The sequence below is a fragment of the Kitasatospora sp. NPDC101235 genome (assembly GCF_044767505.1).
Classification (GTDB): Bacteria; Actinomycetota; Actinomycetes; order Streptomycetales; family Streptomycetaceae; genus Kitasatospora.
On record NZ_JBIWNZ010000007.1, the window covers coordinates 42111 to 96751 of the forward strand.

The following is a 54641-nucleotide window of genomic DNA, read 5'->3' on the forward strand; positions in this document are numbered from 1 at the left end:
GTTGGGTTACATTTTGTGCTCGTTTCCCCGGGGGGGGGGGGCGGGGGGGGGGCCGCGGGGGGGGGGGGGGGCCCCGCGCGGGGGGGGGGGGGGGGGGGGGGGGGGGCCCCCCCGCCGCTTGGTCGTGAATGCAAGCGAATGTGAGAAGAGGGACTGTGAGCGTCAACCTCAACGAGAAGCCCGAGATCGACTTCCCGATCGGCGACGCCCCGTCGGAGCTGCAGATCCGCGACATCGTCGTGGGTGACGGCGAGGAGGCCAAGCCGGGCCAGACGGTCAGCGTCCGCTACGTCGGCGTGACCTTCGAGACCGGCGAGGAGTTCGACGCGAGCTGGAACCGGGGCACCGCTCCGTTCCAGTTCCCGCTGGGCAAGGGCCGCGTCATCAAGGGCTGGGACCAGGGCATCGCGGGCATGAAGGTCGGTGGCCGCCGCGAGCTGACCATCCCGTCGCACCTGGCGTACGGTGCCCAGTCGCCGACCACGGCGATCCCGCCGCACTCGACCCTGATCTTCGTGGTCGACCTGCTGGGCGTCTGAGCCCTTCGCACCGTGGGCCGGACCCCTCCGGGGGCCCGGCCCACGGGCATGTCCGGGCCCGAACGGCACGGCGCGGGGGCGGGGTGCGGGACGCGGCTTTTGCAGTGCGTACCGCTACCGGTACGGTCGGTCCCGCCGGGTGGTGATCGCCCGGTTGGCACACCCCGCGCGCGGCGCGGCACACCGGAAGGGTCAGCGATGGCGATCGCCAAGGCAGAGCGGCTGATGAATCTCGCCCTGTGCCTGATGAACACCAGACGTCCGCTCTCCAAGAAGGAGCTGCGGGAATCCATCGAGGCGTACCGCGAGGCCTGGCAGAACAGCAGCGAGGACGCCTTCAACCGGATGTTCGAGCGGGACAAGGACGACCTGCGCGAGCTCGGCCTGGTGATCGACGTCGACGAGAGCGCCCTGGACGGCGAGCTCGGGTACCTGGCCCGCGCCGACCGCAACCGGCTGCCCGAGATCGCCCTGGACGCCGAGGAGGCGGCCGCGCTGACCCTGGCCGCCCGGGTATGGCAGCAGGCCAAGATGTCCGGCGCGGCCAGCGGCGCCCTGCAGAAGCTGCGCGCGGCCGGGGTGCCGTTCGCCGAGGCCGAGGGCCGTACCGCACTGGAGCCGCGCATCCCCGCCCGGGAGGCCGCGTTCGAGCCACTGCTCACCGCCGCCCGGGACCGCCGTCCGGTCACCTTCGAGTACCGCAAGGCCGGTGCCGCCGCCGTCGAGCAGCGTAGTGTCGAGCCGTGGGCGCTGGAGTGCTGGCGCGGGCACTGGTACCTGGCCGGGTACGACCGCGACCGGGGCGACGCCCGGGTGTTCCGGCTCAGCCGGATCACCGGCAAGGTGAAGGCGAGGTCCGGGGCCTTCCTCGGCACCGTGCCCGAGCACGTGGACGTCCGGGCCACCGTGGCGAAGTTCGCCGGGGAGGGGGCCACCGCCACCGCGACCGTCCGGGTCCGCCGGGGCGCCGGCTTCCCGCTGCGCACCAAGGCGCTGAGCAGCACCCGGGTGGACGAGGCCTGGGACGAACTGGAGATCCCGTACGGCAACGGGCTGGGCGCGGACCTGGCCGAGTTCGGGCCGGACGTGCTGGTGCTCGGGCCGGAGGAGCTGCGGGCGGATGTGGTCGACCGGCTGCGGGCGGTCGCGGGGCTGGACTCGGAGGACGAGCAGGCATGAGTAACGCGATTGACCAGACGCGACGGATGCTGTCGCTGGTCACCTACCTGCGCGAGCGGCCCGGGGCCGAGGTCGCCGAGGTGGCCCGGGCGTTCGGGATCAGCGAGCGCGAGCTGATCGCGGACCTCAACGTGCTGCCGATGTGCGGCACCAGCTTCCGCGGCGGCGACCTGCTCGACATCGACACCGACGGCGAGCGGATCTGGTGGCACAACGTCGACGACGTGGCCCAGCCGCTGCGGCTGGCCGCCGACGAGGCGACCGCGCTGCTGGTGGCCGCCCGCGCGGTGGCCGGGCTGCCGGGCCTGCGGGCCGGGGACCGGGAGGCGCTCACCCGGGCCGTCGCCAAGATCGAGAACGCGGCGGGGGAGAGCGCCGAGGGCAGCGCCCGGGTCGGCGTGACCTTCGAGGCGGAGAGCCACGTGTTCGCCGACATCGACCGCGCGCTCAGCGAGGGCCGCCGGCTCTGGCTGCGCTACTACTCGCACGGGCGCGGCGGGATGACCGAGCGCGAGGTCGACCCGATCCGGCTGCTCACCGAGGGCCACACCTACCTCGAGGCCTGGTGCCGCACCTCCGAGGACCACCGGATGTTCCGGCTCGACCGGGTCGCCGAGATCCGCGTCCTGGACGTCCCGGCCGACCCGCCCCGGCGCGAGCCGCGCGACCTGAGCGGCGGGCTGGTCAATCCGGCGGCGGACGACCCCGAGGTGGTCGTCGAGGTCTCCTCCGGCGGGCGCTGGGTGGCCGAGTACTACACCCACGACCGGGCCGAGGAGCTGCCCGACGGCGGGCTGCGGATCACCCTGCGCAGCGCCGACCCCTCCCAGCTGCGCCCGCTGGCGCTGCGGCTGGGCCGGGACGGCCGGATCGTCTCGCCGCCCGAGCTGGCCGAGCAGGCGCGCTCGGCCGCGCGGGAGGCGCTGGCCGCCTACGGGGAGGGGCGGGCCTGAGCGGTGGAACCCGGGACCAGATTCAAGGTGTACTGCTCCGAGTGCCGGGAGAAGGTGGAGCTCCCGGCCGAGGACTTCCGCCTGACCCTCGGTCGCACCCCGGCCCAGGCGTACTACAGCTTCGCCTGCCCGCGGTGCGGGGCGGCGGTGCGCAAGCCGGCCGGGGAGAAGATCGTCGAGGCGCTCGCCGGGGCCGGGGTGCGCACCATGCGGCTCGTCCCGGCGGAGGGGTAGCGCCCGTATAGGCTGGGGCGCATGTCCTGGATGCTCGTCGCCGCCGTCCTGCTCGCCACCGCGGGCCTGCTGGTCCTCGGGGTCCTCGCGATCCGGCTCTGGCTGGACGTGCGGGCGCTGGCCAAGGGCGTGGACCGGGCCTCGCGGGCGCTGGCCGCGGCGGCCGAGGACCTGGCGGACGCGGTACCCGGGTCGGGCGCCCCGGCCGCGGAGCGGAGCGTCCCGGCCGCCTAGCACGACCGGCCCGAGGTGGTGCGGGGCTGCTGCGGCGGGTGGGGGCGGGTTACGCTCTCAGATGGCTCCTGAACCGCGTACCGGGGGCCGCTGTCCCGTTCGGGCGGCCGTCGTCGTGGCGTCATCCGCAGCGGTTACCATCCGCAGCGGACGGCCCGTCGGGCCGCCATGACTGAAGGTGGTCGCGCATGCGCATCTCGATGACCGCGATCGTGGTGATCGTGGTTCTCGCCATCGTGCTGTTCGGAGCCAAGCGGCTGCCGGACCTGGCGCGCTCGCTGGGCAAGTCGATGCGGATCCTCAAGAGCGAGGCCCAGGCGATGCGTTCGGACGGCGGGGCCGAGCAGCCGGCCCGGCCCGCTCCGGCTCCGGTGGACGGCACCGTGGGCAGGACCATCCAGGCTGCTCCGGGCGCGTCGGCCACGGCCCGTCCGGTGAACGAGCCCGCCGCCGGGGCCTCCGCGCCCGACGGCGACCGCCCGCACTGAGCGCGGCGCACGTGACGCACCTGGCGCGCGCCGCGCACACGACGTGGGCGACGCGCGCGACCACGGAGGCCCGTCGACCGGCGGGCCCCGACGCACGAGTTGAGGACCGGGGTTGAGCAAGCTCTCCAAGGCGTCGAAGGCGCCAAAGGATCCTGAGGGGCGGATGGCCCTCGCCGACCACCTGCGGGAACTGCGCAACCGCGTGGTCAAGTCGGTCCTGGCGATCGTGCTGATCACCATCGTGGCGCTGGTGTACCACAAGCAGCTCGAAACCCTCCTGCTGAAGCCGCTGCCGCAGTGCACCACGGAGACCGCGGCCCAGTACCACGGCAAGTGCGCGCAGGTCTCCACGATCGGTCTGACCTCGGGTTTCACCTGGATGCTTAAGGTGGCGCTGACGGCCGGCGTGGTCGGCGCGGTGCCGATCTGGCTGTGGCAGGTGTGGGCGTTCGTGGCGCCCGGTCTGCACCGGCACGAGAAGAAGTACACCGTCATCTTCATGGCGTGCGGGGCGCCGCTGTTCCTGGCCGGTGTCGGCTGCGCCTTCCTGGTGCTGCCGACCACGATCGAGGTGTTGATCTCGTTCACCCCGAACGACACCACGCCGATCCTTCCGCCGGACGACTACTTCGACATCGCCACCCGGATGGTGCTGGTCTTCGGCCTCGCCTTCGAGTTCCCGCTGCTGCTCGTGATGATGAACCTGGTCGGCATGGTCAGCGGCAAGCGGCTGCTCGGCTGGTGGCGCGGGATGATCATGGCCATCACGGTGTTCGCGGCCTTCGCCACGCCGAGCGCCGACCCGTTGAGCATGCTCGCGCTGGCCGCGCCGATCTGGGCGCTGTACTTCATCGCCGTGGCCATCGCGCTGATCAGCGACAAGCGCAGGGCGCGCCGCAACCCGGACGCCGGGCTGGACGACGAGGAGGCCTCGCAGCTGGACCTCTCGGTGCAGCCGGTGGCCGGTGCGGAGACCGTCCGGGCCTCGGCGGCCCCGACGGCCGGTGCGGCGGTACCGGCGTCCCACCGCGAGGAGATGGACGACATCACCTGAGCCGGTAGGCCCTGAGGAGCCCCGGTCCGCCGCTGCCGAGCGGTGGGCCGGGGCTTTTCGCTGTCCGGCGTTCCGTCCTGTGACCTGATCGTTGGTCGGTTTTCCACCGGTTTCGACGGGTCGGTCTTGGCAGGGTAGATGGCATGTGACATATTACTGACGTGCTGAAGACCGAGAGACCTCCCCTGGACGTCGTCGTGGTCGGCGCCGGAGTGGTCGGCGCCGCCTGCGCCTACTACGCCGCCCGCGCCGGGCTCGCCGTCGCCGTCGTCGACCGCGGGCCGGTGGCCGGCGGCACCACCGGCGCGGGCGAGGGCAACCTGCTGGTCTCCGACAAGGAGCCCGGCCCCGAACTCGACCTCGCCCTGCTCAGTACCCGGCTCTGGCGTGAACTCGCCGAGCAGCTCGGCGCAGCCATCGAGTACGAGCCCAAGGGCGGCGTGGTGGTCGCCTCCACCCCCGCCGGGCAGGAGGCGCTGCGCGCCTTCGCCGCCGAGCAGCGCTCCGTCGGGGTCGAGGCCGAGGAGGTGCCCGGCGACCGGCTGCGCGAGCTGGAGCCGCACCTTGCCGAGGGCCTGGCCGGAGGCTTCCACTACCCGCAGGACGCCCAGGTCCAGCCCGCCCTCGCCGCCGCCCACCTGCTGCGCGAGGCGCGCCGGATGGGCGCCGAGCTGATCACCGGGGAGAGCGTCACCGCCATCGACCAGGGGCCGGACGGCGCCGTGCGCGGCGTGCGGACCGACCGGCGGAGCCTGGCCGCCCCCGCCGTGGTGAACGCGGCCGGCACCTGGGGCGGCGAGATCGCCGCACTGGCCGGAGTCCACCTGCCGGTGCTGCCCCGGCGCGGCTTCGTGCTGGTCACCGAGCCGCTGCCGCGGGTCGTACGGCACAAGGTCTACGCCGCCGACTACGTGGCCAACGTGGCCAGCGGCTCGGCCGGGCTGGAGACCTCCGCGGTGATCGAGGGCACCCCGGGCGGACCGGTGCTGATCGGAGCCAGCCGGGAGCGGGTCGGCTTCGACCGCACCCTCTCCCAGGAGGTGCTGAGCCGGCTGGCGAGCCAGGCCGCGGCGCTGTTCCCGGTGCTCGCCGGCGTCACCGTGATGCGCACCTACCGGGGCTTCCGCCCGTACCTGCCGGACCACCTGCCGGCCATCGGCGCGGACCCCAGGGTGCCCGGGCTGCACCACGCCTGCGGGCACGAGGGGGCCGGCATCGGGCTGGCCCCGGCGACCGGACTGCTGATCAGCGAGCAGCTCACCGGCAAGCAGCCGGAGCAGGACCTCGCGCCGTTCCGCGCGGACCGATTCCCGGCTGCGTGAGCGCCCGTACCGGAGCGCCTTCCGGACACTTCCTGGACCCGTGAGATTGGAGAGGCCGCCGATGAGCCGCCGCACCCCCGCCGGGCTGGTCGAGGCCGAGCCCGGGCCCGCCCACCACATCGAGTTCGACGGGCGGCCCGTCCCCGCGCTGCCCGGCCAGTCGATCGCCGCCGCGCTCTGGGCCGACGGCGTGCTCGCCTGGCGCACCACCCGGGTCGGCGGCAAGCCGCGCGGCGCGTTCTGTGGCATCGGCGCCTGCTTCGACTGCCTGGCCACGGTGGACGGCCGCCCCAACCAGCGCACCTGCCTGCTCCCCGCCGAGCCCGGCACCACCGTCACCACCCAGGAGGGCCACGGCCGTGCCGACCTCGCCGTCTGAACCCCTCGACACCTTTCCGTACGACCTCGTGGTGGTCGGCGCGGGCCCGGCCGGGCTCGCCGCCGCCGTGACCGCCGCGGACCTCGGGCTGCGCTGCGCCCTGCTGGACGGCGGGCAGAGCACCGGCGGGCAGTACTACCGCCACCCCGCGCCCGGTCTCGGCGCGGCCCGGCCGGACCGGCTGCACCACCACTGGTCCGCCTACACCGGGCTGGCCGACCGGCTCGCCGCGCACGAGCGCGCCGGGCGGGCCGCCTTCCGGGCCGGGCACCAGGTCTGGGCACTGGAGCGCACCGAGGACGGTTACGCGGTGCACGTCACCCGTGGGCCGGAGAGCACCGACCGGGCCACCGTCCGGTCCCGGTCGGTGCTGCTCGCCACCGGCGCGTACGAGCGGCAGCTGCCGTTCCCCGGCTGGACCCTGCCCGGGGTGGTCACTGCGGGCGGCGCCCAGGCGATGCTCAAGGCCGGGCTGGTGCTGCCCGGTAAGCGGATCGTGGTGGCCGGCAGCGGCCCGCTGCTGCTCGCGGCAGCCTCCTCGCTGGTCACCGCCGGGGCCGAGGTGCCCGCCGTGGTCGAGGCCACCGCCTACCTCGGGTACGTCCGGCGCCCCGGCGTGCTGGCGGGCGTCCCCGGCAAGCTGGTCGAGGGCGCCGGGCACGGCAGCGCGCTGCTGCGGCACGGGGTGCGGCTGCGCCCGCGCACCGCGGTGGTCGAGGCGCACGGGACGGACCGGGTCACCGGCGTCACCGTGGCCCGGCTGGACGCCGACTGGCGGCCGGTGGCCGGCACCGAGCGGCGGATCGACTGCGACGCGCTCGCGGTCGGCCACGGCCTGCTGCCGCAGATCGACCTGGCCACCGAGCTGGGCGCGCGGACTCTCACAGGGCCGGACGGCGCGGTCGCGCTGGAGGTCGACGCCCGGCTGCGCACCAGCGTGCCCGGCCTCTGGTCGGCGGGCGAGACCAACGGCGTCGGCGGCGCGGACCTGGCGCTCGCCGAGGGCGAGCTGGCCGCGCACGCGGTGGCCGGGGCGCGGCCGCGGGCCGCGCTGCTGCGCCGCCGCGCGCGGCTGCGGGCCTTCGCCGACCTGATGGCCGCCGCCCACCGGCCCGGCCCCGGCTGGACCGGCTGGCTGCGCCCGGACACCGACGTCTGTCGGTGCGAGGAGGTGCCGGTCGCGGCGATCCGGGAGGCCGTCGACGAGCTGGGCGCGGGTGATCCGCGCACCGTCAAGCTGCTCACCCGGGCCGGCATGGGCTGGTGCCAGGGCCGGATGTGCGGTCCGGCCGTGGCGTGCCTGGCCGGTTCGGGTGAACCCGGGCCGGACCGGCGGCCGCTGGGCTGCCCGGTGCCGCTCTCCCAGCTGGCGGCGGGGCCGACCTCGGAGGCGTAGGGGCGTCTGACAATTCGCGAACCTGGCGGGAATTGTCAGACGCCCCCTCGGGGCCCGTCGCCGAACGGTGGGCCGGGGACCTTGTCTCCGGCCCGCCCTCTCTAATAAAATGTCACACCTCATCAAGGAGCTCACGTGTCCATCACCCAGCACGACACCACCCGCCCCTGGCGCGGCATCATGGTCGCCACCACGCTTCCGCTGCGCCCGGACCACTCCGTCGACTACGACGCCTACGCCGAGCACGTCCGCTGGCTGATCGACTCCGGCTGCGAGGGCGTCGTCCCCAACGGCTCGCTGGGCGAGTACCAGACGCTCACCGCCGAGGAGCGCGCCAAGGTCGTCGAGGTCGCCATCGAGGCGGCCGGCGACGGCTCCCGGGTCATGCCCGGCGTGGCCGCCTACGGCAGCGCCGAGTCCCGCCGCTGGGCCGAGCAGGCCGCCGAGGCCGGCGCCGGCTCCGTCCTGCTGCTGCCGCCGAACGCCTACCGGGCCGACCACGCCTCGGTGCGCGCCCACTACGCCGAGGTCGCCAAGGCGGGCGTGCCGATCGTGGCGTACAACAACCCGATCGACACCAAGGTCGACCTCGTCCCCGCGCTGCTCGCCCAGCTGCACGCCGAGGGCTCGATCGTCGCGGTCAAGGAGTTCAGCGGCGACGTCCGCCGGGCGTACGAGATCGCCGAGCTGGCCCCCGGGCTGGACCTGCTGATCGGCGCCGACGACGTGCTGCTGGAGCTGGCGCTCGCGGGCGCGGTCGGCTGGATCGCCGGCTACCCGAACGCCCTGCCGGCCGCCTCGGTGGCGCTCTACGACGCCGCCGTCTCCAAGGACCTGGAGAACGCGCTGCCGCTCTACAAGTCGCTGCACTCGCTGCTGCGCTGGGACTCCAAGACCGAGTTCGTCCAGGCCATCAAGCTCTCCATGGACATCGCCGGTCGCCCCGGCGGCCCGGTGCGGGCCCCGCGCCTGCCGCTCACCCCGGAGATCGAGACGGCCGTGCGTGCGGCCACCGAGAAGGCGCTGGCCGAAGGCCTCGTCTGATCCCCGTCCGATTTCGGGTCTCCCGGCCGGCTGCGGCGGCAGCCGGCCCGGCCCACACCAACCATCCGAACTTGTACGGGAGTTGTGACCCATGCGCAGCCGCCACGTGTTTCACGCCGTCGACTCGCACACCGAGGGCATGCCGACCCGGGTGATCACCGGCGGCTTCGGCGTCATCCCCGGCGCCACCATGGCCGAGCGCCGGGTGCACTTCCAGCAGCACCTGGACCAGTTCCGCACCCTGCTGATGTACGAGCCGCGCGGCCACGCGGCGATGAGCGGCGCCATCCTCCAGCCGCCGACCCGGCCGGACGCCGACTTCGGCGTGCTCTACATCGAGGTCTCCGGACTGCTGCCGATGTGCGGGCACGGAACCATCGGGGTCGCCACCGTGCTGGTCGAGACCGGGATGGTGCCGGTGGTCGAGCCCGTCACCACCGTACGGCTGGACACCCCGGCCGGACTGGTGGTCGTCGAGGTGCAGGTCGAGGACGGCGCCGCCAAGGCGGTGACCATCCGCAACGTGCCCTCCTACTCCGTCGCCCTGGACCGCAAGATCGAGGTGCCCGGCTACGGCACGGTCAACTACGACCTCGCGTACGGCGGCAACTTCTACGCCATCCTGCCGCTCGCCGAGTTCGGGCTGCCCTTCGAGCGCGAGCGCAAGCAGGAGATCCTGGACGCCGGCCTGGCCATGATGGACGCGATCAACGCGAGCCCGGACCGGCCGGTGCACCCGGAGAACCCGTCCATCCACAGCTGCCACCATGTCCAGCTGCTCGCCCCCGGCTCCACCGCCGAGCACTCCCGGCACGCGATGGCCATCCACCCCGGCTGGTTCGACCGCTCGCCCTGCGGCACCGGCACCTCGGCGCGGATGGCCCAGCTGCACGCGCGCGGCGAACTGCCGCTCGGGCGGGACTTCCGCAACGACTCCTTCATCGGGACCACCTTCACCGGGCGCCTGGTCGAGGAGACCGAGGTGGCCGGGCGGCCCGCCGTGGTGCCCACCGTCACCGGGCGGGCCTGGATCACCGGCACCGCCCAGTACTTCCTCGACCCGAGCGACCCGTTCCCGGCGGGCTTCCTGCTCTGACCTTCCGTACCTCCTTCGTTCTCGTACCTCCCTCGAAGGGCTGCTGGCTGTGACCATCACCTCGTACAACCCCGCCGACCCGGACGACCTCGTGGTCGCCGTCGAGGAGCCCGGCGCCGAGACCGTGCGGGCCGCCGTCGGGCGGGCCCGGGCGGCGCAGCGCGACTGGCTCGCCGCCGGGGCGGGCGCCCGGTCGGCGGCGCTCGGCCGGATCGCGGACGCCGTCGAGGCGCACGCCCACGAGCTGGCCGCGCTGATCGTGCGCGAGGTCGGCAAGCCGCTGGCCGAGGCGCTCGGCGAGGTCGCCCGCACGGCGGCGATCTGGCGCTACTACGCGCAGGCGCCGTACGCGCCCTCCGGGGCGGTGCACGAGACCGCCGCCGGGCCCGGGCTGCTGCTCACCCGGCGCCGCCCGTACGGGGTGGCCGGGCTGATCGCGCCGTGGAACTTCCCGCTGGCGATCCCGACCTGGAAGGCCGCGCCGGCCCTCGCCGTCGGCAACGCGGTGGTGCTCAAGCCGGCGCCCGAGGCGACAGCCTGCGCGCTGCGGCTGGCGGAGCTGGCCGGGTTGCCCGAGGACGTGTTCACGGTGCTGCCCGGTGGGGCGGAGGAGGGCGAGGCGCTGGTCGGCGCGGTGGACGTGGTCTCCTTCACCGGCTCGACCGGCGTCGGCCGGGCCGTGGTGCGGGCCGCGACCGAGCGCGGAGTGCCGGTGCAGGCCGAACTCGGCGGGCTGAACGCCGCGCTGGTGCTGCCGGACGCCGACATCGCGCAGGCCGCCGGGCACATCGCCGCGGCCATCGCCGGGTACGCCGGGCAGAAGTGCACCGCCACCAGCCGGGTGATCGCGGTCGGCGCCGCGTACGAGCCGCTGCGCGAGGCGCTGGTCAAGGCGCTGGCGGCGGTCGACGACGCGGTCTGCGGGCCGGTGATCAACGCCGCCGCCCGGGAGCGGCTGACCGGCGCCGTCTCCTCGGCCGTCGAGTCCGGGGCCGTCGTCCTGGCGGGCGGCGGGGTGCCCGAGCGGGCCGGCTGGTACGTCGAGCCGACCCTGCTCGCCGAGGTGCCGGCCGAACACCCGCTGGCGCGCGAGGAGTTCTTCGGTCCGATCGCGGTGCTGCACGCCGCGGCCGACCTGGACGAGGCCATCGCGCTCGCCAACGACACCCCGCACAGCCTCTCCACCTCGGTGCACACCCGCAGCCTGGACGTGGCGCTGGCCGCCGCCGACCGGCTGGACGCGGGCATGATCCGGGTCAACGCCCCGTCCAGCGGCGTCGACTTCCACCTGCCCTTCGGCGGGGCCAAGGGCGCCGGCCACGGCGACCGTGAACAGGGCCAGGCGGCCCTGGACTTCTACACCGTCAGCCGGACGGTCAGCGTGCTGCCGGCCGGAGGTGCCTGATGCACGTCCGTACCGTCGACTACCACACGGCCGGTGAGCCGTTCCGGATCGTGCTGGACGGCGTGCCCGCGATCCCCGGCGACAGCGTCGCCGAGCGCCGGGCGATCGTGATCGGCGCGGGCGGCACGGCCACCGCGCCCCGCCCGTCCGAGCTGGACACCGTCCGGCAGCTGCTCACCCGCGAGCCGCGCGGCCACGCCGGCATGTACGGCGGCTTCCTGGTGCCGCCGGACGACGACGAGGCGCACCTCGGCGTGCTGTTCTGGCACAAGGACGGCTACTCGACGGCCTGCGGGCACGGCACCATCGCGCTCGGCGCCTGGGCGGTCGACTCCGGACTGGTGGCGGCCCCCGAGGACGGCGTGGCCCGGGTGCGGATCGACGTGCCCTCCGGCCGGGTCACCGCGCTGGTGCACCGCTCCGGTGGCCGGACCACCGGGGTCACCTTCCGCAACGTGCCCAGCCGGGTGACCGCCCTGAAGCTGCCGGTGGAGACCTCGCGCGGCACCGTGGAGGTCGCGGTGGCGCACTCCGGCGCCTGCTACGCCTCGGTGCCGGCGGCGGCCCTCGGGCTCGCCGTGGAACCGGGACAGCTGGCCGAACTCACCGCCGTGGGGCGTGAGATCAGGGCGGCGCTGGCCGGTGAGCCGTCCGTCGCGCACCCGACGGACACCCGGCTGTCCGGGGTGTACGGGGTCATCCTGTACGACGAGCTGCCCTCGGCCGACGGGGTGCTGAACCAGCGGAACGTCACCGTCTTCGCGGACGGCCAGATCGATCGCTCGCCCTGCGGCTCCGGCACCTCCGCCCGGCTCGCCGTGCTCGCCGCCGAGGGCCGGCTGGCCCCGGGCGAGCCGCTGCGCCACGAGTCGATCATCGGCACGGTCTTCACCGGCCAGGTCCTCGCGGGCGGCGACGCGCTGGGCGAGGGCGTGGTCACCGAGGTGACAGGCACCGCACACCGCACCGGCGAGCACGGCTTCGTGCTGGAGCCGGGCGACGAGCTGGGAACGGGGTTCCTGCTGTGAGTCCAACCGCAACGCCCGGCGCGGCTGTTGTGCCGCTCCAGTACGCCGTGGCGGGCACCGGCGGGGTCGGGCCCGCCGGTGCGGTGGGGGCGATCGAGCGGGTGCTGCTGGACGGGTTCGACCCGGAAGCGGCACCCGCCCGGTCGGCTGTGCCGGTACCCGCCGGTGAGCTGCTGATGATGCCGGCCGCCGCCGGGCCGTACGCCGGCGTGAAGATCGCCGGGGTCGCGCCCGCCAACCCGGAGCTGGGCCTGCCCCGGATCACCGGCAGCTACCTGCTGCTGGACGGGCCCACCCTGCAACCGCTCGCCGTACTGGACGGCGCCGCGCTCACCGCGCTGCGCACGCCCGCCGTCACCGCGGCCGCGCTGCGGCGCCTCGCGGTGCCGGAGGCCGAGCACCTGGTGCTGTTCGGCTCCGGGCCGCAGGCGTACGGGCACCTGGACGCCCTGCTCGCCGTCCGGCCGCTGCGCCGGCTCACCGTGGTGGCGCGCAACGCCGAACGGGCGCAGGCGCTGGCGGCGTACGGGCGGGAGCTCGGGCTGACGGCCGAGGTCGGTGGGCCGAAGGCGGTCCGCGAGGCGGACCTGGTGGTTTGCTGCACCACCGCGCGCACGCCGCTGTTCGACGGCGCGCTGGTGCCCGCGCACGCGGCGGTGGCGGCGGTCGGCTCGCACGAGCCGGCCGCGCGGGAGGTGGACGAGCTGCTGGTCCAGCGGGCCGAGCTGTACGTGGAGGCGCGCACGGTCGCGGCCCGGGAGGCCGGGGACCTGCTGATGGCGGGCGTGGCCGGGCGGCAGCTGTGGAACCTCGCCGAGCTGGTGCGCGGCGACGCGCTGGTGCCGGACGGGCGGCCGCGGTTCTTCAAGAGTGTCGGGATGGCCTGGCAGGACCTGGCCGTCGCGGCGGAGGTGTACCGGCAGCAGTAGCCGGCCGGTCGCCGTCCCCGGCGCCGTCCAGCCGCCGTCCCGGTGCTGCCCAAGCGTCGTTCAGTCGCCGTGGAAGGCGAGCCAACTGCCCGGGGTGGAGGCGCAGTTGGCGAGCAGGTTGCGCAGGTCGCGGACGGCCGCCCGCTGCTCCTCGGTGGTGCAGCGGGCGAGCAGGGCGGTGGCCTCCTCGAAGGCGGCGCCCGCGTCCTGCTCGTTGAACAGGGTGTCGCCGTACGGGTCGATCCGGCCGAGCCGATGGCGGGCCGGATCGGTGTGCAGGGCCAGGGCGGTGGTGAGGGCCTCGCCGTGGCTCGAAAGGTGCAGCATCCTGGGGCTGGTGCGGCGGCCGTTGTTCGGGCGGCCGTCGTACAGCGCCATGTCGATGGACAAGTCCGTTACTCCTGGCCGTGGTTGGGAGTTGTGAAACCGGAGCCGGCGCAGCGGGAAGGGATCCCCCGCTGCGCCGGCTCCTCACGTTGTCCGGCGGCGGTCGGGCTCCGCGGGTCAGGCCCGGTCGTCGGCGTAGGCGGTGAGCAGGCGGGCCAGGTGCTTGCCGACGACCAGCAGGGGCTGCTCGCTGCGGCCGAGCTGGGCGGCGAGTTCGGCGCCCTCCAGGGCGCTGATCACGGTGCCTGCCAGCTCAAGGGCGTCCTCCTCGCCGATGCCGGCGGCGAGCAGCCGTTCCGTCACGATGGCCCGCCAGTGGGCGAAGGCCTCGGCCACCGCCTCCTCGATCACCGGCACCCGGCCGACCGTCTCCAGGGCGGTGCTGGTGATCGGGCAGCCGTCCTGCCAGTCGGACGCGCGCAGTTCCTCGGCGAGCAGCCGGGTGCAGGCGGTCATCGCGTCGCCCAGGTCCGGTGAGGAGCCGAGCGCGGTGCGCAGCATGGCGGCGAACTCCTCGTCCCCGTGCCGGATCGCCTCGGCGGCCAGCTCCTGCTTGCCGCCCGGGAAGAAGTGGTAGACGGAGCCGAGGGTGGCCTCGGCCTCGCGGGAGATCTGTTTGATCCCGGTGCCCTCGTACCCCTGGCGTTGCAGCAGCCGGGAGGTGGCCCGGACGATCCGCTCGCGGGTGCCGGGCTTCGCGTCGGCCTTTGCGGAGGTCTTCTCGGGCGTCTTCACGCCGCGATCCTAGCCGAGATTCTGGGTAGAGCGTTCGTTCCAATCCTGTGTTAGCGTCGGCTCCGGCGCTCTGGATAGAGCGTTCGTTCCAGAGGAGGGGAAGACGCATGTCCGTTGAGCAGCAGTCGAAGCGATCCGTGACGGTGATCGGGCTCGGCCCGATGGGGCAGGCCATGGCCGGGGCGTACCTGGACGCCGGGTACGCCGTCACGGTGTGGAACCGCACGGCCGCGCGGGCCGACGGACTCGTCGCCCGGGGAGCGCAGGCGGCGCCCGGTGCGCAGGCGGCGGTGGCGGCGAACGAGCTGGTGGTGCTCAGTCTCACCGACTACGACGCGGTGTTCGAGGTGCTGGAGTCGGTCGAGCCGGCGCTGAAGGGGAAGGTGATCGTGAACCTCAGCTCGGACACCCCCGAGCGGGCCCGCGAAGCCGCCCGCCGGCTGGCCGACCGCGGTGCCGGGCACCTCACCGGTGGGGTGCAGGTGCCGCCGTCGGGCATCGGCAGCCCCGAGTCGTCCACCTTCTACAGCGGCCCGGTCGAGCTGTTCCGGCGGCACCGGGCGGCCCTGGAGGTGCTCACCGGGGTCGACTACCGGGGCGACGACCCCGGGCTGGCGCAGCTGTACTACCAGATCCAGATGGACCTCTTCTGGTCCTCGATGGTCGGCTACCTGCACGCCACGGCGATCGCCGAGGCCAACGGCATCTCGGCGGAGGAGTTCCTGCCGTACCTGAGCTCGACCGCCGCCTCGATGCCCGGCTTCCAGGCGTTCTACGCGCCGCGGATCGCGGCCGGGAACCACCGCGGGGATGTCGACCGGATGGTCATGGCGCTGGCGAGCATCGAGCACGTCCGGCACACCGCGGAGGAATCCGGGGTGGACGGCGCCCTGCCGGCCGTCCTGGCGGAGGCGGTCCGGCGGGGCGTGGAGGCCGGTCACGGCGCGGACAGCCTGAGCGCGTTGGTGGGCCGGTTCCGGCAGGCGTAGCCCTCCGTGGGAACCGGAAGATCGTGTGCCGTCGGCCGTTGTCACGGCCGACGGCCGCTGTCACCATGGCTTTCGGCGCCCCGGGAGCGGCGTGGCGGGTGCGGGAATCGGCGACTGTTGCGTACGCAACGTAACGTGACATTGTACGCTGGTGTTCTGCATCCACCCGGAGGAACACCATGGCCGACCTCAAATCCCGCACCCTGATCTCCGTACAGGAGCGGCTTCGCGACCAGGTCGCCCACGCACTCCGGGCGGCCCTGATCTCCGGCGAACTGCGCCCCGGCGTGGTCTACTCCGCACCCGCGCTCGCCGCCGACTTCGGCGTCTCCGCGACCCCGGTCCGCGAGGCCATGCTCGACCTCGCCCGCGAGGGCCTGGTCGAGGCCGTCCGCAACAAGGGGTTCCGGGTCACCGAGCTCACCGACCGCGACCTCGACGACTACACCGAGATCCGCGCCCTGATCGAGGTCCCGACCGTCGGCCGGGTGGCCCGCACCGCCACCAAGGAGCAGCTGGAGCGGCTGCGCCCGCAGGCCGAGGCGATCGTCGCGGCGGCCCGCAAGCACGACCTGATCGGCTACCTGGAGGCCGACCGCCAGTTCCACCTGGACCTGCTGGGGCTGGCCGGCAACGCGCGGCTGGTCGAGGTGGTCGGCGACCTGCGCAAGCGCTCGCGGCTGTACGGCCTCAACCGGCTCGACGAGCGCGGCGAGCTGGTCTCCTCCGCGCAGGAGCACCTGGAGCTGCTGGACCTGCTGCTCGCCGGCGACGCGGCGGCGGCCGAGGCCTGCATGACCCGCCACCTCAGCCATGTCCGCTCCCTCTGGGCCGACGACGAGAAGCCCGCCGAGCCGGAGCCCTCGGCCCTGCGCCTGCGGTCCCGGTAGGGGCTTGGCAGGAGTCAGACCACTTGTTCGGGTGAAGACTGATGATCGGGCGTCGGGAGGCGGCCGAGCTCTAGGATGATGCTCTCGACATCGGCAGCCAGGAGGAAATCCATGTCCGCCGCAGCAGTGGAAGAACCCATGGAGCAGCCGACGCTGCTCGAAGCCGCCGAGCTGATCTCCGAGCAGCTCCCCGGCTACCGGGTCGAGATCATCGGGAGCGAAATCACCGTGACGCCGCCGCCGAACATGAAGCACAGCCGGTCGCTGACCAGGCTCATGCGCCTGCTGTTCGCCGCCGGTCTCGACGATGACGAAGCCGAGGTCTTCCAGAACGTGGGCATTTGGCTGCCGGGCGGTCCGTCCGACTTTGCGGTCCCCGATCTGGCGATCCTCGACGCATACAGCGATGATCGGTTGATTGAGCACAACTGCTATGACCCGGCGGCCTTTCGCCTTGTGTTGGAGGTAACCTCCTCCAATTTCGGCGATGATCTGAAGAAGAAGCCCGCCGCCTACGCATCTGCCGGGGTGCCCGTCTACGTGATCGTCGACCGGACGAACCAGCGGGTCATGGTGCTGACCGACCCCAAGGATGGCGAATACCGGTTGCACGCCGTCCACCACCCCGGGCAGTCCTTCACGCTGCCGGAGTCGATCGGCGCGTCGGTGACGCTCTCGGTGGACGACGTGCTGACGGCCAAGAAGTAGGTCAGGCCGCTGCGGGGATGGTCAGCCGGCCGTCGTGGACCTCGGCGATCTGGTCGACCGCCGTCAGGTGGGTGCGGTCGTGGGTGACCAGGACGGTGGCGGTGGCCCGGCGGTGGGTGAGGTCGGTGATCAGGTCGAGGACGGCGGCGCCGCGCTCGTGGTCGAGGGCGCTGGTGGGCTCGTCCACCAGCAGGACGGTGGGGTCGTTCATCAGGGCGCGGGCGATGTTGACCCGCTGGCGCTGGCCGCCGGAGAGCTGGTGCGGGCGGCGGGCGGCCTGGTCGCGCAGGCCGACGGCGTCCAGGAGCTCCAGGGCGCGGGGGAGGGCGGTGCGCGGGGCGCGGCCGTCGAGGTGGGCCATCACCTGCAGCTGCTCCACGGCGGTGAGCGAGGGCAGCAGGTTGGCCTGCTGGAAGACGATGCCGATCCTGGTGCGGCGCAGTTCCGTGAGTTCCGCCCGGCTGAGGCCCGTGGTGTCGGTGCCGTCGATGATCACCTGCCCGGAGTCCGGGGTGATCAGGGTGGCGGCCACCGCCAGCAGACTGGACTTGCCGGAGCCGGAGGGGCCGACGACGGCGGTGAGCGAGCCCTTGGGGACGGTCAGCGAGACCTCGTCCAGGGCGGTGAGCCGGCCGTCGCCGTCCGGGTAGGTGAGGGTGATGCGGTCGAGGGTCAAACTCATCGGGCGCTCCCCAGAGCGGTCAGCGGGTCGACGGAGGTGATCCGGCGGATGGACAGGGCCGCGCCGATCGCGCCGAGGGCGATCATGACAGCGGCGGGCAGGAGGACGGTCGGGGCGTCCAGGACGAAGGGCACGGCGGAGCCGATCAGCGAGCCGAAGCCGGCCGCGATCGCGGTCCCGACGAGGGTGCCGAGCACCAGCAGCAGGACGGCCTGGCCGAGGGCGTCGCGCAGCAGGTAGCGGGTGGAGGCGCCGAGGGCCTTGAGGACGGCGATGTCGCCGCTGCGCTGGATCGTCCAGACCGTGAAGAACGCGCCGATCACCAGGGCCGAGATGGCGAACAGGAAGCCGCGCATCAGCTGGAGGGAGCCGTTCTCCGAGGTGTAGGAGCCGATCGCGGCGAGCGCGTCGTCGCGGGTCCGGGTCTCGGTGCCGTGGCGGGCGTCGGCGGCGGCCAGGTCGGCGCCCTTCGCGGTGTCGAGGGCGATGACGGTGGCGTGGCCGGCGCCGCCGGGGGCGAACTGCTGCCAGTCGCCGAGGCTGGTCCAGATCACCGGGGTGTGGCTGTACGCGGCGTCGCCCTCGACGGCCGCGACCCGCAGCGGGTGCCCGGACAGGGTGAACTCGGAGCCCGGGGCGAGGCCGCCCAGGTTCTCGGCGGCGGTCTTGGACAGCACCGCCTGGCCGGGGGCGATCCGGCTGCCCTGCGGGGCGAGCCCGGAGCCCTCGGGGACGCCGAAGGCGGAGAGTGCGGCGGTGCGCTGGCCGGCGGCGGCCTTGGTGGTGGTGATGCCCAGCGGCTGGGCGGAGGTGACGCCGGGCTCGCGGGCCCAGGCCTGCCACTGCTCCGGGGTGACCTGGGAGTCGGTGAAGGAGAGCTTCTGCCCGTCCGCCGGCTTGCCGAAGACCAGGTGGTCGGCGGGCAGGCCGGTGATCGCGGAGATGTTCTGCCGGCCGAGCCCGGCGGTCAGCCCGGACAGCAGGCCGACCAGTACGGTGATCAGCACGATGACGGTTCCCATCAGGGCGAACCGCCCCTTGGCGAACCTCAGGTCCCTCCAGGCGACGAACACGGTGGGCCTCTCTCTGCACAGGTGGTTTCCGACGCTTCCACCGTCGTCGATCCGGGGGCCCGGAGGCATCGAGCCTGGGATTGCATCCTGGGCATCAAAGGGAAGACGCCGAGTTCAACCTTTTGATTGATGCCGGACCAGCGGTGCGGCTTTAGGCTGGACGGATGGCGACCGAACGATCCAGAACCACCCCCGTCGCCCGCGTCCTCCAGGTCTGCCTGCACCTGCTCGTGGCGGGCCTGCTCGCGCTCGCCGTCGCCCGGGCCGTCTTCGTCGACCACGGGAGCGATCCGGCCGCCGTGGCCGCCGCGGCCACCGCGATGGCCGCCGTCTACACCGTCGGGCCGCAGCTGGCCGCCGTGCGCCGATCGCGCCGGGCGGCCGCGCTCTGGATGGCGCTGCTCGGCATCACCTGGGCGGGCGTGCTGATCGCCACCCAGGACGGGGTCTGGCTGGCGTTCCCGCTGTACTTCCTGGAGCTGCACCTGCTGGGACGGCGCGCCGGGCTGGTCGCCGTCGGGCTGACCGCCGCCGCGTCGATCGCCGCGTGGTCCTGGCACCAGCACAGCTTCAGCTTCGCCGCCTCGATCGGGCCCGCGCTCGGCGCGGCCGTCGCCACCGCCACCGTGCTCGGATACCAGGCGCTGTACCGGGAGAGCGAGGAGCGCCGCCGGCTGATCGACGAGCTGACCGCCGCCCGCGCCGACCTCGCCGCCGCGCACCACACGGCCGGGGTGATGGCCGAGCGCGAGCGGCTCGCCCGGGAGATCCACGACACCCTCGCGCAGAGCCTCAGCTCCATCCAGCTGCTGCTGCGGGCGGCCCAACGAGCCCTGCCGGAGCGCACCGAGGCCGCCGCGGGGTACGTCGAGCAGGCGCGGCAGGCCGCCCAGGACAACCTGGACGAGGCCCGGAGGTTCGTCCGGGCGCTCACGCCGCCCGCGCTGGACGGCGATCCGCTGCCGGTCGCGCTGGAGCGGCTGTGCGCGACGACGACGGCGCACGGCACGCTGCCCGTCCACCTGCACGTCTCCGGCGACCCGGTCCGGCTGTCGGCCGCGCAGGAGGTCGCGCTGCTGCGGATCGCGCAGTCGGCGCTCGGCAACACCGTCCGGCACGCGGGGGCCTCGCGGGCCGAGGTGACACTCAGCTACATGGAGGGTGAGGTGGCACTGGACGTGTACGACGACGGGGCCGGGTTCGACCCGGCGGCGGTCGCCGGCCGCACCAGCGGGGACGGCGGCTTCGGGCTGCCCTCGATGCGGGCCCGGGCCCGGGCGCTCGGTGGCAGCTTCACGGTGGAGTCGGCGCCGGGGGAGGGGACGACGGTGGCGGTGCAGCTGCCGGTCACCCCGGAGGCCGGCTCGTGATCCGGCTGCTCATCGCGGACGACCACCCGGTGGTGCGGGCCGGACTGCGGGCGGTGCTGGAGTGCGAGCCGGACTTCGCCATCGTGGCGGAGGCGGCCACCGCCGAGCGGGCCGTCGAGCTGGCCGCGGAGCCGGGCGTGGACGTGGTGCTGATGGACCTCCAGTTCGGGCCGGGGTCGGCGATGAACGGGGCGCAGGCCACCGCGGCGATCACCGCCCGGGCGGGCGCGCCGCGGGTGCTGGTGGTCACCACGTACGACACCGACGCGGACACCCTGCCGGCCCTGGAGGCGGGCGCCACCGGCTACCTGCTGAAGGACGCGCCGCCGGAGGAGCTGGCCCAGGCCGTACGGGCGGCCGCGGCGGGGCGCAGCGCACTTGCGCCCAGCGTGGCGGACCGGCTGCTGGAGCGGATGCGCACGCCGGCGGCGGCGCTCAGTGCCCGGGAGACCGAGGTGCTGGGGCTGGTCGCGGACGGGCTGACCAACCAGCAGGTCAGCCAGCGGCTGCACCTGAGCCAGGCCACGGTGAAGTCCCATCTGGTGCACATCTACACCAAGTTGGGGGTGGACTCGCGAACGGCGGCGGTGCGCGAGGCACGGCAGCAGGGGCTGATCCGCTGAGCGTAGGGTGGGGAGCGGTCCGTACCCGCAGCAGTGTCCCCGTGCCCGCAGTGTGAGGAGCGCCCGATGGCCGTCCGACTCGACGAACTCGCCGTACCGGTGATCGGCGCCCCGATGGCGGGCGGGCCCTCGACGCCCGAGCTGGTGGCGGCGGTGAACCGGGCGGGCGGGCTGGGCTTCCTGGCCGCCGGGATGAAGACCGCCGCCGGGATGTCCGAACAGATCGCCGCGGTGCGGAAGTCGACCGACCGGCCGTACGGGGTGAACCTCTTCGTGCCGGGCCCGCCCGGGGACCGGGCAGCCGTCGCGGCGTACCGGGAGCGGCTGCGGCCGGAGGCCGAGCAGTGGGGCGTGACGCTGCCGGAGGAGATCGGGCCGGACCGGGACGCCTGGGAGGCCAAGCTCGCGGCCCTGCTCGCGGACCCGGTGCCGGTGGTGTCGTACACCTTCGGGCTGCCGACGGCCGAGGAGGCGGCGGCGCTGCGGGCGGTCGGCACGACGCAGGTCGGCACCGTCACCACGCCGCAGGAGGCGCAGGCGGCGGAGGCCGTCGGGATGGACGCGCTGTGCGTGCAGGGCCCGGAGGCGGGCGGCCACCGCGGCACCCACCGGGTGACGGACCAGCCGGGGGAGCTGCCGCTGCTCGAACTGCTGCCCGCCGTACGGGAGGTGACGGCGCTGCCGCTGGTCGCCGCGGGCGGGCTCGGTGACGGTGCGGCCGTCGCGGCGGCGCTGCGGGCGGGGGCGGTGGCGGTGCAGCTGGGTACGGCGCTGCTGCGGTCGGACGAGTCCGGCGCCTCGGCCGCCCACCGGGCGGCGCTCGTCGAACTGCCGGAGACGGCCGTCACCCGCGCCTTCACCGGCCGCCCGGCCCGCGGTCTGCGCAACGCCTTCATCGACCGCCACGGCCCGTACGCCCCGCCCGTCTACCCCGAGGTCAACCACCTCACCGCGCCGCTGCGCGCCGCCGCCGCCCGCCGCGGCGACACCGACGCCATGCACCTCTGGGCCGGCGCCGCCCACCACCTGGCCCGCACGGGCCCGGCGGAGACGATCGTCGCCGAGCTGTGGCGGGCGGCGCGGGGGTAGTGCGCCCGGCGCGCGCCGGGCGGTGAGTGTTGTCCCTCGCCAGAGTGGATTAGGCCGGAAGGCGCGCGGTAATCTATAAGGGACAACTTAATGTGCCCGTATGTGGGAGATCACGCTTCTGGCACCGGTTGAGGAGTGGTACTTGCAGGTCTGCGAGGACGACCCCAAAACGGCCGAGAACATTCTTGAAGCACTGGACTTGCTGGCCGACGAGGGCCCGACCCTGGGTCGGCCCGTGGCGGATCGGATCCATCGCAGTCGTCTGCACAACCTGAAGGAACTGAGGCCGGGCTCCTCGGGGGCCGGCGAGGTGCGCATGCTGTTCGTCTTCGACCAGGAGAGAGAGGCCATCATCCTCGTGGCGGGCGACAAGTCCGGTCGTTGGTCTGAGTGGTACGACGAGTCGATCCCTTTGGCGGAGAAGCGCTACGCGCATTACGTCGAGGAGCAACGGAACGGAGCACACCGATGAAGGGGCGTAGGTGGACCGAGGTGCGAGCCGAGGTCATGAAGCGGTTTCCCGAGCTGGCGACGCCGGAGGCGGAGACGAGGCGGGCGCAGATTCGCCAGGGCATGCTTGCTCAGATTCGGGGGCATGAGCTTGCCGAGCTGCGGCGCAACGCCGGGCTCACTCAGAAGCACGTTGCCGAATTGCTTGGGGTGAGCCAGGCGCGGGTGTCGCAGATCGAGCACGGGCAGGTGGACAGCCTGGACAACCTGCGGGCCTATGCCGCCGCGATCGGCGGGGAAGTGGAAGTCACCGTCCGGCAGGGGGAGCGGACGATCAAGGTGGCTTGATCGTCCGCTCCCGTTCTCAGGCCAGCAGGTTCGCCATCCAGGACTCGACGTCGGTGGCGGTGCGGGGCAGGGCGCCGGACATCAGGTGGGCGCCGTCGGCGGTGATGACCAGGTCGTCCTCGATGCGGATGCCGAGGCCGCGGAGTTCGGCGGGGAGGGTTTCGTCGTCGGGCTGGAGGTAGAGGCCGGGTTCGACGGTGAGGACCATGCCCTCCTCCAGGGTGCCGTCGAGGTAGCGGTCGGCGCGGGACTTGGCGCAGTCGTGGTAGTCGAGGCCGAGCATGTGGCCGCTGCCGCAGAGGGTGTAGCGGCGGTAGAGGCCGTTGTCCTCGGCGAGCGCCTCTTCGGCGGAGACGGGCAGGACGCCCCAGTCGGCGAGGCCCTCGGCGATGACCCGCATGGCGGCGCGGTGGAAGTCGCGGAACTGCGCGCCCGGGCGCAGGGTGGCGATGCCGGCGCTCTGGGCGGCGAGGACGAGGTCGTAGGCCTGGCGCTGGACCGGGGTGAAGGTGCCGCTGAGGGGGAGGGTGCGGGTGATGTCGGCGGCGTAGAGGGTGTCGGTCTCGACGCCGGCGTCCAGCAGCAGCAGGGAGTTCGGGTCGAGCGCGCCGTCGTTGCGGATCCAGTGCAGCACACAGGCGTGGGCGCCGGAGGCGGCGATGGTGGTGTAGGAGGTGCCGTTGCCCTCGGCGCGGGCGCGCAGGTCGAAGACGCCCTCGATCCAGCGCTCGCCGCGGTGGTGGCGCAGCGCGGTGGGCAGGGCGCGGACGACGTCCTCGAAGCCGGTGACGGTGTGGTCGACGGCCAGCTGCAGCTGCCCGATCTCCCACTGGTCCTTGACCAGGCGCAACTCGGAGAGGACGGCGGCCAGTTCGCTGTCCCGGTGGTCCTCGGACGGCCGCCCGGTGGCCTCGTCGACCAGCGGGTCGGTGCCGGCCAGCACCCGGGTGGGCGGCTGCGGGCCGGCGAGCAGCTTGCCGAGGTCGTCGAGGTGCTCGGTGCGTACTCCGGTGAGCCGGGCCGCCTCGGCGAGGTCGGGCCGGGAGCCGACCCAGAACTCGCCGTAGCGGCGGTCGCGGTAGAACTCGCCGCCGTCGCGCGGGGATCGCGGGCGCAGGTAGAGGATCGGCTCGTGGCCCTCGGGGCCGGCCGGTTCGAGGACCAGGACGTGGTCGGCCTGGTCCTCGCCGGTGAGGCCGGTGAGCCAGACGTACGCGCTGTGCGGGCGGAAGCGGTAGTCGAGGTCGTTGCAGCGGACCTTGAGCCGGCCGGCCGGGACGATCAGCCGCTCGCCGGGGAAGGCGGCGGAGAGCCGGGCGCGGCGGCCGGGGAAGCGGTCGTGGCCGGGGACGCGCCGGTCGGCGGGGAGCGGGGTGGCGGCCCAGCTGGTGGCCATGAACGAGGCGAGGGCGGGGGAGACCGGGAGGTCGTGGCTCCCGGTGTTGAGGCCGGTCGGGGGAAGGGTCACCGGTGAACTCCTTGGCGGGGCTGGGGAGATGCTGGCACGGACACAGCTCGGTAACGGGAGCCGTCACCTCTTGTGCAGTGCAATTTCACATTACTATGTTACGGGTCACACAGCGCAGCGGCCAGATCAGGCGGATCAGGCCCCCCACAGCGGAGTTGCACATGACCAGGCGCACCCACGCCGCCCTTGCGGCGGCCCTCGCGGCGACCCTCACCCTCGGCCTCGGGGCCTGCTCGAACGACAAGAGCGACAGCGGCAGCGACGCTGCTCCCTCCGACGGCAAGGGCCCGGGCGCGGCGTCCGGCTCGATCATCGGCGGCACCCCGGCCAAGGGCGGCACCCTCACCGTCCTGACCAACCAGGACTTCGCGCACCTCGACCCGGCCCGCAACTGGGTGGTGCCGCACATGGACTTCGGCACCCGGCTGATCTACCGGACCCTGACCACCTTCAAGTCCGAGCCGGGCGCGGCCGGCAGCGAGATCGTCCCGGACCTCGCCACCGACCTCGGCAAGTCCTCCGAGGGCGGCAAGGTGTGGACCTTCACCCTCAAGGACGGCCTCAAGTACGAGGACGGCACGCCGATCAAGTCCGCCGACATCAAGTACAACGTCGAGCGCTCCTTCTCCCCGGACCTCACCGGCGGCCCCGACTACGCGGCCCAGTACCTGGCGGGCGGCGAGAACTACAAGGGCCCGCTGAGCGGCGAGCACCTGGCGAGCATCGATACCCCGGACGACAAGACCATCGTCTTCCACCTGAAGCGCCCGGTCGCCGAGTTCTCCGACACCGTCTCGCTGCCGACCTTCTCCCCGGTGCCGCAGTCCCAGGAGAAGGGCACCCAGTACGACTCCCGGCCGTTCTCCTCCGGCCCGTACAAGATCGAGACCTACGACCGCGGCAAGCAGCTGGTGCTGGTCCGCAACACCAACTGGGACCCGGCCACCGACACCGTCCGCAAGGCGTACCCGGACAGGGTCGTGGTCACCCAGGGCATCAAGGGCGGCCAGGCCGACGACCGGATCATCGCCAGCGACGGTGCCGACGCCAACGCGATCAACATGCCCTGGATGCAGCACGAGACCGTCGCCAAGGTGCTGCCCAAGCCGGACGTCAAGTCCCGCATGGTCGCCGAGGTGACCGGCTGTACCGACATGCTCTACCTGAACACCGCCAAGGCCCCCTTCGACGACCCGAAGGTGCGCGAGGCGATGATGTGGGCGGTCGACCGCGAGGCCCAGGTGACGGCCTTCGGCGGCCCCGCGGTGACCGACGCGGCGACCTCCTACCTGCCGCCCTCGCTGACCGGCGGCGTCAAGTCCGACCCGCTGAAGATCCCGGCCGCCGGTGACCCGGAGAAGGCCAAGGCGATGCTCAAGGACGCCGGCAAGAGCGACCTCAAGGTCGGGCTCACCGTCTCGACCGGGGACAAGACCCGTGCCGAGGCGATCCAGCAGTCGCTCTCCAAGGCCGGGGTGCAGGTCACCGTGAACACGGTCGACGCGTCCGCCTTCGCCGACACCGTCGGCGACATCAAGAACGCCCCCGAGCTGACCCTCAACGGCTGGTGCCCCGACTACCCCTCCGGTGCGACCTTCCTGCCGTTCGTTTTCGACGGCCGCACCATCAAGGAGAAGGGCAACCAGGGCAACTACAGCCAGTTCAAGGACCAGGCCACGATGGACCGGATGGACCAGATCGCGGCCATGACGGACGTCAACGAGGCCAACAAGGCCTGGCAGCAGCTGGACGAGGACCTGATGAAGAAGGCTCCGGCCGTCCCGCTGCTGTGGGAGCGCCGTCCGCTGCTGGTCGGCACCAACGTGGCCGGCGCGTTCGGCAACGCGGGCTTCGCCGGCATGATCGACCTGGCCACGGTCGGCCTCAAGGACCCCGCCAAGGGCAAGTGAGGGACCGGCAGCGATGAGTACCACCACTGAGCCTGCCGCCGTGGCCGAGTCCACGGCGGCGGGCGCCAAGAAGAGTGCCGGGCGCGGGCCCTGGCGGCTGGTCTGGGACCAGCTGTGGGCCAAGGGCTCGGCCCGGTTCGGACTGATCACCGTCGGCGTGCTGCTCCTGGCCACCGCGCTGGCCGGCCCGCTGAGTGCGCTCGGCGGCTGGACGCCCGAGGAGTTCGACAAGCGCGCCATCGACCCGTACCTGGGCGGCCTGCCCCGGGGCGACTTCGGCGGCATCAGCGCCCGGCACTGGCTGGGCGTCGAGCCGATCACCGGCCGCGACCTGTTCGCCCGGGTGCTGCACGGCGGGCAGGTCTCCCTGCTGATCGCCTTCACCGCGACCGCCGTCGTCGTGGTCGTCGGCACCCTGACCGGCATCGCGGCGGGCTACTTCGGCGGACGCGTCGACACGGTGCTGTCCCGGCTGATGGACCTCACGATGTCCTTCCCCTCGCTGATCTTCATGATCGCGATGATGTCGGTGGCCAAGGACGTCAACCGGATCCTGCTGATCACCCTGGTGATCGGGCTGTTCACCTGGCCCGGCATCGCCCGCGTGGTGCGCGGCCAGACCCTCTCGCTCAAGCACCGCGAGTACGTCGAGGCCGCCAAGGTCGGCGGGGCGCGCTCCTGGCGGATCCTCACCCGGGAGATCCTGCCGAACGTCTCCGGCCCGATCATCGCCTACACCACCCTGCTCATCCCCGGCATGATCGCCACCGAGGCCGCGCTCAGCTACCTCGGCGTGGGCGTCCGCCCACCGACCGCGTCCTGGGGCCAGATGATCGCCGAGAGCATCGTGCACTACGAGACCGACCCGACCTACTTCCTGATCCCGACGGCCTTCCTGTTCGTCGCCGTGCTCGCCTTCACCCTGCTCGGGGACGCGCTGCGGGACATCCTCGACCCCCGGGGAGGCCGGTCGTGATCCTCTACCTCGGCCGCCGGCTGCTCGGCGTGGCGGGCATCCTGCTCGCCATCTGCGCCATCACCTTCACGATCTTCTACCTGCTGCCCAACGACCCGGCCGCGGCCGCCTGCGGCAAGACCTGCAGCCCCGAGCGGCTCGCCGACGTCAAGGCGGCGATGGGCCTGGACAAGCCGGTCTGGGACCAGTTCCTCGCCTACCTCGGCGGCATCTTCGCCGGCCGCGACTACGGCTCCGGCCCCAGTGCGGTGCACTGCGGCTTCCCCTGCCTCGGCTACTCCTACGAGTACGGGCTGCCGGTCTGGGACCTGCTCACCGACCGCCTGCCGGTCTCCATCTCGCTGGCCCTCGGTGCGGGCGTGCTCTGGCTGCTCCTCGGCCTCGGCGCGGGCGTCACCTCGGCGCTGCGCAAGGGCAGGCCGATCGACAGGACGCTGACGGTGCTGTCCGTCGGCACCGCCTCACTGCCGGTCTACTTCACCTCGATCATGCTGATCTGGGGCATCGTCAGGACGGCGGGCCTGCTGCCCTACCCCTCGTACCACAAGTTCACCGAGAACCCCCTGGAGTGGGGCTCCAACCTGCTGCTGCCGTGGACCGCGCTCGCCCTGCTGTACGCGGCGAACTACGCCCGGCAGAGCCGCAACTCGATGATCGAGGCGATGGCCGAGCCGTACATCCGCACCGCCCGGGCCAAGGGCCTGCCTGCGCGAACGGTCACGATCAAGCACGGGCTGCGCTCCGGGATGACGCCGATCCTGACCATCTTCGGCATGGACCTCGGCGGCCTGCTGGCCGGCGCGGTCATCACCGAGTCGATCTTCGGCCTGCCAGGCGTCGGCCGGCTGTTCTACGACGGCCTGGCCCGTTCCGACCAGCCCGTCATCCTTGGTGTCACCCTGCTCGCGGCCTTCTTCATCGTCGCCGCGAACCTGCTGGTCGACCTGCTCTACGCGTTCGTCGACCCGAGAGTGAGGTACTGATGGCCGAGTTGTTGGAGGTCGAGGACCTCAAGGTCGCCTTCGACACCCCGCGCGGCACCGTCCGGGCGGTGGACGGGATCTCCTTCACCGTCCAGGCCGGGCGCACCCTCGGGCTGGTCGGCGAGTCGGGCAGCGGCAAGTCCGTCACCTCGCTCGCCGTCATGGGCCTGCACCGCGGCGCCACCGTCACCGGCTCGATCCGGCTGAACGGCCAGGAGCTGAACGGGCTCGGGGAGCGGGAGCTGGGCGCCGTCCGGGGCCGCAGGATCGCGATGATCTTCCAGGACCCGCTGTCCAGCCTGCACCCCTTCTACACCGTCGGGGAGCAGATCGCCGAGCACTACCGGGTGCACTTCAAGGCCAACCGCAAGGCGGGGAAGGCCAAGGCGGTCGAGATGCTGGCCGAGGTCGGCATCCCGGAGCCGGCCCGCCGGGTGGACGAGTACCCGCACCAGTTCTCCGGCGGCATGCGCCAGCGCGTCATGATCGCCATGGCGCTCGCCTGCGAGCCCGAGCTGCTGATCGCCGACGAGCCCACCACGGCGCTCGACGTCACCGTCCAGGCGCAGATCCTCGACCTGATCGCGCGGATCCAGCAGGAGCGCGGCCTCGGCGTCGTGATGATCACCCACGACCTCGGCGTGGTCGCCCGGGTCGCCCACGACGTGCTGGTCATGTACGGCGGCCGGGCCGCCGAACAGGCCCCGGCGGACCGGCTGTTCGGGCAGCCCGCGCACCCGTACACGCGCGGCCTGCTGGACTCGCTGCCGCGCCTGGACGACGCCGACGACGCCCCGCTGCGGGCCATCCCCGGCAACCCGCCGTCGCTGATCGCCCCCGCCCCCGGCTGCTCCTTCGCCCCGCGCTGCGCCCGCACCACCGCCGCGTCCGCGGACGAGCACGCCCGCTGCCTGTCCGAGCGCCCCGTGCTCGGCCCGCTCGCCCTCGGCCACCAGGCCGCCTGTCACCTGCCGCTGGTGCCGGAAGGGGTGCTGTGATGACCACGCCTTCGACGACGGCCACGCCGCCGACGTCCACACCGTTGCTCTCGGTACGGGACCTGGTGAAGACCTTCCCCGGCCGGCGCGGCCGCACCGGGCGGCCCGGTGCGCCGATCCGGGCGGTGGACGGGGTGAGCTTCGACGTCGGCGCGGGCGAGACGCTCGGCCTGGTCGGCGAGTCCGGCTGCGGCAAGTCCACCACCGGGCGGATGATCGTCCGGCTGCTCGACCCGACCTCGGGCACCGTCACCTTCGACGGCACCGAGATCGGCGGGCTCTCCCAGGCCCGGCTGCGCCCGCACCGGCGCGACCTCCAGATGGTCTTCCAGGACCCGTACTCCTCGCTCAACCCCCGGCAGACGGTGGCCCGGATCATCTCTGAGCCGCTGCTGGTCCAGGGCGAGAGCGCGGCGGACGCGCGCAAGCGGGCCGCCGAGCTGATGGAGCTGGTCGGGCTGATCCCCGAGCACCTGGACCGCTACCCGCACGAGTTCTCCGGCGGCCAGGCCCAGCGCATCGGCATCGCCCGCTCGCTGGCCACCTCGCCGCGGCTGGTGATCGCCGACGAGCCGGTCTCCGCGCTGGACGTCTCCATCCAGGCCCAGGTGGTCAACCTGATGGAGCGGCTCCAGCAGGAGCTGGGGCTGGCGTACGTGTTCATCGCGCACGACCTCTCGGTGGTCAAGCGGGTCTGCGACCGGGTCGCGGTGATGTACCTGGGCCGGATCGTGGAGATCGGCGACAAGGCCGAGGTGTACGGCAACCCCGCACACCCGTACACCAAGGCGCTGCTGTCCGCCGTCCCGCTGCCGGACCCGGAGGCGGAGCGCAACCGGGAGCGGATCGTGCTGCTCGGCGACCCGCCGAGCCCGGCCGACCCGCCGCCCGGGTGCACCTTCCACCCGCGCTGCCCGAAGGCCCAGGACCTCTGCCGGACCGAGCGGCCGCTGCTGAAGATCGCCGGACCCGGCGAGCGGCAGGCGGCCTGCCACTTCCCGGAGGCCTGAGCCGGGCACACAAGACCCCCGGTCGGACGCGGCGGGGAACCCTGCGAGGGCCGCGTCCGACCGGGCTTCACCCTTCCCCGCCCGCTCAATTTCCCCGCCCGCTCACTCCTCGACGGGCAGCAGGCCCTCCTCCGGCAGCAGCCGGCGCGGGCCCGGGCCCTGCGCGGCCAGCTCGTCCCCCGGGTTGAGCACCCGGCAGCGGCGCAGCGACACGCAGCCGCAGCCGATGCAGCCGGTCAGCTCGCCCTCCAGCCGCTCCAGCTCGGCCCGGCGGGCGCGCAGCTGCTCGGCCCAGCGCCGGGAGATCCGCTCCCAGTCGTGCTTGCCGGGCATCCGGTCCTCGGGCAGGCCAGTGAACACCTCGGCGACCTCGGCGAGCGGGATGCCGAGCCGCTTGGCGACGAGGATGAGCGAGATCCGGCGCAGCACGTGCCGTCGGTAGCGCCGCTGGTTGCCCGTGGTGCGCTCGGAGGAGATCAGCCCCTGGTCCTCGTAGAAGCGCACCGCGGAGGTGGCGATCCCGGCCCGCCGGGCCACCTCGCCGACGCTCAGCAGATCGACCGGCGCGGTGGTCATGGCGGCTCCTTGACTTCAAGTTCTGTTGAAGTCCTAGCGTACCGGACGTGACCGAATCACCTGCTGTCGAGAACGACACCACCGTTGCCGAGCTGGATAGTTACCCGTCGGAGTCGCCGTCCGCGGGGGCCTCCGGCGGGTGGCGCGAACTCCTCTCCCGCCAGTACGCCGCCTCCGCCTCGATCCTGGCCGGCGGCGTCGCGCTGTACGCGATGAACCTCTACTTCACCGCCGCCCTGATGCCCTCGATCGTCGCCGGCATCGGCGGCGAGCGGTACTACGCGTGGGTGGCCACCGGCTTCCTGATGGCCGCCGTCATCGCCTCGATGCTGGTCAGCCGGCTGCTGGACCGCCTCGGCGCCGCCCGCGCCTACGTGCTGGGCTTCCTGGTCTTCGGAGCCGGCGCGGTGGTCAACGCGCTCAGCCCGTCGATGGCGGCGCTGATCCTCGGCCGGGTGGTGCAGGGCCTCGGCGGCGGGCTGGTGGCCGGCCTCGGCTACGCCGTGATCCGCAGCGCCCTGCCGGAGCGGCTGTGGACCCGCGCGGCCGGACTGGTCTCCGCGATGTGGGGCGTCGGCACCCTGGTCGGACCGTCGCTGGGCGGGTTCTTCGCCCAGCTCGGCGCCTGGCGCTGGGCGTACGTCCGCTGCTGGTCGCCGCGCTCGTGCTGGCGGCGCTGGCCCGCCGGGTGCTGCCCGGGCGCTCCGGCGCGGGGCACGGCAGCGGCCCGGTGCCGCTGACCTCGCTGCTGCTGCTCACCCTGGCGGCGGCCGCCTTCAGCGTCAGCTCGACCGTGCCGAGCGGCTGGCCGACGGCGCTCTGCCTGCTTGCCGGACTGGCGCTGCTGGCGGGCTTCGCGGCGGCCGAGCGGCGCGCGGCGGCGACGGTGCTGCCGCAGCAGACCTACCGGGCCGGAAACCCGCTGAAGTGGCTCTACCTGACCGTCGCGGTGCTCTGCGCGGGCGTGGTGGCGGAGAACTTCATTCCGCTGTTCGGCCAGCAGCTGGGTGGCCTCGGCCCGCTGGTGGCCGGGTTCCTGGGCGCTGCGACCTCGGCGGGCTGGACCACCGCCCAGCTGTTCAGCGTCGGGATCGAGTCGGCCCGCGGCCGCGCCCTGGCGATCCGCACCGCCCCGCTGGTCCTGGTCGGCGGCCTGCTGGTCTACGGGCTGTCGCAGACCGGGCACGCCTCCGGGCTGCGGGTGGCGCTCTGGGCGGTGGCGCTGTTCGGCGCCGGCACCGGGATCGGACTGGCCTTCCCGCACCTGAGCGTGGCGGCGATGCGCAGCAGCAGCGACCCGGCCGAGGGCGGAAAGGCGGCCGCGGCGATCAACACCACCCAGCTGATCGCCTTCTCGGTGACCTCGGCGCTCGCCGGGACCCTGGTCAACCTGGGTGCGGACAGTCCGGTCGACTCGGCCCGGTACATGACCTTCGGGATCGCCGCGATCACCGTCCTCGGGATGGCCACCGCCACGCGCACCGCGCGCAGCCTGGGGCGCTGAGGCGCCGGGGCACACGAGCAGGCCCCGGATCCCTTTTCGTCGGGGGGATCCGGGGCCTTTCCCGCGCGTTCGTCGGACGCGCGCCCTTGGGGTCAGGAGGCCGGGCCCACCCGGACGGTGGTGATCTTCCCGCCCTGGGACTCCCGGACGACCTCGATCCTGGTGTTGGTGTCCGGCACCTTCACCGTCAGCTGCGGCGTGGCCGCGTCGCCGTACACCCCGGTGTGGTCGTTGAACACCGGGACGGCCGGCTTCGACGGGATGCGCACCGCGACGCCGCCCTTGTGCAGGGTGAACGGCGTGGTCGGCTTGAGCGAGAAGGTCGCGTCGTAGGTCTGCGCGCGCCCGTTGACCAGCGCCCCGTCGGCGAAGCGGATCGGCGCCGGGCGGGCGTCGACCGGCAGGATCAGCCCGCCGCCGGGGTGGTCCTTGGTGTTGTTGTCACCGTACGAGGTGTCCCACAGCCAGATCAGGACGCCCTCCTGGTACGGGTAGTTGTCCACCACGTTGGTCTTGCCCGCGACGCCGCTGTAGCCGAAGTTGTACGGGCCGGTCTTCAGGAACTCGCCGTAGCCGGTGTAGCGGCGGTTCTCGGCGATGTACGCGCGCGGGTGCTGCTTGACGGCGGTGCGGCCGGTGACGACCGTGAAGCCGGTGGCGGTCCAGCCGTTCGCACCGTTCTCGGCGCCGTCGGCGAACAGCTCGACGCCGCCGGCGGTGGCCTTGACGGCGTCCACCAGCACGCCCTTGCCGTGGGTGTTGCTGTCCGAGGTGACGTGGAAGCGCAGCCGGACCTGCCGGCCGAGGTAGCCGTCCAGCGGGATGTGCAGCTGCTTGTAGGTTCCGGAACTACCGCTCAGGCCGGGCGTGTTGGCGTTGGTGTTGCCGATCGGGGCGCCGTCCAGGGTGCCGCCGAGGGCGGTCCAGTGCTTGCCCTGGTCGGTGGAGGCCTCGACGGTCAGGAAGTCGTAGTCCTGCTCGGTGTCGTACCAGACCGCCGCGTCCAGGGCGGCCGGGCCGGCGGCGGTGCGCAGGTCGACCTCCCGGGCGAGGGAGTTGTCGAGGTTGTCGCCGGTGTCGCTCCACCACTGCCGGCCGCCCTCGTACGGGTCGGCGAGGTCGGTCCTGGTGGTGCCGTCCGGCAGGTGCACCAGGACGGCCTGGGCCTGGTCGGTGTTGTAGCTGCTCACCCCGAGGGCGTGGGTGGAGCGGGTGGCGGCCTGCGCCTCGTCGTAGTCGAGCCAGCCGAACTGCAGCTTGCTCCAGGCGTCGAGGTCGCCGGGGTAGCCGCCGGTGGTGTTCGGGCCCTTGCCCAGGTACGAGCCGGAGGACATCAGCGACCAGAAGTTGACGCTGTTGTCGCCGCCGGTGGTGGGGTACAGGTCGGGCAGGCCGAGGTTGTGGCCGAACTCGTGGGCGAACAGGCCGACGCCGCTGTTCTCGCCCGCCTGGACGTAGTCGTAGACGTACAGGCCGGTGTCGCCGACCGGGGCGCCGCCGATCTTGTTGCCCTCCGGGCCGGTCTGTCCGGTCGCGTCCGGGAAGGTCCAGCTGCGGTGCGCCCACAGCGCGTCGGCGCCCTGGGCACCGCCGCCCCAGGTCTCGTCCACACCGGCGTGCACCACGACGACGTTGTCCAGGTAACCGTCCGGCTCGTTGAAGTCGCCGGTCTTGTTGTGGTCGTAGCGGTCGTAGACGTCGTACTGGGCGAGCTGCGCCTTGATGTCGGCGACGCTGCGGCCCTTGGCGATCTCGCCGTCGTACCAGGCCTTGACGGCGTCCCGGATGAACTCCTGCCCCTGGGTCCAGGCGCCGGAGCCCTGCGGGCCCTTGTTGCTGCCGTAGCGGGCCTCGTTGTACGGGACGGTGACCCAGTCGCTGACGGTGCCCTCGATGTCGTACCGGCCGGAGGACTGGGTGCGATAGTAGTTGCGCATCGACACGGCGCCGGGCGTGTCGTCGAAGAACATCTTCTGGTAGTAGCCGCGGTTGAAGTCCTGCGACCACAGGGTGTGGTTGTCGTCCTTGCCGGGCTTGGGAATCTGGTTGTGGGCCGGGCCGGGGGTGCCGCCGTAGCGAGGCTGGCCGTTCCACTGGGTGGTGTTGTCCACCTCGTCGCCGAACTGGGCGAGGATCACGAAGACCTTGTCCGTGCGCTGGTGCGCGAGTTGGACGTAGTCGTTGCCGACCTTCACCTTCGCCGGGGCCCGCTTGCCCGCGGTCTTGGCGACGGTGCCCTTGTTGAGCTGCTCCAGGGCCTTGCTGCGCAGGGCCTGGCGCTCGCGCTCCTGGGGTACGAGTGGTGCCGGCGGGGCCTCGGCGCCCTGTTCGGCGTCGGCCGACGCCGCGGCGGTGAGGGGGGCGGGGGGAGCGGCCTGGGCGGGGGTGCCCAGCAGGGTGGCCGCTATCGCGCTCGTGGTGAGCGCGGCGGCGAGGGCCGCGGACAGTCTGCGCAACTGACCGGTCCTTTCCGGGGGATGGGGGTGGTCGAGGTCATCAGTCAGTGAAGCGCAGGTAATATTTCACATGTGACCGGTCACGTGGAAGAGGCGTGAAGCACGCGAAAGGGCGCCGCACCCGGAGGTGCGACGCCCTTCGACTGCCGGACCGTCAGCCGGTGGTGTACTCCAGGGTCACGCTGATCACCACCAGTGCGCCGTACACCACCGCGAGGGTGGTCCGTCCGGTGGCGTGCAGGGCGAGTGCCCCCGTGCCCAGGACCAGCAGCTTGGTCACGATCTCGGCGGCCAACGGCAGCCGGAACGTCGGTCCGCCGGCGGCCAGGAACAGGCCCCAGACTGCGGCCGCCAGCGCCGGTGCGCCGAGCCCGAGCAGCAGCCGCAGGCCCAGGTTGGGGCCGGCCTTGAAACCCCAGTAGCAGAGCGACGCCAGCAGGGCGAGCTCCAGCCCGAAGGCGAGTCCGGCGTTGCCGGCGGTCAGTGGCGTCCACTGCCGCTGCCCGACCGGGCCGGGTCGGTCGATCCTCATCCGCCTGCTCTCCCCCGTTGCGCCGCTCCACCCGGGCCGGGCGGCGATCACGCGGAGTGTCGCACTCCGGCCCGGGCGGCGCAACGGATCACCCCAAGGAGGCCCGCAGGAAGGCGAGTTCGGACTGGGCCAGCTGTTCGAGCAGCCCGCCCGGGGTCATGTGGGTGGCGCCGGGCAGCGGCAGCACGTTGTGCGGTCGGCCGGCCCGGGTGAGCGCCTGGGAGAGCAGCAGGGTGTGCGAGGGGTGGACGTTGTCGTCCGCCAGCCCGTGGATCAGCAGCAGCGGCCTGCTCAGGCCGGGTGCGTCGGTGAGCAGGCAGTCGTCGGCGTAGCCCTCGGGGTTGTCCTGCGGCAGGCCCAGGTAGCGCTCGGTGTACGCGGTGTCGTAGAGCCGGAAGTCGGTGGGCGGGGCGCCCGCGCAGGCGGCGTGGAAGACGTCCGGGCGGCGCAGCACGGCGAGCGCCGCGAAGTAGCCGCCGTACGACCAGCCGCGTACGCCGACCCGGCCGAGGTCGAGGTCCGGGTGCTGCTCGGCGAGCGCGTGCAGGGCGTCGACCTGGTCGTCCAGCGCCACCTGGGACATGCGGCGGAAGATGGTGCGGGTGAAGTCGGGGGAGACGAACGGGGTGCCGCCGTTGTCGACGGTGACCACCGCGAAGCCCTGGTCGGCCCACCACTGCTTGAGCTGCCAGCGGCGCGGCTCGTTGGCCACCGCCTGGTAGCCGGGCCCGCCGTAGACGTCCAGCAGGACGGGCAGCCGCCGGCCCGGGACGTGGTCGCGCGGGTACACCACGGCGCTGGGCAGGGCGCGCTCGGTGACCCGGGCTAGCTGCGGGCGCACCTGGTACGGCAGGGCGGCGCTGCGGTCGGTGAGCGGCAGTTCGCGGCCGTCGCGGCTGATGACGCGCCGGATGCCCTCGGCGGTGGCCGAGGTGAGCAGCAGGGTGTCGGCGCCGGCGAGGGCGGAGTGCATGCCGGGGCCGGAGGTGAGCAGCTCGGGTGCGCCGCCGTCCGGGTCGACCAGGTGGACGTACTGGTCGAAGGGGTCGCCCTCGCCGGTCTCGCAGAGCAGCCGGCCGTGCAGCCGGCCGACCACCCGGCGGATCTGCAGGCCGGTGGTGTCCAGCGGCTTGCCGTCCAGCGCGAGGCCGCGGGCCTGCGGGGTGTCGTGGACGGTGAGCAGTCGGCCGTCGGCCAGCCGGGCGGGGGTGCCGGGCAGGTCGTCCACCCAGAACTCGTCGGTGGTGCGGGAGAGTTCGTCGGTGCTGCCGGTGGCCGGGTCGGCGCTCAGCAGCAGCACGTTCTGCTGCAGGCGGTCGGCGACGGTGAGCAGCACCTCCTCGGTGGAGGCCCAGGAGGCGGCGCAGACGTACGGGAACTCCTCGCTGTCCCACTGCAGCCGGACCCGGGTGCCGTCGAGGCCGAGCACCCAGAGCTGGACGTCCGCGTTGGGGCCGCCGGCCTGCGGGTAGGCGAAGTCCTCGGGCGCCTCGCCGGGGTGGGCCGGGTCGGCGAAGTACCGCCGGGGGACGGCGGATTCGTCGACCCGGGCGGCCAGCAGCGCACCGCCGTCCGGGCGCCACCAGTGGCCCCGGGGGCGACCGAGCTCCTCGGCGGCCGCGAACTCGGCGACGCCCCAGCGGGCGCCGTCGGCGGGGGAGAGCGGGTCGAGGCCGGGGGTGACGTACAGGGCGTCCTCGGCGACGTAGGCGACGCGCTGCCCGGTGGCGTCCGGGCGGGGGTCGAACGCGGGCCCGGCGACCGGGAGTTCGTCGCTGGTCCCGGCGGTGGTGTCGGTGCGGAACAGCCGGCCGTCCAGGGTGAAGACGGCGGTGGCGAGGTCGGCGGTGGCGGCGTACGTGCCGATCCCGGCGGCGACCAGCCGGGTGCGCTCGCGCAGCCGCCGCTCGACGGCGGGCAGGTCGTCGCGCCGGCCGGTGCGGCCGGGCAGCAGTGCGGCCGGGTCGGCGACCAGCCGCTCCTCGCCGGTGGTGACGTCGAGCAGGTGGAGGCGGTCGACCGGATCCTCCGGACCGGTCGAGCGGAGCAGCAGCAGCCGGGTACCGTCCTCGGCGAGGGTGTACGCACGCGGCGCGCCGAAGGCGAACCGGCCGGTACGGGCGCTGAGGGCAAGGAAGGGGTCGGTGATGGTCACGGCCCGATGGTGGTCGCGAGGTGCGTGTCCCGACCAGTAGTCTGTCATGTGAAATGTCACACATCAGTCTGCGTGCCGGCCGGAACGTCAGCCACCGGCACGTCAGCCAGCGGAGGAAACCGTGAACGAGGACCTGCGGACCACCGAACCCCCGGCCCCGCTGCCCGCCGCCGACGGGCTGTTCAGCGTGTCGCCGCAGACCGCGCACCTGAACCACGGCTCGTTCGGCGCCGTGCCCCTCCCGGTGCAGCGGGCACAGGACCGGCTGCGCACCGAGCACGAGCAGGACCCGGACGGCTTCTTCGCCGACCTCCCGGCGCGGATCGCCGCCGCCCGCGTCCTGATCGCCGCCGAACTGGACACCGACCCGGACCGGCTCGCGCTGGTCTCCAACGTCACCGAGGCAGTCGCGATCGCCCTGGACACCATCCCGTTCGCGCCCGGCGACCGGATCCTGGTCACCGACCACGGCTACGGCGCGGTGACGCAGGCCGCGGCCCGCAAGGCCGCCGAGACCGGCGCCGAACTCGTGGTGGCCCCCGTCCCCCTGGACGCGCCGGACGAGCAGGCCGTCCGGGAGGCGGTGCTCGCCGCCGTGGACGGGCGCACCACCGTCGCGGTCCTGGACCAGCTGACCTCGCCCACCGCCCGCCTGGTGGCCGGCCCGTCCCTGCTCGCCGACCTGCGCGCCCGCGGCGTGACCACCGTGGTGGACGGCGCCCACGCGCCCGGCATGCTGCCCGCCCCGATCGACCCGAACGCCGACTTCTGGTTCGGCAACCTGCACAAGTGGGCCTTCGCCCCGCGCGCCACCGGGGTGCTCGCCGTGCGCCCCGAGTGGACCGGCCGGGTGCGCCCGCTGGCGCTGTCCTGGGAGCACGACAAGGGCTTCCCCGGCAACGTCGAGTGGCGCGGCACCTGCGACTACACGCCCTGGCTGGCCGCCCCGGCCGGCTTCGAGCTGCTGCGCGGACTCGGCCACGCGGCGGTGGCCGCCCACAACACCGCCCTCGCCGCGTACGGCCGCCGGGTGCTGGCCGAGCGGGCCGGCCTGGCGCCGCTGCCCGCGACGCCCGGGGTGTGGATGAGCACCGTCCGGCTGCCGGCCGGGTGCGGCGAGACCGAGCCGCAGGTGAAGGCGCTGATGGCCGAGGTGTGGCACCGGCTGGGCACCCGGATCGCCGTCCGCCCGTGGGCCGGCGGCGGGGTGCTGCGGGTCAGCGCGCAGCTGTACAACCGGCCGCAGGAGTACGAGCGGCTGGCGGAGGGGCTGACGGAGCTGCTGAAGGGTTAGTCGCCGGACGCCTGTAGTTCCGCCAGCAGCAGGTTCCGGTCGGCGAGCAGCCCGGTGAGGATTCGCCGGGCGGCCCGCAGCAGGTCGGCGACGTCGCCGCCGGCCAGCGCGTAGACCACCGTGCTGCCGTCCCGGGTGGCGGTGACGATGCCGGACCGGCGCAGCACCGCGAGCTGCTGGGACAGGCTGGAGGGCTCGATCCCCAGCTCGGCGAGCAGACAGCGCACGGGCGTCGGCCCGGCCTGGAGCAGTTCCAGCACCCGGATCCGGACGGGATGGCCGAGCATCCGGAAGAACTCGGCCTTGGCCTGGTAGAGCTCCGCCGGCCTTCGGCCGGGAGGTGCCCCCATCGTCACGAGGCCCCCCTTCCTGGTCTCGTTCCGGGTTCAGATCTCCAGCGCGAGTTCGATCCGCTTGAGCTGGTGGCGGGCCATCGCCAGGTTGGAGCGGCTGCGGTTGAGGGCCAGGAAGAGGAACAGCCCGCGCCCGCCGGGCGTCGTGATCGGCCGGACCATGTGGTACTGGTTGGTCAGGCTGACCAGGATGTCCTCGATCTCGTTGTCGTGCAGGTTGAGCATCTCCATCGCGCGCATCTTGGCGCGGACCACGTCGGTGTTGCCGGCCGCGGCGACGTTGAGGTCCAGCTCGCCGCCGTCGCCGAGGGTGCCGAGGGCCATGCCGCTGCCGTAGTCGACCAGGGCGACGCCGATCGCGCCGTCGATCGCCATGGCCTCCTTGAGGGACGTCTCCAGGTTCGCCATCGTCGCTGTCCTCCCGTGTGTTGGTGGCTGTGGCGACGACGGTAGGGAGCAATCACCGGACTCCACCAGGAATGACCGGAGACGTTCGTACCTGACTGCATACCGATCACTTGAAGACATTTGCAACTATGGATCTGAGAGAGGAGTGATCTCGTCGCACGGAAAAACGGTGCTATCGATGTCGGTCCTCCCGGGTAACCTCTCGCTGAGATGCGAGATCACACCAACCACATCCGGACGGCGATGAACACCCCCGATCCAGAGCTCCGGGACGACCGGGAGCTCAGCCCCGCCGAGGCGTACGCGGCCAGCCGTCGCCGGGCCCAGGAGCAGGCCACCGCGCTGTACGGCTTCCAGCAGCTGTACGACTTCCCGCTGGACGACTTCCAGCTGGAGGCCTGCGAGACGCTGGAGGCCGGATCCGGCGTGCTGGTCGCCGCCCCCACCGGCTCCGGGAAGACCATCGTCGGCGAGTTCGCCGTGCACCTGGCCCTGGCCGCGGGCCGCAAGTGCTTCTACACCACGCCGATCAAGGCGCTCTCCAACCAGAAGTACGGGGACCTGGTCAAGCGCTACGGCGCCGCCAAGGTCGGTCTGCTCACCGGTGACAACAGCGTCAACGGCGACGCGCCCGTGGTGGTCATGACCACCGAGGTGCTGCGCAACATGCTCTACGCGGGCTCCAGCACCCTCGACGGCCTCGGCTACGTCGTGATGGACGAGGTGCACTACCTCGCCGACCGCTTCCGCGGCGCCGTCTGGGAGGAGGTCATCATCCACCTCCCCGAGTCGGTCACCCTCGTCTCGCTCTCCGCGACCGTCTCCAACGCCGAGGAGTTCGGCGACTGGCTGGACACCGTGCGCGGCGGCACCAAGGTGATCGTCTCCGAGACCCGCCCCGTGCCGCTGTGGCAGCACGTGATGGCCGGCAACCGGATGTACGACCTGTTCGCCGACCCAGACCGGGACGGCCGCCCCAAGAACAACCTGAAGAACCCCGGCAAGGCCGTCAACCCCGAGCTGGTCCGGCTCGCCCGCTCCGAGCTCGACCGCAACCCGCGCGACCGCTTCGGCCGCGGCCGGGGCCGCTCGATGCCCAACGGCCGTCCCGGCCGGGTCTGGACGCCGGGCCGGGTGGACGTCATCGACCGGCTCGACGCCGAGGGCCTGCTGCCCGCGATCACCTTCATCTTCAGCCGGGCCGGCTGCGAGGCCGCCGTCCAGCAGTGCCTCAGCTCCGGCCTGCGGCTCAACAAGGACTCCGAGCGCGCCCAGGTCCGGGCGATCGTCGAGGAGCGCTGCGCCGACATCCCGGACGAGGACCTGCACGTCCTCGGCTACTTCGAGTGGCTGGACGGGCTGGAGCGCGGCATAGCCGCCCACCACGCCGGGATGCTGCCCCGGTTCAAGGAGGTGGTCGAGGAGCTCTTCGTGAAGGGCCTGGTCAAGGCCGTCTTCGCGACCGAGACCCTGGCGCTCGGCATCAACATGCCCGCCCGCTCGGTGGTCATGGAGAAGCTGGTCAAGTGGAACGGCGAGACCCACGCCGACATCACCCCCGGCGAGTACACCCAGCTCACCGGCCGGGCCGGGCGGCGCGGCATCGACGTCGAGGGCCACGCCGTGGTGCTCTGGCAGCGCGGCCTCGACCCGGAGGCGCTGGCCGGCCTGGCCGGCACCCGCACCTACCCGCTCAAGTCCAGCTTCCGGCCCTCCTACAACATGGCCGTCAACCTGGTCTCCCAGTTCGGCCGGCACCGCTCGCGCGAGCTGCTGGAGACCTCCTTCGCCCAGTTCCAGGCGGACCGCTCGGTGGTCGGCATCGCCCGCCAGGTGCAGCGCAACGAGGAGGGGCTGGAGGGCTACCGCGAGTCGATGACCTGCCACCTCGGGGACTTCGACGAGTACATGGAGCTGCGCCGCAAGCTCAAGGACCGCGAGAACGAGCTCGCCCGCGAGGGCAGCAGCCAGCGCCGCGCGGCCGCCGTCGAGTCCATCGAGCAGCTCAAGCCGGGCGACGTCATCCACGTCCCCACCGGGAAGTTCGCCGGCCTCGCCCTGGTCCTCGACCCGGGCCTGCCGCCGGTCAACCGTTCCGGCCGGGGCGGCCCGCGCCACCCCGACTTCCAGGACGGCCCGCGCCCGGTGGTGCTCACCGCCGAGCGGCAGGTCAAGCGGCTCGCCATGATCGACTTCCCGCACCCGGTCGCCGCGATCGAGCGCGTGCGCATCCCCAAGTCCTTCAACCCGCGCAGCCCGCAGTCCCGGCGTGACCTCGCCTCGGCACTGCGCACCAAGGCCGGCCACCTGGAGCCCGAGCGCTTCCGGCGCGGCCGCGCGGCCGCCGCCGACGACCCGGAGATCACCCGGCTGCGCACCGAGCTGCGCCGGCACCCCTGCCACGGCTGCTCCGACCGCGAGGACCACGCCCGCTGGGCCGAGCGCTACCACCGGCTGCACCGCGACACCGAGCTGCTGGAACGCCGGATGCGCTCGCGCACCCACACCATCGCCCGCACCTTCGACCGGGTCTGCGCACTGCTCACCGACCTCGGCTACCTGAGCGGGGACACCGTCACCGACGACGGCAAGCGGCTCGGCCGGCTCTACGGCGAGCTCGACCTGCTCGCCTCCGAGTGCATCCGCGAGGGCGTCTGGAACGGCCTGGCCGCCGCCGAACTCGCCGCCTGCGCCTCGGCGCTGGTGTACGAGGCCCGCCAGTCCGACGACGCCGGCGCCCCCCGGGTGCCGGAGGGTGCGGCCAAGGAGGCGCTCGGCAAGATGGTCCGGATCTGGGGCCACCTGGACGCCCTGGAGGAGCAGCACCGGATCAACACCGCCGAGGGCGTCGGCCAGCGCGAGCCCGACCTCGGCTTCGCCTGGGTCGCCTACCGCTGGGCGCTCGGCCACAACCTCGACCAGGTGCTGCGCGACGCCGACATGCCGGCTGGCGACTTCGTCCGCTGGACCAAGCAGCTGATCGACGTCCTGGGCCAGATCCAGGACGCCGCCGGCGAGGACGTCGAACTCCGCAGGACCGCCCGCAAGGCCGTCGACGGCCTCCGCCGCGGCATCATCGCCTACTCCTCGGTGGGCTAGCCGGACACCCGAAGGGGCCCGCACGTTCGCGTCGAACGTGCGGGCCCCTTCGCTTCCCAACGATGAAGATGAAGGGGTGGGGAAGCGCCAGGCCTCCGGCCATGCTGCTTCCCCACCCCCACCCCCTGTGCGGCTTCGGCTCCGCCTCCCCGTCTTGTCCTTCACGGTGTTGCGCAGGAAATCGGCCCGGCCGGCTTCCTGCGCAGAAGAAATGCCTCTGCCCCTGCCATCGGCAGGGGCAGAGGCACAGTGACGACAGAAGCGCGGTTCCTGGCCGTTGCCGCTTCGGCGGGGCCCGAAGCGGCAACGGAATCGAGAGCGGTCGCACGGGAAGTCGGTCAGGCCGATTTCTCGTGGAGAAGAGGCAGCCGAAACGAACGATGCCGAGGGTCAGGCCGTGGGCGGCGCCGGGGCGAAGTAGTCGCGGAGCATCTCCGTCGTCCATGCGGGTTGATGCACCTCTCCGCGCGGGCCGAACTCCTCGAACCAGGGCTTCACTTCGAGGACCGGCGTGCCGTCGATGGCGTCCAGGTCCTCGACGTGCAGGTCCAGGCCGTCGACCTTGAGGAGGCGGCAGCGGGAGGACCCGAGCCAGTTGATGCGCCGCATGTTCCGGTGGCCGAACACGCCGACCTCGGGCCAGTCCGGGTTGTCCCGGGGACGGCGCGCACCGAAGTTCAGGTCGGTCGGGTCGGTCCTGTGGAACCGGAAGATCACGTCGAGGTGGGAGAACTCCTCCAGCCCCTTCGTCGCGTCGAGCGGGAACCTGTCGCCGTCGAGCCGGATGATGGCGCGCGTCCCTCCCCAGTAGTCGTCGGTCGGTTCCGTTCGGCCTCCCACAACGCGCCCGAGCGCTTCCACGCTGAAGACATCACCCACGTGACCGACCCGGGCGGCGGCAGGCCCGAGTACCGGTCGGCGAGCGACGAGGCGACCTGTGGCCGCGGCCTGAGGCTGGTGATGGGGGTCGCGTCCCGCTTCGGTGTCGAGAACCTTCCCGAGGGCGGCAAAGAGATCTGGGCCGAGATCGAGCTGCCCGGTCCGGTACGGCTGGCGGCCGTCATGGTCGAGCAGATCGGCCGGCGGATCGGGGCGCTGCACTCGGACATCGCCATACGGGATCCCTGGCACCGGCCTGCTGGCGGCAGGCCGTCCGGGCGTCCGGCGGGCAGCGCCGGACCGATCTCCCGTCCTGTCCATCCGTCCAATTCGTATCCGAGGACTACACCGTGAGCATCGGACCGCGCACCAGAACGCTGCTCAAGACCACCGCCCCGGCCCGTAGGTTGGACGTCGCGGCGTCCTTCGAGGTGCTGACGCAGGCCTGCGTGTTCACTGGCGACGACGCTGGGCGGGCCGAGCTGGTCAGTGACAGCCCGACCAGCTGTGGTCGCTGCCCGCCTCGCGTGCGCTCGCCATCGTGCACCCGGACGTGGATGAGGCGTGGGCACTCATCAGGAGCGCGCAGCTGCTGAAGCGGAACCGGGTCGCTGTCACTTCCCCCTACTACACCGACGCCCGCGCGGCTGCCGAAGGCCGGGCCGTCGCCTTCTGGCAGCATCCGGGGCAGCGGAGCCTCGACACGTCTCTGTCCGCATGGGCGACCGCCCTCGCGCACCGGGTCGATCCCGGGTCGGCGCCGTGGCTCAGGGAGCACGATCCGTTCGCCGGGCTGCTGGATGGTCTGGACGATGCTCCGTTGAACGAGGCCGCCCGCCGGTTCCTGCGCGAGCGCGCGGCCCAGCTGCGTGAGGAGTGGGACTACCTCGACTGGCCGACACCGGATGCCGTCGTCCTCGGTGCCCTCGGCATGGTCCCCTGCCATGACGACGGCGTTCACGTCGGGATTCTGCTGCGCCGCCCGCTTCAGCGCGGCCACCGGGAGTGGGACCTGGTCGCCGCCCGCTGGCGCTCCGAGCTGCTCATCGGCCCGCGCGAGGACCACCGGACCTATGCCGACACGTACATCTCGTACGAGCGGGAGGACCGGCTCCCGGACCACCCCTACATCGGCGCCTGGTCGGGATACCAGACCGTCTGTGACGTGGTCGTACTTACCGCGGTGATGGACACGGTGCGCCGCGCCCACCTCGACACCAACATCCGCCAGGAGGCCGCTCATCGGGTCAAATGCCTGCGCGGCGCCTACCCGGCCCCGTGGAGCTGGGGGCCACGAATGGAGTTCACATGGACGTGACCCGAGGACTCTTCATCACCCTCGACGGTCTCAGCGCGAGCGGGAAGACCACCGTCGCCCCGCTGGTCGCAGCCCTCGTCAACGGCGTTCACCTCACGGACGGGACATTGCCGACGTTCCCCCGCTTGCGTGCGGAAGTCGACGCCACGGGCATCCTGTCGGCACGGTTCCACTGGTGGATGATGGCCAACCACATCAAGTCCGAGACGGTCCGGGCGCTCATCGAGACCGGCCGAACGGTGGTGGTCGAGTCCTACTTCCCGCGCACCACTGCCACACACAGGGCGATGGGGCACGACTGCGCGCCGGAGTATCCGGACCAAGCGCTGGTTCCGGACGTGCCGATCCTCCTGGAAGTGGACGAACAGGTGCGCCAGGAGCGGCTTCATCGGCGGGCCGCACAAGGGACGCTGACCTATTGGCACCAGCGTGAGGAACCGAACGTGGCGGAGAGCGCCCGCGTGTACCGGGCGTTCGGCCTGCTGCCGGTGGACGGCACCGGTCGTCCGCCCGAGGAGGTGGCGCGCGGCATCGCCGACATCGTGCGCTCGTACGTCCCTACCGCATCGAGGAAGGCAACTTTCCATGACCGCAGTTGAGTTCGAGGCGAAGGTCCTCAACGTCGATCCGGAAGTGATGCGTGCGCTCCTGACCGAGGCCGGCGCCGAGCACCGGTGCGACCGCTTCCAGCGCCGCTACGTCTACGACATCCCCGGCCGGTCGGGTGCGTGGGTCCGGCTGCGTGACACCGGTACCGAGGTCACCCTGTGCGTCAAGGAGATCCACTCCGACGCGATCGACGGCGTGACCGAGACGGAGACGACCGTCGGCGACTTCGACGCCACGAACACGCTCCTCGGCAAGCTCGGCTACCACCCGAAGGCGTACCAGGAGAACCGCCGGTCCTCCTGGACGCTGGGCGGTGCGGCCGTCGAGATCGACCACTGGCCGTTGATCTCCCCGTACGTGGAGATCGAGGGCATCAGCGCCGAGCACGTCCACGCCACCGCCCTCGCGCTCAAGCTCCCGCTGGAGGAGCTGACGAGCGAGAACACGACCAAGGTCTACCGCCGGTACGGGATCGACATCGAGACGATTCCCCGGCTCACGTTCGAGTGAAGTGACAGGAGACGAACCTTGTCAGCAACCCAGCATCCGGCGGTCCGGGTCGTCCGGGACCGGACCGTCCGCATCAAGGTGATCGACGACTGCGGGCTGGCCTGCACGTTCTGCCACAACGAGGGAACACCGGTCACCGCCGACAACCGGGGCCGCACGCTGCTGCCCTTCGCCGCGGGCCCGGGCAGGACCGGGCGGGTGTCGGTCTACAGCGAGACGAACGGGGTCGGCTTCCTGGCCGCCAGGATGGCCCCGGACATGGCCTTCCGCCGGGCGGTGCGAACCGTGGCGAGGGCGTTCGACGCCGATGAGGTCCACCTCACCGGAGGGGAACCCACTCTCCACACGGAGGTGCCCGCGCTGGTCGCGGCGCTCACCGGCATGGGGCTGAGCGTCGGAATGACCAGCAACGGGGAGCGCGGTCGGCAGGTGGTGCCGCAGTGTTCGGCGGCCGGACTCAACCGGGTCAACGCGCGAGAACGCGTCGGCGCGGCGTCTGCCGGTCCGCACCATCCGTGCGGGATGCGACTCCATCCGCCCCTCCTTCAGATCCCTTCGGGTTCCCGGCTCTGAGGAGGAGAGGAACACCGCGACTGGCTGGATCCGGGTGAGGGGCGGCCTGGGGCAGGAAGTCGGGCCGGCCGACTTCCTACTCCGGGGTGTGGCCGGGGCCGGCGGCGTCGAGGCGCCGGACGAGGGCGCGCAGGGCGCGCAGTTCGCGGTCGAGGGCCTCGGCGCCGTGGGGGGTGAGGGTGACCCAGGTGCGGGGGCGGCGGCCGACGTAGCCCTTGGCGACGGTGACGAGGCCGGAGTCCTCCAGGACCTTGAGGTGGCGGGACAGGTTGCCGTCGGTGGCGCCCAGTTGCTCCTTGAGGAAGCCGAACTCGACCCGGTCGGCCTCGCGGGCGATGGTCAGGATGCCCAGCCGGACCCGCTGGTGGACGGTGTCGTCCAGAGCCAGGGTCGGGTGCTGCTCCTCGGCTTCGTCGGCAACGCTCATCGGAGTCCTCCATGGATATCCCCGGCTTTAGCTGGGGGAGGAAATGGATCGCCCGCGTAGCGGGCGAGGGAAAGCCGTACCGCCGCCAAGGCGGCGCGACATATCGTCAGGTGATAACCCGTCAGGTGGTCACAAATATGGATGCTAGTGTGTGATCCATGGCGGCCATCCACGTGAAGCGGGCGTTCAAGTACCGCTTCTATCCGACCGATGCGCAGGCGGCTGAGCTGTCGCGCACGTTCGGATGCGTGCGGAAGGTCTACAACATGGCGTTGCAGGCCCGCACGGAGGCGTGGACGCTGCGTCAGGAGCGGGTCAACTACAACGCCACCAGCGCCATGCTCACGGCGTGGAAAAAGTCCGAGGAGCTGGCCTACCTCTGCGAGGTGTCGTCGGTTCCGTTGCAGCAGGCACTGCGGCACTTGCAGGGGGCGTTCACCAACTTCTGGCAGCAGCGGGCGAAGTATCCGACGTTCAAGTCCCGGAAGAAGTCCCGGAAGTCCGCCGAGTACACCAGCTCCGCGTTCCGGTTCCGGGACGGCCGGCTGACGCTGGCGAAGATGGCCGACCCGCTGGACATCGTGTGGTCCCGGCCGCTGCCCGAGGGCAGCACTCCGACCACGGTCACGGTGTCGCAGGACGCCGCCGGACGCTGGTTCGTCTCCCTGCTGTGCGACGACCGGCCCGTGATGCCCGAGGCGGTCAACGTCGCTGTGGGGATCGACGCCGGGATCACCAGCTTGGCGACGCTCTCCACCGGAGAGAAGATCACCAACCCGCGCCACGAACGCAAGGACCGCGAACGCCTCGCCAGGGCGCAGCGCGTTCTTGCGCGCAAGGTCAAAGGCTCCAACAACCGGGCGAAGGCCCGGCTCAAGGTTGGCCGGGCCTGCGCCCGGATCGCCGACCGGCGCAGGGACTTCCTGCACAAGCTCACCACTCGACTCGTTCGTGAGAACCAAACGATCGTGATCGAGGACCTGACCGTGCGGAACATGCTCAAGAACCGGAAGCTGTCCCGAGCGATCTCGGACGCCTCCTGGACCGAGATGCGGTCCATGCTGGAGTACAAGGCCGACTGGTACGGCCGCGAGCTGATCACCGTCGACCGGTGGTTCCCCAGCTCCAAACTGTGCTCCGTCTGCGGCACCCTGCAAGGCAGGATGCCGCTCAACGTCCGGACATGGACGTGCGACTGCGGGGCGACCCACGACCGGGACGTCAACGCAGCCAAGAACATCCTGGCCGCCGGACTGGCGGTTGCAGCCTGTGGAGACGGCGTAAGACCTCAACGGAACCTTCCGAGCGGGCAGCGGTCTGTGAAGCAGGAAACATCCCGACCGCAGCGCTCAGGCGCAGCGGCTCAGCCGCGAGGCTGAGGGGAATCCCCCTCCTTCAGGAGGGGGAGGAAGTCAAGAGGTGACCGTACGGGTTGTTGTTGTTGCCGTGGGCGCGCGGCGGGCCGCCGTCCACTGCGCCAGCCCGGTGGCGAGCAGGACCGCGGCCAGCAGCAGGGCCTTCGGCTGCGGGCCGGCGGTCCAGCCGTCGCCCCGGTCGAGCCACGGCAGCCAGCCGCTCTCCCATGGCGCCGCGAGGTACGCGGTGAGCAGCGCGGTGTGGACGAGCCCGGCGGCGGTCACCAGGGGGCTGCGTTCGGTCAGCCCGAGGACGATCAGGCCGATGCCGACCGTGTACCAGGGCGAGGCGTAGGTGTTGGTGAGCAGGTCGAACACGAACGGCACCTTGCGGGCGAACAGCAGGCCGAGCAGAACGGCGGTGAGCAGGACGCCGAGACCGACCGCGGTGGCGAGCCAGCCGACGCGGCGAGGGACGATCCCGCGGGCCTCGCCGCGCCGGCGGTACCAGCGGGCCAGTGCCAGCCAGGCGATCGGGAGCAGGGCGTACCAGACGCCCCAGGCCAGGAAGCGGAGGGCGGCGCCGTCGAACTCGCCGGCGAGGCACGGGGCGTCCGGTGCGTGCGGTACGCAGAGCCCGATGAACTCCGCGTAGGCGAAGAGCGGGTAGGAGGCGACGGACCGTCCGTTGGCGCCGAAGTTGTAGGCCTGGCCGGAGACCGGTACGGCGGCCAGAGCGAGCAGCCCGAACCCGAGCAGCGGCACTCCAGCCCCGCGCAGCCGCGTCCGGGCCCGGGCCTGCAGTCCTTCCGTCGCGGCGAGGAGTTCGGCCGGGTCGTCCCGGTGCGTTGTCGTCATGATCCACCCCTTTGTCATGCGCAATTGCTTTGCTGTGCCATGAACTTTGCATTGCAAAGTGAGCTGCGGTCAAGGGCACTTGGGGTCGGCGGTCCCCGGGAACGCCGAGGGCCCGCACGTTCCACCAGGAACGTGCGGGCCCCTACTCCTGCGGCGGCTCAGCGGGTGGCGAGGGCCTCCAGGAGGCGGTCGAGGGAGGTGCCGAGGCCCCAGCGGGTGGAGAGTTCCTCCAGGGTCATCGGGTAGAGGGGTTCGCGCGGGAGGGCCGGGTCGAACTCCGGCAGGGGGGCGTCGTCGGCGACGCGGACGACCGTGGGGGCGACGTCGAGGTAGGCGGAGCCCTCGACGATGTTGCGGCGGCGGGCCGGGGTGAGCTTGGAGCCGGGGTCGAGGGCGGCGGCGCGGATGGCCGCGAGGTCGCCGTACTCGTTGATCAGCTGGGCGGCGGTCTTCTCGCCGATGCCCTTGACCCCGGGCAGGCCGTCCGACGGGTCCCCGCGCAGGGCGGCCATGTCGGCGTACCGGGCGCCGCGCACGCCGTACTTCTCCAGCAGCAGCGCGTCGTCGGTGACCTGGAGGTTGCCCATGCCCTTGACCGGATAGAGCACGGTGATCCCGCGGGCGTCGTCCACCAGCTGGAAGAGGTCGCGGTCGCCGGTGACGATCTGCACCGGCCCGGTGGCGCGGGCGGTGAGGGTGCCGATCACGTCGTCCGCCTCGTAGCCGGGGGAGCCGACCCGGGCGATGCCGAGCGCGTCCAGCACCTGCTCGATCACCGGGACCTGCGGGGCCAGCGTGTCGGGCACCTCCTCCTCGCCGTCCTCGGCCGCCTCGGCGACCCGGTGGGTCTTGTACGAGGGGACGAGGTCCACCCGCCACTGCGGGCGCCAGTCGGCGTCCATGCAGGCGACGAGTTCCTCGGGGCGGTGGTCGTGGACCAGCCGGGCGATGAAGTCCAGCAGGCCGCGGACGGCGTTGACCGGCTCACCCTGCGGCGAGCGCAGGGTGTCCGGTACGCCGAAGTAGGCCCGGAAGTACAGGCTGGCGGAGTCGAGCAGCATCAGTCGCGGTGCGGTCACGATCAGCATCATGCCGCACCGCGGTGACGGACGGGTGTTGTCAGTGCTCGTGCGGTCCGGCGCGGTGGACCGGGCCGTGCGCGTCGGCGCAGTGCTCGGCGTCGACGGCCGGATCGCCAGGCCCGGCGATCTGCAGCAGCGCACCGGCCTCGTCCTCGCCGACGTGGTCGACCTGGAGGGTGGAGTGGGTGATGCCGTACTCGTCCGAGAGCCGGCGCTGCAACGAACGGCGCACGGCGTGGCAGTCGCCGCCGGGGGTGACCAGGATGTGCGCGGACAGGGCGGGCTGGCCGGAGGTGATCTCCCAGATGTGCAGGTCGTGGATCTCCTCGACCATCGGCTCGGTGACCATCCGGTCGGCCACCGCGTCCGGGTCGATCCCGGCCGGGGCGGCCTCCAGGAAGATCCTCCCGGAGTCCCGGACCAGCGCGATGCCGGCCTTGAGCATCAGTGCGACGACGATCAGCGAGGCGATCGCGTCGGCCCGGGCGAAGCCGGTGGTCAGCACGATCGCACCGGCGACGGCGGTGGCGATGAACGCGTACAGGTCGGTCAGCACGTGCTGGAAGGCGCCCTCGACGTTCAGCGAGCTGCGGTTGGCCTTGGACATGCACCAGGTGGCGGCGAGGTTGACCACGATCCCGACCAGCGCGGTGATCAGCACCAGTGAGCCGGTGACCTCCGGCGGTTCGAGCAGCCGGGTGATCGCCTCGTAGCCCAGCCAGGCCGACAGCACCAGCAGGGTGACCCCGTTGGCCTGCGCGGAGAGGATCTCGGCGCGCTTGAGGCCGTAGGTGTAGCCGCCCCGGGCCGGGCGTGCGGCGAGCCGCATGGCGATCAGCGCGAGCACGATCGAGGCGGCGTCGGTGAGCATGTGCGCCGCGTCCGAGATCAGCGCCAGGGACTGGGCGGCGAAGCCGACCACGACCTCGCCGGCCATGAAGACGACGATCAGGGCGAGGGCGCTGAGCAGCCAGCGGCGGTCCGCGTCGGCGGCGACGCCGTGCGAGTGTCCGCCGTGTCCGCCGGACCCGTGGGAGTGTCCGCCGCGTCCGCCGTTCCCGTGCGAGTGCTTGTGGTCATGCGCATGATCATCGTGCGAATGCTCGTGCCCGGCCATGGAAGTCCTCTCTGGGCGCACGGGTGCGAAGGGGGGCGCGGCGCGACCGGCCCGCAACCGAAGTGAACCGCAGAATCGACAAAGATCCAAAGGTTGTACTGGTGACCGTTGTCGTTCCCGTCCGGGCGGCCGGACCCGGCGCACACCGCAGCCGGCCGTCGGCCCGAACTCCCCTGCCCCCGCGCCCAGTTGCGCTACCCCAGCGCCAGCGTGTCGAGAGTCGCCGCAGTGGCGGCCCGGGCCAGGGCCCGCATCAGCCGCAGATCGTCCCCCTGCTCCGGGTGCCACTGCACCCCGAGCGCGAACCCCGGGCCCTCCACCGCCTCCACCGTCCCGTCCGGCGCGTGGGCGCTCACCCGCAGGCCCGCCCCCACCCGGTCGACGGCCTGGTGGTGGAAGGTCGGCACCTCCAGCTCGCTCTCCGGCAGCAGCCCGCCCAGCAGCGTCCCCGGCACCGGCCGCACCAGGTGCGAGCCGTAGCGCCCGGGCGATCCGCCGTGCACGTCCACCGGCACCACGTCCGGAAGGTGCTGCACCAGCGTCCCGCCGCACACCACGTTCAGGATCTGCATCCCCCGGCAGACCGCCAGCAGCGGCATGCCCGCCGCCAGCGCCGCCCGCAGCAGCGCGACCTCCCAGGCGTCCCGCTCCGGCGAGTCCACCTCGGTCGCCGGATGGGCCGGCTCCCCGTAGTACGCCGGGTCGATGTCCGGCCCGCCCGCGATCACCAGGCCGTCCAGCCGGGCCAGCACCTCCGGTGCGCGCTCCGGGGCGTCGGGCGGCAGCAGGACCGCGATCCCGCCGGAGTCCCGGACCTGCGCGGTGTACCGCTCGGGCAGCAGGGCCACCCGGCGGCCCCGCCAATCGCTCCAACTCGCGTCCACCAGGTAGGTGCTGACGCCGATCAAAGGCCTGCGATCCATGGCGCGCATTCTCCCCCCGAACCGCGCGATCCACCGTCAGCCACGCGCGTCGGCGCGCCACGGGCCGCCGACACCCGCCCGCCCTCTTCCGCCCCGCGAGCGGCAGGCCGTACGGTTCGCTGTGACCGCTTGATCTCGAAGAGTGATCGAGGAGGAGGGTTCAGCCATGTCCGAACAGACCGCCGCGGGCTCGCCGCCCCGGCCGCCGCTGACCCTGGCCGGGCTGCGCACCCTGGTGGACGCCGGCGAGGTGCACACCGTCGCGCTCGCCTTCACCGACATGCAGGGGCGTCTCCAGGGCAAGCGCTTCGCCGCCCGGTTCTTCCTCGACGAGGTCGCCGAGCACGGCGCCGAGGCCTGCGACTACCTGCTGGCCGTCGACGTCGACCTGAACACCGTGGACGGCTACGCCTTCTCCTCCTGGGCCACCGGCTACGGCGACTTCGCGATGCGCCCCGACCTCGGCACCCTGCGGCTGACCCCCTGGCAGCCCGGCACCGCCCAGGTCACCGCCGACCTCGCCCGGCACGGCGGCCACCCGGTGGACGCCGCGCCGCGCCAGCTGCTGCGCCGCCAGATCGCCCGGCTCGCCGAGCACGGCCTGGCCGCCGACATCGGCACCGAGCTGGAGTTCCTGGTCTTCCGCGACACCTACGAGCAGGCCTGGCTGGGCGGCTACCGCGGCCTGACCCCGGCGAACCTCTACAACGTGGACTACTCGATGCTGGGCACCGCCCGGGTCGAGCCGCTGCTGTCCCGGATCCGCACCGAGATGGCCGGCGCCGGCCTGGTGGTGGAGTCCGCCAAGGGCGAGTGCAACCTCGGCCAGCACGAGATCGCCTTCCGCTACGCCGACGCCCTCACCACCTGCGACCAGCACAGCGTCTACAAGACCGGCGCGAAGGAGATCGCCGCCCAACTCGGCTGTGCGCTCACCTTCATGGCCAAGTACGACGAGCGCGAGGGCAACAGCTGCCACATCCACCTCTCGCTGCGCGACGCCGTCGGCGCCCCCGCCTTCGCCGACCGGGACGGCCGGATGACCGACACCATGCGGCACTTCCTGGCCGGCCAGCTGACCGCGCTGCGCGAGTTCAGCGTGCTGTACGCGCCGAACATCAACTCCTACAAGCGCTACCGGCCGGGCTCCTTCGCCCCGACCGCCGTCGCCTGGGGCCGGGACAACCGCACCTGCGCCTACCGGGTGGTCGGCCACGGCCCCGGCCTGCGGATGGAGAACCGGGTGCCGGGCGGCGACGTCAACCCGTACCTCGCGGTGGCCGGGATGATCGCGGCCGGCCTGCACGGGCTGCAGCGCAAGCTGGAACTGCCCACGCCCTGCCTCGGCAACGCCTACGCGGTCGAGGAGTACGCCCGGGTGCCCGGATCGCTGCGCGAGGCGGCCGAGCTGTGGGCGGACAGCGTGCTGGCCCGCGAGGCCTTCGGCGACGACGTGGTCGAGCACTACCTGAACATGGCCCGGGTCGAGCAGGCCGCCTACGACGGGGCGGTCACCGACTGGGAGCGCTACCGATCCTTCGAACGGATGTGACGCATGACCGACGGACGTGAGGCATGACCGAGCCGACCGCGAGCACCACCCCCGCCGCGAGCACCGTCCGCAACCCCGCCACCGGTGAGGTGCTCGCCACCGTCCCGGACACCACCCCCGAACAGCTGGACGCGGCCGTCCGGCGGGCGGTGAAGGCCCAGGCCAGCTGGGCCGCGCTCGCCCCCGGCGAACGCGCCCGGCTGCTGCGCCGCTTCGCCGACCAGGTCGAGGTGCACGTCCCCGAGCTGGCCGCCCTGGAGGTGGAGGAGGCCGGCCACCTCCCGGGCAACGCCCGCTGGGAGGCCGGCAACGTCCGCGACCTGCTGGAGTACGCGGCCGGGGGAGTGGAGCGGCTGACCGGCCGGCAGATCCCGGTCCCCGGCGGCCTGGACGTGACCTTCCACGAGCCGGTCGGCGTGGTCGGGGTGATCGCGCCGTGGAACTTCCCGATGCCGGTCGCCGCCTGGGGCTTCGCCCCCGCCCTGGCGGCCGGCAACGCCGTCCTGCTCAAGCCCGCCGAGGCCACCCCGCTGACGGCCCTGCGGCTGGCCGAGCTCGCCCTCGCGGCGGGCCTGCCCGAGGGCCTGTTCCAGGTCGTCCCGGGCGCGGGCGCGGGCGCCGGCACCGGCCGGGCCCTGGTGGACCACCCGGCCGTCCGCAAGATCGTCTTCACCGGCTCGACCGTCGTCGGCAAGGAGGTCGCCGCCCGCTGCGCCGCCCGCGCCAAGCGGGTCACCCTGGAGCTCGGCGGCAAGAGCCCCAACATCGTCTTCGCCGACGCCGACCTGGCCCGCGCCGCCGACCCGATGTCCTTCGCCGACAACAGCGGCCAGGACTGCTGCGCCCGCAGCCGGATCCTGGTCCAGCGCGAGGTGTACGAGGACTTCCTCGCCCTGCTGCTGCCCGCCGTCGAGACCCTGCGCACCGGCGACCCGGCCGACCCGCAGACGCAGCTCGGCCCGCTGATCTCGGCCGCCCAGGTCCGCCGGGTGGCCTCCTACCTCACTCCCGACCTGCCGGTGCTGGCCCGCGGCAAGGCCCCGGACGGGCCCGGCTACTGGTACCCGCCCACGGTGGTCGCCCCCGGGGACC

Annotated in this window: 56 protein-coding genes (1 of these 56 only partly in view); 39 read left to right on the forward strand and 17 right to left on the reverse strand. The window is 72.8% G+C overall.

Annotation, left to right across the window (positions count from 1 at the left end; genetic code table 11):
* Positions 1-128 precede the first annotated feature (128 nt).
* The 15 genes from ACIRRH_RS13915 (at position 129) to ACIRRH_RS13985 (ending at position 13280) form a co-directional block, all read left to right on the forward strand.
* A complete protein-coding gene (locus ACIRRH_RS13915; RefSeq protein ID WP_403066338.1) occupies positions 129-539 on the forward strand; it encodes an FKBP-type peptidyl-prolyl cis-trans isomerase in 411 nt (136 codons plus the stop codon).
* Positions 540-737: 198 nt separating this feature from the next.
* Positions 738-1718 (forward strand): YafY family protein, encoded by a 981-nt coding sequence (locus ACIRRH_RS13920; RefSeq protein ID WP_224281068.1) that lies wholly within the window; start codon positions 738-740, stop codon positions 1716-1718.
* Positions 1715-2671 carry a helix-turn-helix transcriptional regulator gene (locus tag ACIRRH_RS13925; protein ID WP_387759875.1) on the forward strand — a complete coding sequence of 319 codons (957 nt, stop codon included), beginning with the start codon at positions 1715-1717 and terminating at the stop codon, positions 2669-2671. Before ACIRRH_RS13920 ends, ACIRRH_RS13925 begins: the two co-directional genes overlap by 4 nt.
* 27 nt (positions 2672-2698) lie before the next feature.
* Complete coding sequence (locus tag ACIRRH_RS13930) at positions 2699-2905, forward strand: hypothetical protein (RefSeq protein ID WP_403066340.1); 207 nt, start codon at positions 2699-2701, stop codon at positions 2903-2905.
* Between the two features lie 21 nt (positions 2906-2926).
* On the forward strand, positions 2927-3139 hold the full coding sequence (locus ACIRRH_RS13935) for a hypothetical protein (protein ID WP_403066342.1): 213 nt from the start codon (positions 2927-2929) through the stop codon (positions 3137-3139).
* 188 nt (positions 3140-3327) lie between these two features.
* The gene (gene tatA / locus ACIRRH_RS13940) at positions 3328-3627 is read left to right on the forward strand and encodes a Sec-independent protein translocase subunit TatA (RefSeq protein WP_403066344.1); all 300 of its coding nucleotides are present in this window, start codon (positions 3328-3330) and stop codon (positions 3625-3627) included.
* A 163-nt stretch (positions 3628-3790) separates the two neighbouring features.
* On the forward strand, positions 3791-4681 hold the full coding sequence (gene tatC / locus ACIRRH_RS13945; RefSeq protein WP_403066823.1) for a twin-arginine translocase subunit TatC: 891 nt from the start codon (positions 3791-3793) through the stop codon (positions 4679-4681).
* 161 nt (positions 4682-4842) lie between these two features.
* Entirely contained in the window at positions 4843-6003 is a 1161-nt protein-coding gene (locus ACIRRH_RS13950; RefSeq protein WP_403066346.1) for an NAD(P)/FAD-dependent oxidoreductase, read from the forward strand.
* A gap of 61 nt (positions 6004-6064) precedes the next feature.
* Positions 6065-6382: a (2Fe-2S)-binding protein gene (locus ACIRRH_RS13955; protein ID WP_224284890.1), complete on the forward strand. Its 318-nt coding sequence runs from the start codon at positions 6065-6067 to the stop codon at positions 6380-6382.
* Positions 6363-7778 carry an NAD(P)/FAD-dependent oxidoreductase gene (locus tag ACIRRH_RS13960; RefSeq protein ID WP_403066348.1) on the forward strand — a complete coding sequence of 472 codons (1416 nt, stop codon included), beginning with the start codon at positions 6363-6365 and terminating at the stop codon, positions 7776-7778. The genes ACIRRH_RS13955 and ACIRRH_RS13960 overlap by 20 nt, the downstream gene beginning before the upstream one ends.
* Before the next feature lie 180 nt (positions 7779-7958).
* Complete coding sequence (locus ACIRRH_RS13965; protein ID WP_403066825.1) at positions 7959-8822, forward strand: dihydrodipicolinate synthase family protein; 864 nt, start codon at positions 7959-7961, stop codon at positions 8820-8822.
* A 91-nt stretch (positions 8823-8913) separates the two neighbouring features.
* Positions 8914-9918, forward strand: a complete 1005-nt coding sequence (locus tag ACIRRH_RS13970; RefSeq protein WP_224285166.1) for a proline racemase family protein — start codon at positions 8914-8916, stop codon at positions 9916-9918.
* A gap of 49 nt (positions 9919-9967) precedes the next feature.
* Positions 9968-11323 (forward strand): aldehyde dehydrogenase family protein, encoded by a 1356-nt coding sequence (locus ACIRRH_RS13975; RefSeq protein ID WP_403066351.1) that lies wholly within the window; start codon positions 9968-9970, stop codon positions 11321-11323.
* A complete protein-coding gene (locus ACIRRH_RS13980) occupies positions 11323-12351 on the forward strand; it encodes a proline racemase family protein (protein WP_403066353.1) in 1029 nt (342 codons plus the stop codon). The genes ACIRRH_RS13975 and ACIRRH_RS13980 overlap by 1 nt, the downstream gene beginning before the upstream one ends.
* Complete coding sequence (locus ACIRRH_RS13985; protein WP_403066355.1) at positions 12348-13280, forward strand: ornithine cyclodeaminase family protein; 933 nt, start codon at positions 12348-12350, stop codon at positions 13278-13280. The genes ACIRRH_RS13980 and ACIRRH_RS13985 overlap by 4 nt, the downstream gene beginning before the upstream one ends.
* A 60-nt stretch (positions 13281-13340) precedes the next feature.
* Here ACIRRH_RS13985 and ACIRRH_RS13990 read toward each other — a convergent pair whose 3' ends face one another.
* Positions 13341-13670, reverse strand: a complete 330-nt coding sequence (locus tag ACIRRH_RS13990; protein ID WP_403066357.1) for a hypothetical protein — start codon at positions 13668-13670, stop codon at positions 13341-13343.
* Positions 13671-13784: 114 nt separating this feature from the next.
* A complete protein-coding gene (locus ACIRRH_RS13995; RefSeq protein ID WP_403066359.1) occupies positions 13785-14402 on the reverse strand; it encodes a TetR/AcrR family transcriptional regulator in 618 nt (205 codons plus the stop codon).
* Positions 14403-14509: 107 nt separating this feature from the next.
* Here ACIRRH_RS13995 and ACIRRH_RS14000 point away from each other — a divergent pair, with 107 nt between their 5' ends.
* The 3 genes from ACIRRH_RS14000 to ACIRRH_RS14010 all read left to right on the forward strand — a co-directional run bounded on the left by ACIRRH_RS14000 (position 14510) and on the right by ACIRRH_RS14010 (position 16989).
* Positions 14510-15391 carry an NAD(P)-dependent oxidoreductase gene (locus tag ACIRRH_RS14000; RefSeq protein WP_403066361.1) on the forward strand — a complete coding sequence of 294 codons (882 nt, stop codon included), beginning with the start codon at positions 14510-14512 and terminating at the stop codon, positions 15389-15391.
* A gap of 179 nt (positions 15392-15570) precedes the next feature.
* Positions 15571-16281 carry a GntR family transcriptional regulator gene (locus ACIRRH_RS14005; protein WP_224282146.1) on the forward strand — a complete coding sequence of 237 codons (711 nt, stop codon included), beginning with the start codon at positions 15571-15573 and terminating at the stop codon, positions 16279-16281.
* Positions 16282-16392: 111 nt separating this feature from the next.
* The gene (locus ACIRRH_RS14010) at positions 16393-16989 is read left to right on the forward strand and encodes a Uma2 family endonuclease (protein WP_403066363.1); all 597 of its coding nucleotides are present in this window, start codon (positions 16393-16395) and stop codon (positions 16987-16989) included.
* Between the two features lies 1 nt (position 16990).
* Here the strand turns inward: ACIRRH_RS14010 and ACIRRH_RS14015 are convergent, their stop codons facing one another.
* Positions 16991-17671 (reverse strand): ABC transporter ATP-binding protein, encoded by a 681-nt coding sequence (locus ACIRRH_RS14015; protein WP_403066365.1) that lies wholly within the window; start codon positions 17669-17671, stop codon positions 16991-16993.
* Positions 17668-18744 carry an ABC transporter permease gene (locus ACIRRH_RS14020; RefSeq protein ID WP_403066367.1) on the reverse strand — a complete coding sequence of 359 codons (1077 nt, stop codon included), beginning with the start codon at positions 18742-18744 and terminating at the stop codon, positions 17668-17670. Before ACIRRH_RS14020 ends, ACIRRH_RS14015 begins: the two co-directional genes overlap by 4 nt.
* A gap of 164 nt (positions 18745-18908) precedes the next feature.
* Between ACIRRH_RS14020 and ACIRRH_RS14025 the strand changes: the two genes are divergently transcribed.
* The 5 genes from ACIRRH_RS14025 to ACIRRH_RS14045 all read left to right on the forward strand — a co-directional run bounded on the left by ACIRRH_RS14025 (position 18909) and on the right by ACIRRH_RS14045 (position 22624).
* Positions 18909-20114 carry a sensor histidine kinase gene (locus tag ACIRRH_RS14025; protein ID WP_403066369.1) on the forward strand — a complete coding sequence of 402 codons (1206 nt, stop codon included), beginning with the start codon at positions 18909-18911 and terminating at the stop codon, positions 20112-20114.
* On the forward strand, positions 20111-20737 hold the full coding sequence (locus tag ACIRRH_RS14030) for a response regulator (RefSeq protein ID WP_403066371.1): 627 nt from the start codon (positions 20111-20113) through the stop codon (positions 20735-20737). Before ACIRRH_RS14025 ends, ACIRRH_RS14030 begins: the two co-directional genes overlap by 4 nt.
* 66 nt (positions 20738-20803) lie before the next feature.
* Positions 20804-21826 carry a nitronate monooxygenase gene (locus tag ACIRRH_RS14035; RefSeq protein WP_403066373.1) on the forward strand — a complete coding sequence of 341 codons (1023 nt, stop codon included), beginning with the start codon at positions 20804-20806 and terminating at the stop codon, positions 21824-21826.
* A 100-nt stretch (positions 21827-21926) separates the two neighbouring features.
* Positions 21927-22298, forward strand: a complete 372-nt coding sequence (locus ACIRRH_RS14040) for a type II toxin-antitoxin system RelE/ParE family toxin (RefSeq protein ID WP_403066375.1) — start codon at positions 21927-21929, stop codon at positions 22296-22298.
* A gap of 20 nt (positions 22299-22318) precedes the next feature.
* On the forward strand, positions 22319-22624 hold the full coding sequence (locus ACIRRH_RS14045) for a helix-turn-helix domain-containing protein (RefSeq protein ID WP_403066377.1): 306 nt from the start codon (positions 22319-22321) through the stop codon (positions 22622-22624).
* 16 nt (positions 22625-22640) lie between these two features.
* Here ACIRRH_RS14045 and ACIRRH_RS14050 read toward each other — a convergent pair whose 3' ends face one another.
* A complete protein-coding gene (locus ACIRRH_RS14050; protein ID WP_403066379.1) occupies positions 22641-24092 on the reverse strand; it encodes an aminopeptidase P family protein in 1452 nt (483 codons plus the stop codon).
* Positions 24093-24253: 161 nt separating this feature from the next.
* Here ACIRRH_RS14050 and ACIRRH_RS14055 point away from each other — a divergent pair, with 161 nt between their 5' ends.
* From ACIRRH_RS14055 to ACIRRH_RS14075, 5 genes are read left to right on the forward strand one after another with little or no spacing between them, the layout of a single operon-like run.
* A complete protein-coding gene (locus tag ACIRRH_RS14055; RefSeq protein ID WP_403066381.1) occupies positions 24254-26002 on the forward strand; it encodes an ABC transporter substrate-binding protein in 1749 nt (582 codons plus the stop codon).
* Positions 26003-26015: 13 nt separating this feature from the next.
* Positions 26016-26978, forward strand: a complete 963-nt coding sequence (locus tag ACIRRH_RS14060; protein ID WP_403066383.1) for an ABC transporter permease — start codon at positions 26016-26018, stop codon at positions 26976-26978.
* Positions 26975-27961, forward strand: coding sequence for an ABC transporter permease (locus ACIRRH_RS14065; RefSeq protein WP_403066385.1), 987 nt, complete (start codon positions 26975-26977; stop codon positions 27959-27961). Before ACIRRH_RS14060 ends, ACIRRH_RS14065 begins: the two co-directional genes overlap by 4 nt.
* Positions 27961-28959 (forward strand): ABC transporter ATP-binding protein, encoded by a 999-nt coding sequence (locus tag ACIRRH_RS14070; protein ID WP_403066387.1) that lies wholly within the window; start codon positions 27961-27963, stop codon positions 28957-28959. Before ACIRRH_RS14065 ends, ACIRRH_RS14070 begins: the two co-directional genes overlap by 1 nt.
* Positions 28959-29969 carry an ABC transporter ATP-binding protein gene (locus tag ACIRRH_RS14075; protein WP_403066389.1) on the forward strand — a complete coding sequence of 337 codons (1011 nt, stop codon included), beginning with the start codon at positions 28959-28961 and terminating at the stop codon, positions 29967-29969. Before ACIRRH_RS14070 ends, ACIRRH_RS14075 begins: the two co-directional genes overlap by 1 nt.
* 102 nt (positions 29970-30071) lie before the next feature.
* On the opposite strand, the gene soxR is transcribed toward ACIRRH_RS14075, so the two are convergent.
* Positions 30072-30545, reverse strand: a complete 474-nt coding sequence (gene soxR, locus ACIRRH_RS14080) for a redox-sensitive transcriptional activator SoxR (protein ID WP_224280950.1) — start codon at positions 30543-30545, stop codon at positions 30072-30074.
* Between the two features lie 47 nt (positions 30546-30592).
* On the opposite strand from soxR, the gene ACIRRH_RS14085 reads away from it, so the two are divergent.
* Positions 30593-31285, forward strand: a complete 693-nt coding sequence (locus tag ACIRRH_RS14085; protein WP_403066391.1) for an MFS transporter — start codon at positions 30593-30595, stop codon at positions 31283-31285.
* Positions 31210-32049, forward strand: coding sequence for a hypothetical protein (locus ACIRRH_RS14090; RefSeq protein ID WP_403066393.1), 840 nt, complete (start codon positions 31210-31212; stop codon positions 32047-32049). The genes ACIRRH_RS14085 and ACIRRH_RS14090 overlap by 76 nt, the downstream gene beginning before the upstream one ends.
* Before the next feature lie 92 nt (positions 32050-32141).
* On the opposite strand, the gene ACIRRH_RS14095 is transcribed toward ACIRRH_RS14090, so the two are convergent.
* From ACIRRH_RS14095 to ACIRRH_RS14105, 3 genes are all read right to left on the reverse strand, one after another.
* The gene (locus tag ACIRRH_RS14095; RefSeq protein WP_403066395.1) at positions 32142-34505 is read right to left on the reverse strand and encodes an immune inhibitor A domain-containing protein; all 2364 of its coding nucleotides are present in this window, start codon (positions 34503-34505) and stop codon (positions 32142-32144) included.
* 154 nt (positions 34506-34659) lie between these two features.
* Positions 34660-35037 (reverse strand): YrdB family protein, encoded by a 378-nt coding sequence (locus ACIRRH_RS14100; protein WP_403066397.1) that lies wholly within the window; start codon positions 35035-35037, stop codon positions 34660-34662.
* Positions 35038-35125: 88 nt separating this feature from the next.
* The gene (locus ACIRRH_RS14105; RefSeq protein WP_403066399.1) at positions 35126-37192 is read right to left on the reverse strand and encodes a prolyl oligopeptidase family serine peptidase; all 2067 of its coding nucleotides are present in this window, start codon (positions 37190-37192) and stop codon (positions 35126-35128) included.
* A gap of 121 nt (positions 37193-37313) precedes the next feature.
* Here ACIRRH_RS14105 and ACIRRH_RS14110 point away from each other — a divergent pair, with 121 nt between their 5' ends.
* The gene (locus ACIRRH_RS14110) at positions 37314-38486 is read left to right on the forward strand and encodes an aminotransferase class V-fold PLP-dependent enzyme (RefSeq protein WP_403066401.1); all 1173 of its coding nucleotides are present in this window, start codon (positions 37314-37316) and stop codon (positions 38484-38486) included.
* Here the strand turns inward: ACIRRH_RS14110 and ACIRRH_RS14115 are convergent.
* Positions 38483-38836, reverse strand: coding sequence for an ArsR/SmtB family transcription factor (locus tag ACIRRH_RS14115; RefSeq protein ID WP_403066403.1), 354 nt, complete (start codon positions 38834-38836; stop codon positions 38483-38485). The two genes, ACIRRH_RS14110 and ACIRRH_RS14115, sit on opposite strands and share 4 nt — an antisense overlap.
* 36 nt (positions 38837-38872) lie before the next feature.
* Complete coding sequence (locus ACIRRH_RS14120; protein WP_403066405.1) at positions 38873-39247, reverse strand: hypothetical protein; 375 nt, start codon at positions 39245-39247, stop codon at positions 38873-38875.
* 243 nt (positions 39248-39490) lie between these two features.
* Here ACIRRH_RS14120 and ACIRRH_RS14125 point away from each other — a divergent pair, with 243 nt between their 5' ends.
* A complete protein-coding gene (locus tag ACIRRH_RS14125) occupies positions 39491-42346 on the forward strand; it encodes a DEAD/DEAH box helicase (RefSeq protein ID WP_403066827.1) in 2856 nt (951 codons plus the stop codon).
* Positions 42347-42736: 390 nt separating this feature from the next.
* Here the strand turns inward: ACIRRH_RS14125 and ACIRRH_RS14130 are convergent, their stop codons facing one another.
* Positions 42737-43447, reverse strand: coding sequence for an SAM-dependent methyltransferase (locus ACIRRH_RS14130; protein WP_403066407.1), 711 nt, complete (start codon positions 43445-43447; stop codon positions 42737-42739).
* 331 nt (positions 43448-43778) lie between these two features.
* Here ACIRRH_RS14130 and ACIRRH_RS14135 point away from each other — a divergent pair, with 331 nt between their 5' ends.
* Genes ACIRRH_RS14135 through ACIRRH_RS14150 form a run of 4 tightly spaced genes read left to right on the forward strand, consistent with a single transcriptional unit; the run spans position 43779 to position 46235 of the window.
* Entirely contained in the window at positions 43779-44543 is a 765-nt protein-coding gene (locus ACIRRH_RS14135; protein WP_403066409.1) for a hypothetical protein, read from the forward strand.
* Positions 44534-45142 (forward strand): hypothetical protein, encoded by a 609-nt coding sequence (locus ACIRRH_RS14140; RefSeq protein ID WP_403066411.1) that lies wholly within the window; start codon positions 44534-44536, stop codon positions 45140-45142. Before ACIRRH_RS14135 ends, ACIRRH_RS14140 begins: the two co-directional genes overlap by 10 nt.
* A complete protein-coding gene (locus ACIRRH_RS14145) occupies positions 45129-45662 on the forward strand; it encodes a class IV adenylate cyclase (protein WP_403066413.1) in 534 nt (177 codons plus the stop codon). The genes ACIRRH_RS14140 and ACIRRH_RS14145 overlap by 14 nt, the downstream gene beginning before the upstream one ends.
* Before the next feature lie 18 nt (positions 45663-45680).
* On the forward strand, positions 45681-46235 hold the full coding sequence (locus ACIRRH_RS14150) for a radical SAM protein (protein ID WP_403066415.1): 555 nt from the start codon (positions 45681-45683) through the stop codon (positions 46233-46235).
* Positions 46236-46311: 76 nt separating this feature from the next.
* Here ACIRRH_RS14150 and ACIRRH_RS14155 read toward each other — a convergent pair whose 3' ends face one another.
* Positions 46312-46662, reverse strand: a complete 351-nt coding sequence (locus ACIRRH_RS14155; RefSeq protein ID WP_403066417.1) for a winged helix-turn-helix domain-containing protein — start codon at positions 46660-46662, stop codon at positions 46312-46314.
* A 158-nt stretch (positions 46663-46820) separates the two neighbouring features.
* On the opposite strand from ACIRRH_RS14155, the gene ACIRRH_RS14160 reads away from it, so the two are divergent.
* On the forward strand, positions 46821-48041 hold the full coding sequence (locus ACIRRH_RS14160; RefSeq protein ID WP_403066419.1) for an RNA-guided endonuclease InsQ/TnpB family protein: 1221 nt from the start codon (positions 46821-46823) through the stop codon (positions 48039-48041).
* A 33-nt stretch (positions 48042-48074) separates the two neighbouring features.
* On the opposite strand, the gene ACIRRH_RS14165 is transcribed toward ACIRRH_RS14160, so the two are convergent.
* From ACIRRH_RS14165 to ACIRRH_RS14180, 4 genes are all read right to left on the reverse strand, one after another.
* Positions 48075-48875, reverse strand: a complete 801-nt coding sequence (locus ACIRRH_RS14165) for a hypothetical protein (RefSeq protein WP_403066421.1) — start codon at positions 48873-48875, stop codon at positions 48075-48077.
* 158 nt (positions 48876-49033) lie between these two features.
* Complete coding sequence (locus tag ACIRRH_RS14170; protein WP_403066829.1) at positions 49034-49936, reverse strand: 5'-3' exonuclease H3TH domain-containing protein; 903 nt, start codon at positions 49934-49936, stop codon at positions 49034-49036.
* Positions 49937-49994: 58 nt separating this feature from the next.
* Positions 49995-51074, reverse strand: a complete 1080-nt coding sequence (locus tag ACIRRH_RS14175) for a cation diffusion facilitator family transporter (RefSeq protein WP_403066423.1) — start codon at positions 51072-51074, stop codon at positions 49995-49997.
* Positions 51075-51268: 194 nt separating this feature from the next.
* Positions 51269-51997: a gamma-glutamyl-gamma-aminobutyrate hydrolase family protein gene (locus ACIRRH_RS14180; protein WP_403066425.1), complete on the reverse strand. Its 729-nt coding sequence runs from the start codon at positions 51995-51997 to the stop codon at positions 51269-51271.
* Between the two features lie 166 nt (positions 51998-52163).
* Here ACIRRH_RS14180 and ACIRRH_RS14185 point away from each other — a divergent pair, with 166 nt between their 5' ends.
* Both ACIRRH_RS14185 and ACIRRH_RS14190 read left to right on the forward strand, forming a co-directional pair.
* Positions 52164-53549: a glutamine synthetase family protein gene (locus tag ACIRRH_RS14185; protein WP_403066427.1), complete on the forward strand. Its 1386-nt coding sequence runs from the start codon at positions 52164-52166 to the stop codon at positions 53547-53549.
* A gap of 23 nt (positions 53550-53572) precedes the next feature.
* Positions 53573-54641: the 5' portion of an aldehyde dehydrogenase family protein gene (locus tag ACIRRH_RS14190; RefSeq protein WP_403066429.1), read on the forward strand. Its footprint extends 323 nt past the window's final position; only the first 1069 of its 1392 coding nucleotides appear in the window; the start codon lies at positions 53573-53575; its stop codon lies beyond the right edge, outside the window.

What these genes read in the sequence shown, in the direction of transcription:
- ACIRRH_RS14170 (WP_403066829.1), bottom strand. Translation starts at nt 49,936, where the DNA reads ATGCTGCTCGACTCCGCCAGCCTGTACTTCCGGGCCTACTTCGGCGTA.
- ACIRRH_RS13965 (WP_403066825.1), top strand. Translation starts at nt 7,959, where the DNA reads ATGGTCGCCACCACGCTTCCGCTGCGCCCGGACCACTCCGTCGACTAC.
- ACIRRH_RS14005 (WP_224282146.1), top strand. Translation starts at nt 15,571, where the DNA reads ATGGCCGACCTCAAATCCCGCACCCTGATCTCCGTACAGGAGCGGCTT.
- tatC (WP_403066823.1), top strand. Translation starts at nt 3,791, where the DNA reads ATGGCCCTCGCCGACCACCTGCGGGAACTGCGCAACCGCGTGGTCAAG.
- ACIRRH_RS14145 (WP_403066413.1), top strand. Translation starts at nt 45,129, where the DNA reads ATGACCGCAGTTGAGTTCGAGGCGAAGGTCCTCAACGTCGATCCGGAA.
- ACIRRH_RS13925 (WP_387759875.1), top strand. Translation starts at nt 1,715, where the DNA reads ATGAGTAACGCGATTGACCAGACGCGACGGATGCTGTCGCTGGTCACC.
- ACIRRH_RS14010 (WP_403066363.1), top strand. Translation starts at nt 16,393, where the DNA reads ATGTCCGCCGCAGCAGTGGAAGAACCCATGGAGCAGCCGACGCTGCTC.
- ACIRRH_RS14025 (WP_403066369.1), top strand. Translation starts at nt 18,909, where the DNA reads ATGGCGACCGAACGATCCAGAACCACCCCCGTCGCCCGCGTCCTCCAG.
- ACIRRH_RS14125 (WP_403066827.1), top strand. Translation starts at nt 39,491, where the DNA reads ATGAACACCCCCGATCCAGAGCTCCGGGACGACCGGGAGCTCAGCCCC.
- soxR (WP_224280950.1), bottom strand. Translation starts at nt 30,545, where the DNA reads ATGACCACCGCGCCGGTCGATCTGCTGAGCGTCGGCGAGGTGGCCCGG.
- ACIRRH_RS14120 (WP_403066405.1), bottom strand. Translation starts at nt 39,247, where the DNA reads ATGGCGAACCTGGAGACGTCCCTCAAGGAGGCCATGGCGATCGACGGC.
- ACIRRH_RS14155 (WP_403066417.1), bottom strand. Translation starts at nt 46,662, where the DNA reads ATGAGCGTTGCCGACGAAGCCGAGGAGCAGCACCCGACCCTGGCTCTG.
- ACIRRH_RS14060 (WP_403066383.1), top strand. Translation starts at nt 26,016, where the DNA reads ATGAGTACCACCACTGAGCCTGCCGCCGTGGCCGAGTCCACGGCGGCG.
- ACIRRH_RS14055 (WP_403066381.1), top strand. Translation starts at nt 24,254, where the DNA reads ATGACCAGGCGCACCCACGCCGCCCTTGCGGCGGCCCTCGCGGCGACC.
- ACIRRH_RS13915 (WP_403066338.1), top strand. Translation starts at nt 129, where the DNA reads ATGCAAGCGAATGTGAGAAGAGGGACTGTGAGCGTCAACCTCAACGAG.
- tatA (WP_403066344.1), top strand. Translation starts at nt 3,328, where the DNA reads ATGCGCATCTCGATGACCGCGATCGTGGTGATCGTGGTTCTCGCCATC.
- ACIRRH_RS14035 (WP_403066373.1), top strand. Translation starts at nt 20,804, where the DNA reads ATGGCCGTCCGACTCGACGAACTCGCCGTACCGGTGATCGGCGCCCCG.
- ACIRRH_RS13920 (WP_224281068.1), top strand. Translation starts at nt 738, where the DNA reads ATGGCGATCGCCAAGGCAGAGCGGCTGATGAATCTCGCCCTGTGCCTG.
- ACIRRH_RS14100 (WP_403066397.1), bottom strand. Translation starts at nt 35,037, where the DNA reads ATGAGGATCGACCGACCCGGCCCGGTCGGGCAGCGGCAGTGGACGCCA.
- ACIRRH_RS13955 (WP_224284890.1), top strand. Translation starts at nt 6,065, where the DNA reads ATGAGCCGCCGCACCCCCGCCGGGCTGGTCGAGGCCGAGCCCGGGCCC.
- ACIRRH_RS14180 (WP_403066425.1), bottom strand. Translation starts at nt 51,997, where the DNA reads ATGGATCGCAGGCCTTTGATCGGCGTCAGCACCTACCTGGTGGACGCG.
- ACIRRH_RS13980 (WP_403066353.1), top strand. Translation starts at nt 11,323, where the DNA reads ATGCACGTCCGTACCGTCGACTACCACACGGCCGGTGAGCCGTTCCGG.
- ACIRRH_RS14140 (WP_403066411.1), top strand. Translation starts at nt 44,534, where the DNA reads ATGGACGTGACCCGAGGACTCTTCATCACCCTCGACGGTCTCAGCGCG.
- ACIRRH_RS14115 (WP_403066403.1), bottom strand. Translation starts at nt 38,836, where the DNA reads ATGGGGGCACCTCCCGGCCGAAGGCCGGCGGAGCTCTACCAGGCCAAG.
- ACIRRH_RS14160 (WP_403066419.1), top strand. Translation starts at nt 46,821, where the DNA reads ATGGCGGCCATCCACGTGAAGCGGGCGTTCAAGTACCGCTTCTATCCG.
- ACIRRH_RS14000 (WP_403066361.1), top strand. Translation starts at nt 14,510, where the DNA reads ATGTCCGTTGAGCAGCAGTCGAAGCGATCCGTGACGGTGATCGGGCTC.
- ACIRRH_RS14165 (WP_403066421.1), bottom strand. Translation starts at nt 48,875, where the DNA reads ATGACGACAACGCACCGGGACGACCCGGCCGAACTCCTCGCCGCGACG.
- ACIRRH_RS13935 (WP_403066342.1), top strand. Translation starts at nt 2,927, where the DNA reads ATGTCCTGGATGCTCGTCGCCGCCGTCCTGCTCGCCACCGCGGGCCTG.
- ACIRRH_RS13970 (WP_224285166.1), top strand. Translation starts at nt 8,914, where the DNA reads ATGCGCAGCCGCCACGTGTTTCACGCCGTCGACTCGCACACCGAGGGC.
- ACIRRH_RS14070 (WP_403066387.1), top strand. Translation starts at nt 27,961, where the DNA reads ATGGCCGAGTTGTTGGAGGTCGAGGACCTCAAGGTCGCCTTCGACACC.
- ACIRRH_RS14185 (WP_403066427.1), top strand. Translation starts at nt 52,164, where the DNA reads ATGTCCGAACAGACCGCCGCGGGCTCGCCGCCCCGGCCGCCGCTGACC.
- ACIRRH_RS14015 (WP_403066365.1), bottom strand. Translation starts at nt 17,671, where the DNA reads ATGAGTTTGACCCTCGACCGCATCACCCTCACCTACCCGGACGGCGAC.
- ACIRRH_RS14040 (WP_403066375.1), top strand. Translation starts at nt 21,927, where the DNA reads ATGTGGGAGATCACGCTTCTGGCACCGGTTGAGGAGTGGTACTTGCAG.
- ACIRRH_RS14075 (WP_403066389.1), top strand. Translation starts at nt 28,959, where the DNA reads ATGACCACGCCTTCGACGACGGCCACGCCGCCGACGTCCACACCGTTG.
- ACIRRH_RS14175 (WP_403066423.1), bottom strand. Translation starts at nt 51,074, where the DNA reads ATGGCCGGGCACGAGCATTCGCACGATGATCATGCGCATGACCACAAG.